The sequence below is a fragment of the Novispirillum itersonii genome (genome assembly GCF_014205675.1).
In the GTDB taxonomy this organism is placed as follows: Bacteria; Pseudomonadota; Alphaproteobacteria; order Rhodospirillales; family Rhodospirillaceae; genus Novispirillum; species Novispirillum itersonii_A.
In genome coordinates, this window is the sequence record NZ_JACIIX010000008.1 from 115,204 (window position 1) to 171,928 (window position 56,725).

Consider the following 56,725-nt stretch of genomic DNA (forward strand, 5'->3'; position numbering starts at 1 on the left):
ATGCGCAGTGGCATTGCTGGTCTGCTGCGCCAACGCTTTGACCTCGCTGGCGACCACGGCGAAACCTTTTCCGGCCTCCCCGGCGCGGGCGGCCTCGATGGTGGCGTTCAGGGCCAGCAGCCGGGTCTGGCTGGCGATGGTGTCGATCTCGCGGGAGACTTCCGTCACCCGCCCGAGGGTGGAGGACAGGTTGTTCAGGAACACCTCGATCCGCTCCACCGATCCCAACAGCTCGCGGATCAGGCCGGTGGCCTCGCGCAGGCTGGATTGCGAGCTGTCGGCTTCCTGCACTACGGTGCGGGCCAGTCCGTCGGCGCTGCGGGCGGCGCTGCCGATTTCCGCGTTAACGGTCAGCATGGATTCCGTGGCGGCGCGGATGTCCCCGAACTGGGTGACATGGTGGCTGACCTTGCCGCTGACGCTGTCCAGCTCACCGGAAACGGACGCCAGACGGTTCCATAGGTCCCCGACGGTTCCCGCCATCGATTGGGCGGTGGCCTCCAGTCCGGTGGTGCCGGATGATGGGGCTGCAATACCTTCACCTCCGCCACCGGGCTCCCGGCTGGCGTATAGATCCTTACTCATGCACGACCCTCCCAGAACACAACCCGTCGATGCCGGGTGAAGCCTCTGGTTGCTTGTTGTTATGATTCGGACCTTATTGCGGTCCTGATTGGCAATTTTATTGCCTTCGCAAGGATAGCAGGCAGGGCGGGTCAGCCAAAACAGAAAAAACAGATAAACCCGCCCGGATGGGTGGGTATGGGGAGGGAAAAAAGATTAATTGAGATAAATTTTATATATGGAGCTGGCTACCGTCAGCGGGTCAGCCAGTCCACCAGCAGGCGGACCCCGAACCCGGTGGCCCCCGCCGGAGCCCACGGCAGCGGGCGGCGGATTTCTGACGGTCCGGCGATGTCGAGATGGGCAAAGGGAATGCTGTCCGGCACAAAGCGCGACAGGAACCGCGCCGCGTGCAGGGCATCGGGGATCAGCCGCGCAGCCGGGGCGCAGTGGCGCAGGTCGGCGGCGTCGGATTTCAGGGCCTCGTCCCAGCGGTCGCTGAGGGGCATCCGCCACAGGGCATCGCCGGTGCGGGTGGCGGAGTCGGTCAACGCCGCCGCCAGAGCATCCCCGGTGCTGTCATGGCGGCTGAACAGTCCGGCGTGATCGTGGCCAAGCGCAACGATGATGGATCCGGTCAGGGTGGCCAGATCCACCACCGCAGACGGTTTCTCGGTGGCGCAGCCCCACGACAGGGCATCGGCCAGCACCAGACGGCCCTCGGCGTCGGTGTCGATCACCTCGACGCTCAGGCCGGAATGGGACGGCAGGATATCGCCGGGGCGGTAGGCATTGTCGCCGATGGCGTTTTCCGCCAGCGCCAGCAGGCCGGTGACGGAGACCGGGGCCCGTTGCCGGGCCAGCGCATGCAGGGTGCCGATCACGGCGGCGGCTCCGCCCATGTCGCCCTTCATCTCCTCCATGCCGCCCGCCGGTTTCAGGCAGACGCCGCCGGTGTCAAAGCACAGGCCCTTGCCGACCAGCAGGGTCGGGGCAACGCCCGCCGGTCCGCCGCGCCAGCGCAGCACCGCCAGCGCCGGGGGCGTGACGGAAGCCTGACCGACCGCCAGATGCAGGCCCATTCCGGCAGCGTGAAGATCCTTGGGGCCAAGGATTTCCACCTCCACCCCCAGCGCGGACAGGGCGCGGGCGCGGTCAAGGAAGGCCGGAACGGTCAGAATATTCGCGGGCAGGGTCTGAAGGTCGCGGGCCAGTTCCACCCCTTCGCACACCGCTTCCGCCGCCTGCCACAGGGCGGTGAGGGCGGCGGGGCTGCCGGTGCGCCAGTGCAGCGTGGTGACGGTCGGCGGCAGCGGGTCCGCCTTGGTGGCATAGGTCGGGGCCTGCCACAGCCGCAGGCGCAGGGCGGACAGGCATTCCACCGCCGCCTCCGGCCCCAGCGGCAGGTCGAGATCCGCCCCACCGTCGCCAAGGCCGCGCAGGGCGACGGCCAGCGCCCCGCCCAGCGTGCGGGCCTGTGCCGGGGAACAGCCGCTGTCGGTGCCAACAATCAGGGTGGCGGCGGTCTGCGGCAGCAGGGCGGCGGGCAGGGCCACCACCTGTCCGGCCTTCAGCGGCAGCGGCGTGCCGGATTGGCGCAGGGCGGCGGTCAGGGCCGCCTGTTGATCTAAGGTGACAGAGGGCGGGAACTGTCCGTCGCTGCCGACCCCGATCACGGCAATCGCCGGGGCATCAGCCAGCGGGCGCGGGCTGCGCCGGGGCAGAATACGGACGGTCGGACGGATCGGGGTGGGAAGCATCGGCAAGACCTGCGGATCAGGGGAGGGGGAAAGGAATGGGGGCGACCGAAGCCGCCCCCATCGTCATCGACGGTCAGCCTTCGTAGTGTTCGGCGACCAGATCGTTCAGCAGGCGCACACCGAAGGCGGTTGCCCCCTTCGGCACCACCGGCAGGTCCTTATTGGTCCAGGTGGTCCCGGCAATGTCCAGATGCGCCCACGGGGTATCGTTTTCGATGTAGCGCTTCAGGAACTGGGCGGCGGTGATGGAGCCGCCGTTACGGCCATCCCCGACGTTCTTCATGTCGGCGATGTCAGACTTGATCAGCTTGTCGTAGGCATCGCCCAGCGGCATGCGCCAGACCTTCTCACCGGTGGCCTGCCCCTTTTTGAACAGCTTGTCGGCGAGGTCGTCGCTGTTGGTGAACATCCCGGCATGCTCGCCGCCGAGGGCAACGATGATGGCGCCGGTCAGGGTGGCGAGGTCGATGATCGCCTTCGGCTTGTGCTCACGCTGGGCGTAGGTCAGCACATCGGCCAGCACCAGACGGCCTTCGGCGTCGGTGTTGATCACCTCGATGGTCTGGCCGCTCATGGAGACGACGACGTCGCCCGGGCGCTGGGCATTGCCGGACGGCATGTTTTCCACCAGACCGATCAGGCCGACGACGTTGGCCTTGGCCTTGCGGCTGGCCAGCGCGTGCATCAGGCCGGTGACGACCCCGGCACCGCCCATGTCCCACTTCATGTCTTCCATGCCACCGGCCGGCTTCAGGCAGATGCCGCCGGTGTCAAAGCACACGCCCTTGCCGACGAAGGCCACCGGGGCTTCGCCCTTGGTGCCGCCGGTCCATTCCATGATCACGGTCTGGCTTTCGCGGACGGAGCCCTGACCGACGCCGAGCAGGGCGTGCATGCCCAGCTTCTTCATCTCTTTTTCGCCGAGGACCGTCACCTTGACGCCCAGCTTTTCCAGCTTCTGGCATTCCTTGGCGAATTCCTCTGGCCCGAGGATGTTGGCCGGTTCGCTTTGCAGGTTGCGGGTCAGGAACACCCCTTCAGCGACGGCGTCCAGCGGGGCGAAAGCTTCCTTGGCATCCTTGCCGATGTCGCTGGCGACGGTGAAGGTGGTGACCTTCGGCTTGTCGTCCTTCTTCTCGGTCGCTTCGGAGCGGTACTTGTCGAAGCGGTAGGAGCGCAGCAGCGCCCCGAACCCGATCCGGGCAGCGGCTTCGGCGGTGGTGACGGCGGCACCGTCGATACCGTCGAGGGCGAACAGCACTTCGTCATCCTGGGTGGCGACGGCGGCGGCATAGGCCGCGCCGCCGATACGTTCCCACGCCGCGACATCGGCCTTGGCGGCATCGCCCAGCCCGACGACGACCAGACGGGACAGGGTGGTGCCCGCCGGGGCAAGGACGGTCAGGGTCTGTTCGGCCTTGCCGTCAAACTTGGCGGCCTCCAGCGCCCGCGACAGCGCGCCGTTTCCGGCGTCGTCAAGGGATTTGGCGGCGGCGGTCAGGGTGCGGTCGGCCAGAACGCCGACGATCACGGTGCCGGTGGCGGGCAGGCCGGATTTGGCAAAACGGATTTTCATGGTCGGGAAGTCTCCTCAGTGGACCGGCGGCAGAACGGGCCGGTCGGGACACGTCCGGCAGATCTGGCGGTCTGCCGGAGAAAAACAGCTCGGACAGGACTCTAATGCTTTTCCCGACAATGAAAAGGGGGCGCGAAGCATAACAGCATCGCGCCCTGCACCGGGGATCTGGGCGGAAACCTATCCGAAAGGTTAGTTGAGCAGGGCCGACACCGCCGACAGGGTGGTCTGTTTGTCGGGATTGGCGATCATGTAGACCGCCTGAAGGTGGTGCCCCTGCGCCATAAAGCCGAGGATGTCGGTGCGGTCGGGGCGGATCACCACCGCGCCGGGGGCGCCGTTGATCAGGCAGGGCACCACGCGGGCCCCGGCCCCGGCCTTGCGGGCCACGCCAAGGGTAAAGCGGCTGATGGCATCGGGGCCGTGGATCGGGTTCAGGGCGGCGATCACCTTGCCGCCGCCATCGGACAGCAGCACCGCGTCGCTGGTGAACAGCCGCACCAGCCGGTCATAATCGGCGGTGTCCACCGCCCGGGCGAATTCCTGCGCCAGATGGCCGATGGTGCGGGCCTGCACCGGCGACACGGTGGCCGGTTCGGTCCCCACCTTCAGGCGGGCGCGGTGCACCAGCTGGCGGCAGGCGGTGGCGGTGGTCTGAAGCACCGGCGCGATCTCGGCGTAATCCATGTCCAGCACATCGCGCAGCAGGAAGGCGGCGCGCTGGTCCGGCGTCAGCCGTTCCAGCACCACCAGAAAGGCATAGGACAGGGTTTCGCCCCGCTGATCCGCCGGAAGCGGGCCGGGGGTGGAGAGGGGGGACGGCAGAGGGGCGAGGTCGGGTTCCGGCAGCCAGTGGCCGACATAGTCGGTGGCGGCCCGTTTCCGCGCCCGCAGCCGGTCCAGCGCCAGACGGGTGACGATGGTGGTCAGCAGCGCCTGCGGCGACCGGACCGGCTGATCCCCGTCCGCCGCCACCGCCCACTTCAGCCAGGCATCCTGAAGGACATCATCAGCGTCACTGAAGCTGCCGAGCAGGCGGTAGGCCAGCATCCGCAGGCGTGGGCGTTCCTGCGTATAGGTGGTCAGGGCGGGGACGGCGGGGGACATGGCGGGCTCCGGTGTCAGGACTCAGGCGGCGCTGTGGTCCGGCTGGGCATGACTGTACCCGGCCCGGCCAACCCGGTTCCAGGCATTCATCATGGCGGTGATCATGATCAGGGTGCCGATATCCTGTTCCGGGTAATGCAGCCGCAGCCGGGCCAGACGGGTATCGGTTTCCGCCTCGTCCATGCCCCGGGTCAGGCCGTCGGCCCAGCCGATCGCCTCCTTCTCGGCATCGGTCAGCAGCGGGCTGGCCTGCCAGTCATCCCCGGCCATCAGGGTCAGGGTTTCGGCAGGGATGCCGTCTTCGGTGCCTTCCCCACTGTGCTTCTCAATGCAGAACAGGCAACCGTTGAGGTGAGAAATCTTCAGGTCCATCAGGTGCTTCAGGCGCTTGCCGAAGCGGGTTTTGTCCAGCATCAGGGTCACGGAATACAGGGTGGTGGCCAGCACCGGATTGGTGGCGCGGATGTCAAAGCGGGTGGTCAGGGCAGTCATCGGGGATGATCCTTGTGACAGAGGAGACCGCCGGAGGAAGCGGCCTTTCACCGGTCAGACGCGCCGGGCAGGGCCGGTGTGACAGGCCCGGTGAAAAAAACGGAAATTCCCTGAAAAAATCATGAGCATACTGCCGGAGAGTGCGGTATCCGGGGGCACCGTGTGCTATACTGAAACCACCGGACGTAAGGAGGTATACCGTGTCCAAGGTCTTGAACCGGTTGCGGATGGGCGTGGCTGTGGCCCTGCTGGCGCTGGCGGCGGGAACAGCCGGGGCGCAGGCCGCTGACTACACCTGGATCAACGATCCTCCGCCGGGTCTGGTCGGAACCTGGGTGATCCGTGGGCAGTCGTGCGCGGATGAGAACAGTCAGGTGCTGATTTTCTCCGACGGCGGATACCGTTGGCGGCAGACGCGGACGGAATGGGGCTTCGCCCGTGGCCGCTTCAGCTGGGACCGGGGCAGCCCCAACACCTTCTTCCGGGTGCAGCGCTTCGTGCAGCAGGAAGACCCGGACTTTCAGTTTATCGTCACCGGGCCGGAAATGCGGAAATACACCTTCGGGTCCGGCAAGGTGACCTATTATGACCGCTGCCCGGACCAGAAGGGCTGAGCGATGTCCTTCCGCACCCTGCGGACCTTCCGGGCGATTGGCCGGTGTGGCAGCTTTGCCGCCGCCGCCCGCCAGCTTGGCCTGACCCAGTCAGCGGTCAGCATGCAGATCCGGGCGCTGGAAGAGCATGTCGGCACCGATCTGTTTGACCGCAGCCATCACCGCCCGCGCCTGAACAGTGCCGGGCGGCTGGTGCTGGAACGGGTGGAAGACCTGCTGGATGCCTACGACCGGCTGGGGGATGGACTGGGCGGTCAGGCGGTGCCGGATGGGCCGCTGCGGATCGGGTCGATTCAGACCGCGCTGGTGGAGGTGATGCCGCTGGTGCTGCGCCGGGTGCAGAGCGATTATCCCGGCATCCGCCCCACGGTGTTGACCGGCCTGTCGGCGGAACTGGTGGCGCGGCTGGATCAGGGCGAGTTCGATATGGTGGTGGTGACGGAACCCCCTTCGCCGCCGCCGCAGTGGCTGGAATTCACCCGGATCCGGCAGGAGCAGTTTTATGTGCTGGCCCCGGCCGGACACCCGGAACCGCCGCTGGCGGACGGGCCGGAGGATGCCCGCTGGCTGCGGTCTTTGCCTTATCTTCAGTTCGACCGCTCCGCCTGGGCCGGACAGCAGCTGGATGCGGTGATGCGCCAGCGCGGGCTGGATGTGCAGGCGACCATGCAGTTTGATTCCCTGACCGCCGCATTGGTGATGGTGGAAGCCGGACTTGGGGTCTCGGTGGCGCCATTGTCGGCGCAGCGGGTGCAGGCGGTACAGGGGCGGGTGCGGCTGATTCCTTTCGGGGATCCGCCGATGATGCGGCATGTCGGCGTCATGCAGCGGCGTGACCACCCCCGCCAGCAGGCGGTTGCGGTGGTGACGGGGATCCTGCGGCAGCTTGAGGCCGATCTTCAGAAAAATTGACGATAACCTTCATGATTATGAATTTTGCATGAAGTCTGTTCCGGCCCATAGTGGGGCATCCGGGCGGTGCCGTCCGGCTCCGTGGCCTGTTGCGAGACTCCCCCCATGATCGCCGTTCTGAATGCCCTGATCCCGATTGCCGTGCTGATCTTCTGCGGCTGGCTGCTGAAAAGCCGGTCCCTGCTGCCGGACGCCTTCTGGGGTGGTCTGGAAAAGCTGACCTATTATATTCTGACCCCGGCGCTGCTGGTGCATGTGCTGGCCGGGCCGAAGGCCGGGGGCAAGGCGGTGCTGCCTGCCCAGTGGGCCGACCTGATGACGGTGGTGTGGCTGACCCTGATCGGCTGTGCCGCCGGGCTGTGGGTGCTGGCACTGGTGTTCCGGCGCTGGAACCGGCCGACCTTCACTTCGGTGTTTCAGGGCGGGGTGCGGTTCAACACCTTTGTCGGGCTGGCGGTGGCCGATGGCCTGCTGGGGCGGGACGGCGTGGCGATGACCGCACTGGCCGCCGGGGCGATGATCGTGCTGATCAATGTGCTGTGCGTTGCCACCCTGACCCTTGCGGTCGGCGGCGGCGGCAGTCTGGCCACCCGTCTGAAGGTGATCCCGAAGGAACTGGTGCGCAATCCACTGATCATCGCCTGCCTGATCGGGGCGGTGTTTACCGCCACCGGTACTACGTTGCCGGTGTCGATAGACGGGGTGTTCAAGATTTTCGGCGATGCCGGATTGCCGATGGCGCTGCTGGCGGTGGGGGCGGGCATCCGCTTCGGGGGCGAAGCGCGGGCGGTGGGGTCGGAGATTTTGGCCTCGGCGGTGCAGTTTATCGCCAAGCCGCTGATTGCCTATGCGCTGGGGACCAGCTTTGGCCTGACCGGAACCGCACTGGTGGTCGTGGTGCTGCTGATGGCGCTGCCGACCGCTCCGTCGGCCTATATTCTGGCGCGGCAGATGGGGGGTGATGCCCCGGTGATGGCGCGGATCATTTCTGCCCAGACCGTCGGGGCCTTCCTGACCCTGCCTGTAACCCTGTGGCTGCTGGGGTTGACCTGACTGGGATGGGGGTCCGGTTAGGCCTGTTCCTCGCAGGTCCGGCGGATGCCATCGCGGTAATGCGACTGATAGTGCAGATGCAGGGTCAGGATGCCGCCGAAGATCAGAGCGGGGATGCCGATCGACATCAGGCCATGCGATGGCAGCAGCGACAGCATCACCACTGACAGGCTGATGCTCAGCGGCATTGCCAGCGCCAGCGCGCCGAGAAGAAGAACGGTCAACAGGGGCATGATACCTCTCTTTCGCGGGGGAACCGCTGCCCGGTACATGCAGGGCCGTGTACATACGGTGCGCCTGATTATGTCATCCTGCAAGCACGCTGTGCGTGTCACCCTGATGACATTTGTCAGTCTGTTGTTTTCGTGGAAACGCCTGAAGGCATGGGGTACCGTCAGCGGCACAGGACGGTGTCCGGAACAGGAGACGGCAGATGGGGCGATTCGGTTTTGGGCAGGCACTGCGCCGGGTGGAGGATGACCGGTTCCTGACCGGGCAGGGCCTGTATACCGATGATGTGACCCTTCCCGGGCAGGCCATTGGCTATGTCGTACGCAGCCCCTATGCCCATGGCGATATCACGGCGCTGGATGTGTCCGCCGCGCGGGAGATGCCCGGGGTGCTGGCGGTGCTGACCGATGCCGACCTGACGGCGGCGGGCATCGGCGGTCTGCCCTGTGTGGTCCGCCCGACCGGAACCAACGGCCAGAAAATGCCGGTGCCGGACCGCCCGGTGCTGGCCCGGGGCCGGGTGCGCTACGTTGGCGAGCCGGTGGCCTTTGTGGTGGCGGAAACGCTGGAGCAGGCCCGTGACGCCGCCGAACAGATTTTGCTGGATGTTGAGATCCTGCCCGCCGTGGCCGATCTGGTGGCGGCAGTGGCCCCGGATGCCCCGCTGCTGTGGCCCGATCACGCCCCCGGCAATGTGCTGACTGATTTCGCCCTCGGCGATGCGGCGGCGGTGGAGGCGGCTTTTTCCACCGCCGTGCACCGGGTGTCGCTGGATCTGATCAACAACCGGCTGGCCCCGACCCCGCTGGAACCGCGCGGGGCGCTGGCGGCCTACGATCCGGCTGACGGCAGCTATACCCTGCACACCGGCAGTCAGGGCTCGCACACCCTGCGGGACTGGCTGTGCCGTCTGGTGCTGAACCTGCCGCCGGAAAAGCTGCGGGTGGTGGCCGGGGATGTCGGCGGCGGCTTCGGCATGCGGCTGTTCCTGTACAATGAACAGGTGCTGGTGCTGGCGGCGGCGCGGCTGACCGGCCGCCCGGTCAAGTGGATTGCCGACCGGGGCGAAGGCTTCCAGTCCGACACCCATGGCCGCGACCAGCGCAACCATGCGGAACTGGCGCTGGATGCCGACGGGCGCATTCTGGCGCTGCGGGTCCGGTCGCTGGGCAATGTCGGGGCCTATCTTTCGCAGATGGGGGCCTTTGTGCCGACCATGGCGGGCACCTCGATGCTGACCGGGGTCTATCATGTGCCGGTGGCCTATGCCCATGCGCAGGTGGTGGTGACCAATACCGCCCCGGTGGATGCCTATCGCGGGGCTGGCCGACCGGAAGCCGCCTATGTGATCGAGCGGCTGATGGATGCGGCGGCCCGCCAGTTGGGCCTGCCACGGGATGAGATCCGCCGCCGCAATTTCCCGGCGGTATTGCCGTACAGGACCGCTTTCGGTCATGTCTATGACAGCGGCGATTTCCCCCGCCTGCTGGAAACCGCGCAGCTCCGCGCCGACTGGGCCGGGTTTGAGGCCCGGCGGGCAGAAGCCCGGCAGCGGGGCCGTTTGCGCGGGCTGGGGATCAGCTATTACGTCGAGGTCTGCGGCGGTGGCGGCGATGAAACGGCGCATCTGGAGCTGCACGCGGACGGCACGGCGACGGTGCTGATCGGCACCCAGTCGACCGGGCAGGGGCATGAAACCGCCTATGCCCAGATGGTGGCGGCGGAATTCGGCATCAGCCCGCAGGCGGTGCGGGTGAAACAGGGCGATACGGCGGTGGTGCCGACCGGCAAGGGCACCGGCGGCTCCCGCTCCCTGCCGGTGGGCGGGGCCTCGCTGTCGCAGGCGGTGGATACGGTGATTGCATTGGCCCGGCCGCTGGCCGCCGCCCGTCTGGGGGCGGCGGAAGACAGCGTGCGGTTCGAGGACGGGGTGTTTCTGGCCCCGGCCTCGAACGAAGGGGTGCGGCTGACCGATCTGGCGGTGGAGGCTCCGGCCGGGACCCTGAAGGCGACTTCGGCATGGAAGCCCCCGGCGGGCACCTATCCCAACGGCTGCCATCTGGTCGAGGTGGAGATTGACCCCGACACCGGCGCGACGGAGGTGCTGCGCTACACCATCGTCGATGATGTCGGGGTGGTGATCAATCCGCTGCTGCTGAAGGGGCAGGTGGTCGGTGGGGTGGCGCAGGGGCTGGGGCAGGCCCTGTGCGAAGGCGTGGTTTACGAGGCTGACAGCGGCCAGCTGCTGACCGGCAGCCTGATGGACTATGCGTTGCCCCGGGCTGACAATCTGCCTGACATCGACTTTTCCACCATCGAAATCCCCTGCACCACCAACCTGCTGGGGGTGAAGGGGGCGGGGGAGGCCGGAACCATCGGCTCCACCCCGGCGGTGATGAGCGCGGTGCTGGACGCGCTGGCTCCCTGTGGTATCACTCATCTCGATATGCCTGCCACGCCACTGGCGGTGTGGACTGCCCTTCAAACTGCGGGAACCCGTCCCTGATGTCTGCCTTTACCCCCACTGCCGCCACCCTGTCGGCCCTGACCGAAGCCCTGATCCCCGTGGTGTACGAGGCCGGGGCGGCGATCATGGAGATTTACGCCTCTGATTTCGCGGTGGAGCGGAAGGATGACCAGTCCCCGGTGACGGCAGCGGATGCGGCAGGGGAAAAGATCATCGTTGCCGCCCTGTCACGGCTGACCCCGGATCTGCCGGTGGTGGCGGAAGAGGCGGCAGCGGCAGGCGACATTCCGGATGTCGGCACCGGCCCGTTCTGGCTGGTCGACCCGCTGGACGGCACCAAGGAATTCGTGCGCCGCAACGGCGAGTTCACCGTCAACATCGGGCTGATCGTCAACGGTCAGCCGGTGCTGGGGCTGGTGCAGGCCCCGGCGCTGGGCACCCTGTATGCCGGATGGGTGGCGGAGGATGGCAGCCGTGCCAGCTTCCGGGAAACCTCTGCCGGGCGCGGTGAGATCCAGTGTCGGGTGCCGGGAGCGGAAGGGCTGGTGGTGCTGTCCAGCCGCTCGCACGCCACCTCGGAAGCGCTTCAGGCCTATCTGGCCGATAAGACCGTGGCCTCAATCACCAATGCCGGAAGCTCCCTCAAGTTCTGCCGGATTGCGGAAGGGGAGGCCGATCTGTATCCCCGCTTCGGGCCGACCTGCGAATGGGATACCGCCGCCGCCCATGCGGTGCTGCGGGCCGCCGGAGGCAGCCTGACGCAGGTGGATGGCAGCCCGTTCCTCTATGGTAAGGGTTCCGGGTTCCGTAATCCGCATTTCATTGCCCGTGGGGCGGTGTGATGGGCGCGGCGGTGGTCAAGGCAGCCAGCCCGGCTGTGCTGGAAGAAGCCGCAGCCCTGCTGCGGGACGGGCGGCTGGTGGCATTCCCGACTGAAACCGTCTACGGGCTGGGGGCCAATGCCCGCATCGATACGGCGGTGGCGGGGATCTTCGCCGCCAAGGGGCGTCCGCACTTCAATCCGCTGATTGTCCACGTGCCGGATATGCCTGCGGCGCTGGAACTGGCGGAGTTTGACGACCGCGCCCGGCGGGTGGCGGCCCGGTTCTGGCCGGGGCCGCTGACGCTGGTGCTGCCACGCCGGGCCGACAGCGGGCTGTCGCATCTGGTGTCTGCCGGGCTGCCATCGGTGGCCCTGCGGATGCCAGCCCATCCACTGGCGCAGGATCTGCTGCGCCGGGCCGGGTGCCCGGTGGCAGCTCCTTCGGCCAACCGGTCCGGCAGCATCAGCCCGACACAGGCGGCGCATGTGGCAAACAGTCTGGGGGACCGGGTTGACCTGATCGTTGACGGCGGTTCCTGTGCGGTCGGGGTGGAAAGCACGGTGATCGACCTGACCACGCCGCAGGCGGCGCTGCTGCGCCCCGGCGGCATCGCGCGGGAAGATCTGGAAGCGGAGCTTGGCCCGCTGGTGCTGTCCACCGATGCCGAGGACGCCCCGAAAAGCCCGGGCCAGCTGCTGTCGCACTATGCGCCATCCTGCCCGGTGCGCCTGCTGGCGGAGCGGGCGGAACCGGGCGAGGCCCTGCTCGGTTTCGGCGGAACGGCGGGCGCGGTACTGGATCTGTCTCCCGGCGGAAACCTGCTGGAAGCGGCGGCCAATCTGTTCGCCATGCTGCATCGGCTGGATGCTGAGGGTTGGCAGGGCATTGCCGTCGCCCCGGTTCCCGATGTCGGGCTGGGGCTGGCGATCAACGACCGCCTGCGCCGGGCGGCGGCACCACGGGGGTAAGCCATGGCAGAGGACACCCCCACCAGCCTGTGCCACCTGTTTGTAATGGTGGCCCCCGATGCGCCGGAGCGGACGGCGCTGGAAGAGGCCGGGCTGCGGGAGTCCTTCCGTCGGGAGCATCCGGGGCAGGGCACCCGCAATGTCTGCTACTGCTTTGACAATGCCTATCTGGAACTGTTGTGGGTCGAGGACCCGACTGCGGTGCAGTCCGCAGCGATCCGGCCCACAGGCCTGCATCTGCGGGCAGACTGGCGGCGCAGTAGGGCGTCTCCGTTCGGGGTTGGGCTGCGGCGCGGTCCCGGAGACCTGCCGCTGCCGGTCTGGGATTTTGCTCCGCCCTATCTGCCGCCTGGGATGACCATTCCGGTGGCGCAGGCCAGCTCTGATCTCCGTCAGCCGTTTGTTTTTCTGTCCCCCGGAGCCACCCGCCCGGATCAATGGACAGACGGCGGGGCCGGGCAACGGCAGGGGGCTGCGCAGATTACCGAGATTGGCGCGGTGGAGCTGACTGTCACGGCACCTCCGGATCCGGGGCTGGTTGACCTGCTGATGGCTGCGGGGATTCACCTGCGGCAGGGGCATGAGGCTGCCCTGCGGATGAGGTTGACCGGGGACGCGGGGGCAATCCAGTTGACGCTCCCTGATTTCAGGATAGCGCCAGTCCATCTGGAACAGGGCCGAAATAGGGCCGGATAGGGGGATTGGATTTCCCCCTCTTGTCCCGTGTTCGGTAAATGCCCTTAATCCTCGCGCAGGGTGGCGATGAAGGCGGCCACTTCCTGCTGGACATCGTGGGCCTGCCGTTCCAGCGATGACGCAAGGCTGAGCAGTTCGCTGGAGGCCTGACCGGTCCGGCGGGCGGCATTCCCGATCCCGTCCACACTGCTGGAAACCCGGGTAATACTGCCGCTGGCACCAAGGGCACTGTCGGAAATGGCGGTGGCAACCTCCCGCTGATCCCCGACACTGGCGGAAATGGCGCGGCTGCTGTGGTGCATGGTGCCGACGGTGCCGACAATGTGGGAGATCGCAGAGACCGCCTGCCCGGTAGCGGCCTGAATTTCACCCACTTTGCTGGCGATCCGCTCGGTGGCGTCGGCAGTTTCCAGCGACAGCTGTTTGACTTCTCCGGCGACCACGGCGAAGCCCTTTCCGGTCTCACCGGCGCGGGCGGCCTCGATGGTGGCATTCAGGGCCAGCAGATTGGTCTGCCCGGCGATGCTGCGGATCAGGTTGACGACTTCGCCAATCTGGTAGGCCGCCTCGGCCAGTCCTTCAATGTTCTGCTGGGTCAGTTCCGCTTCGCGGGCAGCCTGTTCCATCACGATACCAGACTGGCGGGCCTGTTCGGAAATGGCATGGACGGATGCCGAAAACTGGGCCATGGAGGCAGAGACGGTTTCGACATTGTCAGACGCCTCCTGCACCGCCGTTACCCCGATATTGGTCTGAAGGAAGGTGTCCTCGGCCGTTTCGGCCAGAGTACGCGCTGCTTCGGAAACCTGATCGGCAGACTGCACGAAGGCGTTGGCCAGAGCCCCCATCCGCTGCTGGAACCGGTCAGCGATGGCTTCCCGTTGTGCCCGCATCTGTCCGGCATGGGTGGCGGCGTTCTGTTCCTGCTCCTGCCGCAGATGCTCGCCGGCACTCAGCCGGTCGCGGAAAATGCGCAGGGTTTCGATCATGGTTCCTATCTCGTCACGGGAGGTCGCCTGCGGCAGGGCTGAGGTATAATCCCCATCGGTCAGACTCCGCATGCCAGAGGTCACCCGCTGGATGGCCAGAAGGATGCCCCGCAGGACCACAACGGACATCAGGGTCGTGACGAGAACCGTCAGCAGGGTCACTGTTCCAAGCTGGACCGTGGCGGCAGAGATGGCCTGCTGAACAGCGGTGATGCTGCTGCTTTCCTGCTGCGAGGAATGGCGCAGGCGCTCTTCCAGATCAGTCCGGATGATCTGATAGGCATTGTCCGCCGCCCGGTAGTATCCGGAGGCTGAGGCCGGATCATCGATCAGGTCAAAGGCATCGGCGACGCTTTTGCGGTAGCGGTCGTATTTGGTGGCCAGACTTTGGGTATCGGCGGTGGCGGTGGCGGTGTCGGCAGGGGGCAGGGCGGCGATAAGCGGCAGGGCCTGATCAAGAGTGCTGAGGGTTTTAGCGGCAAGATCGGCAATCCGTTTCTCCTCGACTCCGGCAGCCTGCCACATGGATGTCCGCAGCATGCTGGCGTTGGCGGTTTCTGCCAGATCAAGGATCTGCTGGATGCTGCGGTCTTTCAGGGCAACTTCGGTGACAAAGTCCATACGCTGCCCGATGGAGGAAAAGCTGTTGAGGGCGAGGGCGACAAGGGCCACGGCGCCGAGAAGTCCCGCTGCCGGAATTGTTATCAGTTTGAGGAGGAGGAGCTGTCTCATCGCTATGTTCCCTTCCCGTTCCGGGGGTGGTCCAGACATGGGGATCTGGTCACCTGTTCCTGTGATGCAGGGACAGATGGGTAAGGCCGGACTGGGGAATGTCTGGCGTGCAGGGTGACGTTAGGGGGACCACAGCGTTTTCAGCAAAAGTGGTTGCCGGTTTTGCGGCTGAAAACGCTTCAAACCTTTTAAACAGGGCGTTTTCAGCAAAAGTGGTTACCGGTTTTGCGGCTGAAAACGCTTCAAACCTTTTAAACAGGGCGTTTTCAGCAAAAGTGGGCACCGGCTTTGTGGCTGAAAACGCTCCGATTTCTTAAAGAACGGCCCCTGTCTCCGGCTGCGCGGTGCCTGCCTGAGGAGGAGCCATCTTGCCAATAACGGACAGGATCAGGTCAGGGCACGGCAGGTCTGAGCCGTCAGCGGGTGTAGACCCCGCAATAGACGATGTAGCCGGCATGGGGCTCGAAGTAGGATTCTTTCGGCAGGACCTTTTTGGTGACGGGGTCGGAAAATTTGTAGTCAACCCAGCCGGTCTGACCCGCATTGGCTTTACTGACGATTTCCTTGCCATAGGGCTTGCCGTCAACATCAACGCTTTCTGCGATGTTCTTGCCGATCAGCTTGGCATTCTGGCCATGGGCAACACGGGTGCCGGTTTTGTCGGTGACGATCAGATACAGGTCACGGTCAACGAAGGCACCGCCCTTGTCGGAAAAGTCGGAGAAGGCTTTTTCCGGGCCGACGGCTTTGATGTGTTCGATGCCCTTTTTGACCAATGCCACCGCTTCGTCCTTGGTGCCGAAGTCCGATGCCTGGGCCGGGGTCAGATCCGGTGTGGACAGGAGGGCCGTGAAAGCCAGGGCGGCGGAAAATGCCAGAGTGCGCAGGAAGCTCATCGACGGTCTCCTCATTCGGGGGCGGAACACGGTATTCTGCCCTTAGGGATTATGGCCGGTGCTGACGGCAATGGCCCTGCACCTTTTCCTTAAGGCCTATTAGAGGCTGTTTTACGGGTTGTCTTCAATAGTCCATGCAGACTACGGCAGGTGGGGAATAAAGGTCTCCGCCGGATATAAATGCAAAAAGGCGGCTCCCCAAAAGAGGAGCCGCCTGCCCGGAAATGATGTGTGCATTCAGTTGTAGTGGCGGACTTCCCGCAGGAATTCCTGTACGGAGGTTGACAGTTGTTCCGCCTGACGGGACAGATCTCCGGCGGATGATGTCAGTGTATGGACTGATTCCACACTTTGAATGGCCGTTTCGCGGACGCCGACAATGGTGCGGGTGACATCGCCGGTGCCGGTGGCAGCATGCTGGACGTTGCGGCTGATCTCGGCGGTGGCGGCGTTCTGCTGTTCCACCGCTTCGGCGACATTGGCGGTCTTGGCATCGACCAGACCGATCTGGTCGAGGATGTCGTTGACCGACAGAATGGTGTCGCGGGCGCTGTGCTTGATGTGCTCCACCCGTTTGGCGATTTCCTCGGTCATGTCGTGGGTGCGGCTGGCCAGCGTCTTCACTTCACTGGCAACCACCGCGAACCCCTTTCCGGCATCCCCGGCGCGGGAGGCTTCGATGGTGGCGTTCAGGGCCAGCAGGTTGGTCTGGCGGGCGACGGTGTCAATCGCCTGAATCACGGTGTCAATGTCATCCACCGCCTGCTGAAGGTCCTCCAGCTTTTCCGCCGACTGCTGGGCGGCGGCGGCGCAGGCCTTGGCGGTGCTGGCGGTATCGCTGACATTGCTGGTGATGGTCTGGAGGGAGGCGGACATTTCCTCTGCCGCCGCCGCGACGGTCTGGACGTTGCCGGAGGCGACCTCAGCGGCGCTGGCGACCGAGGCACTCTGATCGGCGGCCACGCCGAGGGATCCGGCAAGCTCGGACGCCATGCCGTTCATGGTCCCGGCGGAGGCCGACAGGCTGCTGACGATGCCTTCTATCCGCTGTTCAAAGTCACGGACGGCGGTGCCGACCGCTTCTGACCGGCGCAGACGCTCCGCCTGTTCGGCTTTCTGTTCATCTTCCAGACGGCGGGCTTCCTTGGCATTGCGCAGGAACACCTGCATCGCCCCGGCAATTTCGCCGACTTCATCACGGGTTTTGATCTGCGGGATCTGCACCGACAGGTCCCCTTCGGCCAGCTCCAGCATGGTGGCGGTCAGCGGCTTCAGCGGGCGGACCGACCGGATGATCCAGAAGGCGAAGGCCCCGCCCAGCAGCACCGACAGACCGGTGACGATTTCCATCAGCACTTCGAACCGGGCGGCGATGGCACGGGTCTCGTCAGTGATGGCCTTGTTGCGGGCTTCCTGAAGATCGATAAACCGGTTGATCGCGGCCAGCCAGTCCACGAAGGCGGGGGCGGCGGTGCTCATCAGCGCGGTTTTGGCCGGGTCATTCTGTCCGGCGTTGGCACTGGTCAGAATCTGGCTGACCGAGGCGAGGGTCCGGGTTTCGATGGCAGCGATGTCATCGAGGATTTTCTTTTCCGCCGCATCCGCCGGGTGGAGGGCCAGCAGATCAGTCATACCCTTGGCGGAGGTGGCATAAGCGGCGGCCAGACGGTCAATATCCGCCTTCAGGGCCTGCCGCCCGGCCGGAGTTTCGGTGAGAATATAATCACGGACGGCGATCGCCCGGTCATGGACGCTGCCGCGGAAATTGATGGCATAGCGCTGTTTGACGCTGTTCAGATCGTTGATCGTCGTCAGGCTGGCGTCAATCTTGCGCACTTCCATGATCCCGACCAGTGTCGTGACCATCATCAGCAGCAGGATCACCCCGAAGCCAAGGATAAGTCGGGTAGTGATTCTGGCGTTTCTCATCATATCCTCCGATCAGGCATTGCCCTACAGGTAGGGCAGCCTTCTTCCTTCGGCAACATTACGCCGGAGGACTGGCATGCGTCCAACGGCATATAGTTTACGGAGAAATCGTAAAATCCGATCAGCGGTCGGGCTGAGAGATCAGTCTGAATAGGGTTATCTAATGATAGTAATTTGATTTTAATGCCTTTTTATTGATTTTGGTCCAGAAAAAAACCGCCGGACCTTTCGGACCGGCGGTTTTCACAAGATCGTGATCTGCTCCGGTTTGCGGGCGGATCATACTTTGGTATCAGACCACGCGTTCGATCATCTTCTTCTTGATGTCGGCGATGGCTTTGGCCGGGTTCAGACCCTTCGGGCAGGTATTGGTGCAGTTCATGATGGTATGGCACCGATACAGCTTGAACGGATCTTCCAGATCATCCAGACGCTTGCCGGTGGCTTCGTCGCGGGAGTCCTGAATCCAGCGGGCCGCCTGCAACAGGATGGCCGGGCCGAGGTAACGGTCACCGTTCCACCAGTAGCTGGGGCAGGAGGTGGAGCAGCAGAAGCACAGGATGCATTCCCACAGACCGTCCAGCTTGGCGCGGTCTTCCGGGGACTGGAGCCGTTCGCCGCTGGGCGGGAACGGGGTGTCAGCCTGCATCCACGGCTCGATCGAGGCATATTGGGCGTAGACATGGGTCAGGTCGGGGACCAGATCCTTGATCACCGGCATATGCGGCAGCGGGTAGATCTTGACGTCACCCTTCACGTCGTCGATGGGCTTCAGGCAGGCCAAGGTATTGGTGCCGTCGATGTTCATCGAGCAGGAGCCACAGATGCCTTCGCGGCAGGAGCGGCGCAGGGTGAGGGTGGAGTCCACCTCGTTCTTGATCTTCAGCAGGGCGTCCAGCACCATCGGGCCGCAGGCGTCGAGATCCACCTCGAAGGTGTCAACGCGCGGGTTCTGGCCGCTGTCCGGATCATAGCGGTAAATCTTGAACTTCTTGACGCGCTTGGCGCCGGCCGGAGCCTTAAAGGTCTTGCCTTCGGTCACCCGGCTATTGGCGGGAAGGTTGAATTCAGCCATGGGTTTATCCTCTCGGCGTCCGGATTAGTACACGCGCTTCTGCGGCTTGATGTACTCGACTTCGTCGGTCCACGTGTAGGTGTGAACCGCACGGTAATCGAGGGAGACGTTGTACTTGTCATCCACATAAGCCAGGGTGTGCTTCATCCATTCGGCGTCGTCACGCTCCGGATAATCTTCGTGGGCATGGGCACCACGGGATTCCTTGCGGGCTTCCGCCGACACCATGGTGGCGTTGGCGCAGGCCATCAGGTTTTCCAGCTCCAGACCTTCGATCAGGTCGGTGTTGAACACCAGCGAGCGGTCGGTGATGCCCATGTCCGGCATGGAGGCGGCGATCTTCTTCAGATTATCGACGCCTTCAGACAGGGACTTGGAGGTACGGTACACCGCCGCATCCAGCTGCATCGCCTTCTGCATGTCCAGACGGATATCGGCGACACGGCGTTCGCCCTTGGCGTTGCGCACGCGGTCCAGACGGTCCAGCGCGTTCTGACCGGCATCGGCCGGCAGGCCCTTGTGCTTGGTGTTCGGCTTCACCAGTTCGGCAGCGCGGTGGGCGGCAGCACGGCCGAACACCACGAGGTCGAGCAGCGAGTTGGTGCCCAGACGGTTGGCGCCATGCACCGACACGCAGGCGGCTTCACCGACGGCCATCAGGCCGCCACACAGGTTGTCCGGGTTGTCCTTGGTCGGACGCACCACTTCACCGGTGTAGATGGTCGGAATACCGCCCATGTTGTAGTGCACGGTCGGCAGAACCGGAATCGGTTCCTTGGTGGCATCGACGCCCGCGAAAATCTTCGAGGTTTCGGTGATGCCCGGCAGACGGCTGTGCAGGGTTTCGGCGCCCAGATGTTCCATGTGCAGGAAGATGTGGTCGGCACCCTTGCCGACGCCACGGCCTTCGCGGATTTCCATGGTCATCGCGCGCGACACGACGTCGCGGGAGGCCAGATCCTTGGCGGTCGGGGCATAGCGCTCCATGAAGCGTTCACCGGCGGAGTTGGTCAGATAACCGCCTTCGCCGCGCGCCCCTTCGGTGATCAGACAGCCGGAGCCGTAGATGCCGGTGGGGTGGAACTGCACGAATTCGTGGTCCTGGAGCGGCAGGCCGGCGCGGGCGACCATGCCGTTGCCGTCGCCGGTGCAGGTATGGGCCGAGGTGCAGGAGAAGTAGGCACGGCCATACCCGCCGGTGGCGAGAACGGTCTGATGGGCCTGGAAGCGGTGGATGGTGCCGGTGGCCATATCCAGCGCGACAACGCCCAGGCATTCGCCGGTCTGCGGATCCATCATCAGGTCCAGCGCGAAGTATTCGACGAAGAATTCCGCCTTATGCTTCAGGCTCTGCTGATACAGGGTGTGCAGGATGGCGTGGCCGGTACGGTCGGCGGCGGCGCAGGCGCGCTGCACCGGGGCCTTGCCGTAATCGCGCATGTGGCCGCCGAACGGGCGCTGGTAGATCTTGCCTTCCGGAGTGCGGGAGAACGGAACGCCGTAGTGTTCCAGTTCGTGCACGGCCGGGATGGCCTCGCGGCACATGTATTCGATGGCGTCCTGGTCACCCAGCCAGTCCGACCCCTTGACGGTGTCGTACATGTGCCACTGCCACCTGTCTTCCGCCATGTTGCCCAGCGCGGCACCGATGCCGCCCTGTGCCGCCACGGTGTGGGAGCGGGTGGGGAACACCTTGGTGATACAGGCGGTCTTCAGACCGGCGGCGACCATGCCGAAGGTGGCGCGCAGACCGGCCCCGCCGGCCCCGACGACAACCACATCATACTTGTGGTCGACAAACGTATAAGCGGCCATCTGTCTCAGCCTCCAATCGCAACGAACAGCACCGACACCACGCCGAACACGCCGAGGGCGATGCTCAGCAGCTTGATCGCCACGATGCTGGCGGTCTTCACGGCATGGCAGTGCACATAGTCTTCAATCACCACCTGCAACCCGAGCTGGGCATGGTGGAACACCGCCGCCAGCAGCAGGACCAGCAGGGAGGCATTCAGGGGGTTCTTCAGCCAGGCATGCATGGAGGCATAATCGGCGCCGACATTGGCGGCGATCGACACCACGAACCAGAACACCAGCGGCACCATCGCCACGGCGGTCAGGCGCTGCTGCCACCAGTGATGGACGCCTTCCTTGGCGGAACCGAGGCCGCGGGCGCGGCCAAGCGGAGTACGCAGGCTCATTTCTCTCTCTCCCGCAGTCGTGTTAGAGGGCCAGGCCAAGGATCCACGCCAGCACGGTCAGGGCCGCGGCGGCGGCCAGAACGATGATGCCGGACTTGTAGATCTCTTCTTTCTCGAACAGCTTGCCAGCGTCCCAGAACAGGTGACGGATGCCGTTGCACAGGTGGTAAAACAGCGCGAAGCTCCAGCCCAGCAGCAGCAGGCGGCCGAACCACGACCCGATCAGGGATGCGGCGGTGGCATAGGCCTGCGGACCGGCGGCAGCCGAGCCCAGCCAGTACAGCAGCAGCAGGGTGCCGACCACAAGGGCGATACCGGTGATGCGATGGCTGATCGACATCGCCATGTGCAGCTTGAAGGAGTAAATCTGGAGATGGGGGGACAGGGGCCTGGAGTCAGGTTTCATGGCGCGGGCCTCTCGACAGCTTTCCGATCACCCGGTGCGGATCCCTTGTTTTGTCGGGGTTGGTCCGGGGGCACGATGAGTCCATAAAATGGCGATGCGGGCTTGGTTTAGCCCCTGACCGCCGGGGTTGTCAACGTTGCGATGGGGCGGTTGTGTGGTTTTTCCTACCCTCTCGGGTGGGTGACTGGCTGGACTCTTTCAAAATGAACGGGTTCTCTTTGCAAGTCATAATAATCACCGTCCGGCCAATTGCCCGAATAGTTTGGGAAAGCGCACCGTATCCTCCCCCGAACGGGGAGGGGGTTGCCTTTTTTACGCCCCACTCCCCGGTTTGGATCAGGAGTCGTGTGCGCCGCAGCAGCCCCCGGCCGGAAACGGGGATGACGGAGGGATGTGACGTAAGGGTGTGACGCATGGGTGTGACGCAGGGGTGTGACGCAGGGGTGTGACATAGACACTTGACTTTGCCCCCCCTGATGTCCGAGTCATCACGGCCGCCCGTGACCGGTGGTCCTGTCAGCCGGAGCTGTCCGGCCTGACCGCCGCAGCCACCGGGGCGCAGGATCCGCCCGGACCCCGGGCTCAGAACGGCTTCAAGGCAGGCACAGACGCATGACGGTCATGATCGAGATGGGAAAAACGCAGAGTGGGACTCCGGCGTTGCTCGATCTGGAAGAGCTGCTGGCGACGCGTCTTCTGGTGCAGGGCAATTCCGGCTCCGGCAAGTCGCATCTGCTGCGGCGGCTGGTGGAACAGAGCGCCAGTCAGGTCCAGCAGGTGTTGATCGACCCGGAAGGGGATTTCGTCACGCTGGCCGAACAGTACGGCCATGTGGCGATTGATGCCGCCGAGCATACGGAAAACGGGCTGGTGCAGGTGGCAGGACGGGTGCGGCAACACCGGATCTCGGTGGTGCTGTCGCTGGAAAATCTGGAGATGGACCGCCAGATGCGGGCAGCCGCCGCTTTCCTGAACGGCCTGTTCGATGCGGCGCGGGAATTCTGGTACCCGGTGCTGGTGGTGGTCGATGAGGCGCAGCTGTTTGCCCCGGCGGCAGCGGGCGAGGTTTCGGACGAGGCCCGCAAGTTTTCCCTCGGGGCGATGACCAACCTGATGTGCCGGGGCCGTAAGCGCGGTCTGGCCGGGGTGATTGCCACCCAGCGCCTTGCCAAGCTGGCGAAGAATGTGGCGGCGGAAGCCTCCAACTTTCTGATGGGCCGCACCTTTCTGGATATCGACATGGCCCGCGCCGCTGATCTTCTCGGGATGGAACGGCGGCAGGCCGAGGCCTTCCGTGATCTTCAGCGCGGGCAGTTCATCGCCCTTGGCCCGGCGCTGTCGCGGCGTCCGCTGCCGATCCGCATCGGCTCGGTGGAAACCTCCGGCCGGTCGTCCAGCCCGAAACTGGTGCCGCCGCCGCCGTCGCTGGAAGATGCCCGTGATCTGCTGATGGCCACCGATGCGCCGGAAACCCCACGGGTTGCCGTGGTCCGCCCGTCGCCGACCGCCACCGACGAAACCCTGCGCTCGCTGGCGGCGGCCCTGTCGGCGGCGGCACAGGCCCCGGCCCCGGTGCTGGCGGCGGTACCGTCTTCCGTGGACGGGGAAGAGGCTGAGGATGACCTGTTGGCGGCCTGTGATGTTGACGCCGCTGAGGAAGACGGGACTGACAGGGACGAAGTCGCTGGGACTGAGGCCCCGGCTCTGGAGGCTTCCCCGGTTTCCGTGGCTCCGGCGGTCAGTCTTCCGGCAGACCAGACCCTGCCGCAGATCGGCACCAGTGCTTTCTATGATGCGATCCTGCGCGATCTGCTGCTGGATCCCGATGCGCCTTACCGTTCGGTGCAGGTGCTGTATCAGGAGTTCATCACCCGCTGTAAGTCCTACGGCGTCAGCGGGCGCGGGATTGATCTTAATGGGTTCCGGCGGCGGCTGGCGACGGCCCGGGCCGGGGTGGATGAAGCCCTTGCCCAGACCCCGGAGTGGGGTGAGGCGGAACAGGTGGCCGCCGGATTGCCGGAAGACCTTCAGGCCCTGTATCTGCTGCTGGCCCGGGCGGCGCTGGCCGCAGAGCCGTGCCCGTCCGACGCCGCCATTGCCAAGGCGCGCGGCAGCCGGTCCGCCCGCCGGGCCCGGGGGCTGCTGAGCTATCTGGAGCAGCGCGACATGATCCGCATCCGCGATGATGTCTACGGCAACCGCTGCATCCTGCTGACGGCTCTGAACTGGGAAACCGCCCCGGGCAACCCCGAGGCCGATCTGTCAGCGGAAGCCTGCTGAAGCCGGTGGCGGCGGCTATTCCATCCATGTGCGGATGATCAGGGTCTCCAGATTGATCTCGACAATCCGGTGATTGCCGCTGTCGCTGACCAGCAGGCGGCCGTCTCCGGCATCCCACACCCCGGCGGGGTCCCGCAGGGGGCGGCACAGGGCATCGGTGCAGACCAGCGTGTCGTCCTTCAGGGCGGTCAGCAGGCCGTCTTCCCGCGTCAGCAGGCGCAGGGTGCCGTTATAGGTGTCGGCAATCATCAGATCCGGCATAAGATCCGGCGTCAGGTCCGCTTCCGGGCCAGACCCCGACAGGCACAGGCCGAGCGGGTGCTGTAACAGGGCGTCCGCCAGCGGCCCGTCGTGCAGGCCGAATTCGAACAACCCCTGTCCGCACAGGGTGGTCACCGTTTCCGCCTTCAGGTCCAGACAGCGGATGGCGGAACTCTCGGCGTCGGCAAAATACAGGTGGCCCGCTTCGGCCAGCAGGCACAGGCCGCTGGGCTGGGCCAGCAGGGCTTCCTCCGCCGGGCCATCGACCAGACTTTCGCCGCCGGTTCCGGCCAGAGCCCGCAGTTGCCCCCGCCCCAGCTCCAGCCCGCCGATCTGGTGGGTTCCGGCATTGGCGAACATCAGGAAGCCCCGGTGGATCTCCACATCCCATGGCGAGGCCAGCGCCGTCCGCTCCCCATCCCGGGCAAGAAAGGGCAGGGCATCCCCGCGTTTCCCGGTGCCGCCGATGGTGGTGACGATGCCGGTGACGCGGTCAATCCGCCGCAGGGCATGGTTGCCGGTATCGGCCACATATAGGGCGGCAGCATCGGCGGCCACCCCCTGCGGGGCATTGAAGCGGGCACGGTGGGCCGGTCCATCGACCAACCCGGCGGTGCCATGGCCGAAGCGGGTCAGTTCCTGCCCGCTGTCATCGGCCAGCACGATCTGGTTATGGCCGGTGTCGGCAATGGCCCAGTGGCGGTTGGTTTCCGGGGCCACCAACGGCAGGGGGCGGATTTTTCCGGGAAAGCGCAGCCGCCCGCCGCCGGGGTCCGGGGTGGCCAGAGGGATCGGGGTCGGCGACAGCTGCCCCCGCCCGGCCAGTGTGCCGAGCAGATCATGGAACCCCTGCATCATCCGGTCAGGATCGGGTTCGCCGGACATCTGCCCGACAATCCGGCCATCCGGGGCGACCACCACCAGTGTCGGCCAGGCGCGGATGGCGTATTGCTCCCACAGCACCCGCTGCGGGTCGTGGATCACCGGGTGGCGGATGCCATGGCGGGCGATGGTATCCGCCACCATGCCGGGGTCCTGTTCCGCCGCAAATTTGGGGGAATGGATGCCGATAATGGTGACACGGTCGGCGAAGACATCCTCGATCCGGCGCAGCGTCGGCAGAATCTGCACGCAGTTGATACAGCCGCTGGTCCAGAAATCCAGCAGGGTGACGCGTCCGCGCAGATCGGCCAGCGTCAACGGTGCGGGCACGTTGAACCATGTCAGTCCGGGGTGGTCGAAGCCGGGGGCGCGGGTGGGGCCGAACATGGGGGGCGTCAAACTCCGGGGTGCGGAAGCGGGCTGGGAAGCAGTCTGGCAGACTACCATATCAGAAGTGGCATGCCCGCCCTGCATTTATGGATATTTCTTCCCCTGCGCGGCGTGCGGTATTATCATCCTCTAATGGTGCTACATCAAAAGGCAATTGGTCTTTTCCGGCGCAGGATGCAACAGCCTGTGGCGGTCCGCACCGGAAAACCGACAACAGCCGGATACCATGGGGTTCCGGCGTCCGGTCGGCAACGGCAGTTGAGGAGGAAATCATGGCGTTCCGGGATATTGTGGTGCTGGTGGACTCTGCGGCGAAGAGTGAAAAGGCGCTGGATCAGGCGGTGCGGCTGGCGCAGCGCCACGATGCGCATCTGATCGGTCTGCACGTCCGTTCGCTGCCGCAGATGCCGAATTATGTGGTGACGCAGCTTGGCCCCGATGTGCTGGACATGCAGCGCCAGTGGAACGAGGAAGCGGCGGTGGCGGCCAAGGCCCTGTTCGACCGGAAGACGGTGGGGATGGAAGCCCGCTGTGAATGGCGCGACGTGGAAGGCCCGCTGCTGGATCAGGTGACCCTGCATGCCAAATACGCCGATCTGGTGGTGACCACGCAGTACGAGCCGGGCTCGGACAGCATTGACGGTCAGGCCGAGGTGGTGGACCAGCTGGTTCTGGGCAGTGGCCGCCCGGTGCTGGTGGTGCCCTATGCCGGAACCTTCGCGGAAATCGGCCGCCGGGTGATGGTGGCGTGGAACGGTACGCGGGAAGCCACCCGCGCCGTGGCCGATGCCATGCCGTTCCTGAAGGCGGCGGATGCGGTGGAAGTGGTGTCGGTCAACGGCGGCAACGGCCATGGCCGGGACGGTCACGGTGATATTCCCTCGGCGGATATCTGCCTGCATCTGGCCCGCCATGGCGTCAAGGCCGATGCGGAACACATCATGGCGGTGGATCTGGCGGTGGGCGATGCCCTGCTGTCCCGCTGCGCTGATGAAGGCACCGATCTGCTGGTGATGGGGGCCTATGGCCGGTCGCGTCTGCGGGAGCTGATCCTTGGCGGGGCGACCCGCGAAATTCTGAAGCAGATGACGGTGCCGGTGCTGATGTCGCACTGAGGCTGTCCTGTTATTTCTGTCCGCAGGCGTCTCCGGTGATTCCGGGGGCGCCTGTGGTGTTTCAAGGGGGTAATCGCCGTCAGTCATGAAAATGCCGCATTTGTTTTACGCAGGTTTCATGTTGATGCGGGCCGCCCGCAGGTAAAGTCCGGCCAGTCCCAACCCACCCGATACTGGGGGTATAGTGCCGTGACCGCTGATATCAACCGTACTGATCTGACCTGCGAAACCGCCTGTACCGAGCAGGCTCCGGCGCTGAACGCGCTGATCGATGCCCGCCTGTCGCGTCGGGCTGCCCTGCGCGGTCTGTTCGTGTCCTCCGCTGCCGTGGTCGGTGGCTCGATGGTGTCCCACTTCGCCATGATGCAGGACGCCGAAGCGGCGACCGCCATGGTCAATCCGGGGGTTGCCGGGGGCAAGTCCACGCTCGGGTTCACCGAAATCGACAAGACCATCACCGACAACCACCGTGTGGCCCCGGGCTACACCGCGCAGGTCCTGATCCGTTGGGGCGATAAGGTTGAGCCGCGCGCCGAAGCCTTCGATCCGCGCAACCAGAGCGCCTGGGCCCAGGCCAAGCAGTTCGGCTACAACAACGACTACGTCGGTTATCTGCCGCTGCCCGCCGGTTCGAATAATTCCGACCATGGCCTGCTGTTCGTCAACCACGAATATACCAACACCGAGCTGATGTTCCCGGGCCTGACCGAGAAGGACGCCCAGGACAAGGTGACCAAGGCGCAGGTCGAAACCGAGATGGCTGCCCATGGCAACTCGGTGATCGAAGTGAAGAAGGAAAACGGCAAGTGGCGTGTGGTGCAGAACAGCATCTATGCCCGCCGCATCTCCTTCCTGACCACCGAAATGATGCTGAGCGGCCCGGTCGCCGGTCATGACCGCGTCAAGACCAAGGCTGACCCGACCGGCACCCGGGTGCTGGGCACCCTGAACAACTGTGCCGGTGGCAAGACCCCGTGGGGCACCGTGCTGACGGCGGAAGAAAACTTCCACCAGTACTTCTCCGGAACCGCTGCCGGGACCAAGGAAGCCGAAAATCACAAGATGTACGGCATTGAAGGCAAGCCGGCCTATGGCTGGGGTAAGCACTTCGACCGTATGAACGTCGACAAGGAACCGAACGAGCCGAACCGTTTCGGCTGGCTGGTTGAAGTCGACCCCTATGATCCGACCCTGATGCCGCGTAAGCGGACCGCCATGGGCCGCTTCAAGCATGAAGCTGCTGGCTGTGCGGTCAATCCGGATGGCACCGTCACTGTTTACACCGGCGATGACGAGCGCTTCCAGTACCTGTACCGCTTTGTCACCAAGGGCAAGTATCACCCGGAAGACCGTCAGTCCAACCTCGGCCTGCTGGACGATGGCACCCTGTATGTTGCCAAGTTTGAAGCCGACGGCACCCTGCGCTGGCTGCCGATGATCTATGGTCAGGGTCCGCTGACCCCGGCCAATGGTTTCCACTCTGTCGCCGATGTGCTGATCGAGACCCGCCGTGCTGCCAAGCTGGTCGGCGCCACCTCGATGGACCGTCCGGAAGACGTCGAAGTCAACCCGGTCACCGGCAATGTCTACGCCATGCTGACCAACAACACCAAGCGCACCGCCGAACAGGCTGACGCCGCCAATCCGCGTGCCAAGAACGCCTATGGTCACGTGATGGAAATGATCCCGCCGGCGAAGAACGGCAAGGCTGATCATTCTGCCCCGGCCTACCAGTGGGATATCTTCCTGCTGGCCGGGGATCCGTCCAAGCCGGAACATGGTGCCAAGTATCACCCGGATGTCTCGACCAACGGCTGGCTGGCCTGCCCGGATAACTGTGCCTTCGATCCGAAGGGCCGTCTGTGGATCTCCACCGATCAGGGCTCTGAACAGGCGAAGAACAAGATCTCCGACGGTATTTATGCCGCCGATGTCTCCGGCCCGGGCCGTGCCCTGACCAAGTTCTTCTACGCCACTCCGAGGGACGCCGAAATGTGCGGCCCCGAGTTCACCCCCGATGGGAAGACCCTGTTTGTGGCGGTGCAGCATCCGGGTGAAGGCAAGGACTCCACCTTCGATAAGCCGAGCACCCGCTTCCCGGACTTTAACGAGGCGATGCCGCCGCGTCCGTCCATTGTTGCGATTACCCGCAATGACGGCGGCGAAATCGGCGGCTGAGCGGATCCTTGAGTTTGATCCCTCAGTTTTAAGGGAAAAGGGCGGATCTTCGGACCCGCCCTTTTTCTCTTCTGCCTGTGTCGCTGGCCGCTGTTACCGGCTGCGCCGCCCGTAGACGGTGGCAAGGATCGCCGACAGCACAATCAGCACCACCCCGCCAAAGGCCACCGGATCGGGCAGCAGGCGGAACACCAGCGCATCCAGCGTCAGCGCCCACAGCATCGAGGTATATTCCAGTGGTGCGACAACAGAGGCCGGGGCGCGGGCAAAGGCTTCGGTCATGGCAATCTGGGCGGCGCCGCCGAGCAGGCCGACACTGACCAGCAGGATGGTGGTGGACAGGCTGGGCATCACCCAGTCCCCCAGAAACCACGTTGCCGCCCCCAGCACGCTGCTGGTCAGGGTAAAATACAGGGCAATGGCACCGGGTTGTTCGGTATGGGTCAGGCGCTTCAGCTGCGACATGGCGCTGGCGGTGAAGGCGGCCCCAAGGATCCCGGCGGCGGTGCCGATCAGAGTGGCACGGTCAATCTCCGGCCCCTGTAGAGCAGGCAGAACGGTCAGGAGGATCCCGCCGAACCCGATTGCTCCCGCGGCATAGACCAGCGGATGCGGCTTTTCCTTCAGGAACAGCCCCCCGGTGATCATCAGGATCAGCGGGGACAGGAACGACAGCACAGTGGCATTGGCCTGCGGCAGATAGGCCAGTGCGGTGAACGCCAGAAACATCGCGCCACAGCCGAACAGGCTGCGCAGGGCATGGGTGCCGGGGCGGCGGGTGGCCAGACCGGAGGGGAACTGTCCGCGGATGGTCAGATACACCACCAGCGGCAGCAACGCGAACACACTGCGGAAGAACACGATCTGCCCGGTCGGGACGTCCACCGTCGACAGGCGCACGCAGGTTGACATCACGGCAAACAGCAGCGTCGACAGAATCTTCAGGATGATGGCGTCACGGTAGGCGGTGGCGGTCATGGTGGGGAGACAGTCCGGCCGGAGAGAAAAAGAAGGGGGAGGGTCAGGCGGTGCGGGCCCGTCGGCTGAAGACGGTGACCAGCGCGGCGGAGCCGACGATCACGGCGGAGCCGATCAGGGTCATCGTGCCGGGGAACAGGTTGAACAGCACCAGATCAAACCCGACGGCCCACAGCATGGCGGTGTATTCCAGCGGGGCCACCACGGTGGCCGGGGCGCGGGCGAGGGATTCCGTCATGGCGATATGCGCCAGTCCCCCGGCCAGTCCGGCAGCCAGCAACAGGCCGATGGTGGCCGGGCCCGGCATTACCCAGGGGGTGAACAGCGACGACAGCAGCCCGGCGGTGCCGCAGGACAGGCAGAAGTACAGCACGATGGCACCGGGGTTTTCGGTGGCGGTCAGGCGTTTGATCTGGGTCATCGCCGCAGCGGTACAGGCGGCACAGCCCAGCCCGCTGAGGGTGCCGTACAGCACCGTTATATCGGTGGAGCCCTGAAGGGCGGGCAGGACCATCAGCAGAATTCCGCCAAACCCCAGACCGGCGCCGACAAACACCATCGGGTGCGGCCGTTCCCGCAGGACCAACGGACCAAGGCCCATCACCAGCAGCGGGGCGACGAAGGACAGGGCGGTGGCATTGGCCTGCGGCAGCAGGGACAGAGTCAGGAACGACAGATACATGCTGCCGATGCTGAACACCCCGCGCAGCAGATGAGCGCGGGGGTGACGGGTGATAATGCCCGAGGGAAACTGACCCTTGGCGGCCAGATAGAGCGTCAGCGGCAGCAGGGCCAGAGTGCTGCGGAAGAAAACGATTTCTCCGACCGGCATATCCCGGGCCAGCAGCCGGACGCAGGCACTCAGCAGGCTGAACAGCAGTGTTGACAGCAGGTACAGCAGGATCGCGCTGGGCAGGCGGGCCGTCATGGACAGTTCTCGGGGCAGACCCGTCCGGGGCAGGAAAAAGCCGGGGAGGGGGACACAGACTTCGGTCGCTGGAAGCAGTCTCCGGGGCAGGGGAGGCGGAAGGGGGACCGCATCGACTGCCCCGGAGACCACTCTGAAGGGCATCGTCGGCGCAAAGGCGGCTCAGGTCGCCGCGCGCGATGCTCTGGAGGCTGGGGAGCCCGTGGATCCAGTATGCGTGGACTTTCCGGTCAGCCGTGAGAGAAAATCTCTCAAGGCGAGGGTAACGAAAAGTCATCCTCACGCATCTGGCTTTCCGGGATGGTATTCTACGGGGGTCGGCTGGAAAAAGCGCCTGCTGCCGGTTTCCCCCGGTTGCAACCGTAGAAAGGCCGTGCAATTGTGACCCCATGATGACACGGCACTGCACTGATTTCTGGGTTTTTGGCTATGGGTCCCTGATGTGGAACCCCGGCTTTGCCTTCGAGGAAGCCGTTCCGGCGGTGCTGGACGGATACTACCGCAGCTTCTGCATCTATTCCCACCATTACCGGGGCACCCCGGCCCGGCCCGGTCTGGTGCTGGGCCTGAATGAGGGCGGGCAGTGTTCCGGCCTTGGCTTCCGCATTGCCCCTGATCAGGTCAGCGCCGTACAGGATTATCTGCGGGAGCGGGAGCTGATCGGCTATGCCTACCGCGAGGCCACGCTGCCGCTGGCCCTGCGTGATGGCCGCACCTGCGATGCCTATACCTTTGTGGCCGATCCCACCCACGGCCAATATGCCGGGGAACTGGGGCTGGAGCGCTCCGCCGAGCTGATCATGGATGCGGTCGGCTGTGCCGGGCTGAACCGTGATTACCTGATCCAGACCGTGCGGCGGCTGGAGGCACACGGCTTCCATGATCCACACCTGTTCGCGCTGCTGCGCGAGGTGGAAATCCGCACCGGCACCATTGAGGCGGGCAGCGGCATCTGATCCGGGCGGAACCGGCAGCGGAGTCCACTGCCGGTTCCGGTCCTTCCGTCAGCGTCCGGTCCGCAGGTAGCCGATAAAGTCACCGACCTCTTTCTGAAGTTTTCCGGACTGGTCAGACAGTCCCTGTGACAGGGATTTCAGGCTATCCGCAGCCTGACCGGTATCCTGCGCCGCCTGCGACACTGAGCTGATGTGGTCGGTTACCGAGGTTGTGCCGCTGGAAGCCCGCTGGGTGTTCACGGCGATCTCCCCGGTGGCTGCCCCCTGTTCCTCCACCGCCCCGGCGATGGAGGCGGTGACTTCCCGGATGGTGTCGATGGTATCGACGATCCGGCTGATGGACTCGACGGTCTGGGTGGTTGCTCCCTGAATTTCCGCGATCTTCAGACCGATTTCATCGGTTGCATGGGCGGTCTGGGAGGCCAGCTGTTTGACCTCCGACGCCACCACCGCGAAGCCCTTTCCGGCGTCTCCGGCCCGGGCGGCCTCGATGGTGGCATTCAGGGCCAGCAGGTTGGTCTGCCCGGCAATGGCGCGGATCAGTCCCACCACCGCGCCGATGGATTGGGCGGCGGCGGACAGGCTGAGGATGTTGTCGTTGGTCAGGCGGGCTTCCTCCGCCGCATCGGCGGCGATGGAAGCCGATTTTGCCACCTGTACGTTGATTTCGCGGATCGAGGCGGACAGTTCCTCGGCTCCGGCGGCAACCGTCTGCACGTTGGCGGCGGCGGCATTCGCCGCTTCGGAAACGGATGTGGCCCGGTCCGAGGTGGCTTCGGCGGTGCCCGCCAGCTGATCGGCGGCGGCGGCAACCGTATGGGCGGTGCTGGCAAACTGATCGGTCAAGGCCCCCATCCGGCTCTGGAACTGGCTGGCCAGTTCCTCCCGCTCCTGCTGGAGGCGGCTGGCCTCCTCGCGCTGACGGTCCTGCTCGTGGCGTGCTTCCTCTTCGGCTCTGGCTTTCAGGCCATCGCGCAGGCGCACCACTTCCTTGCCGATACTGCCGATCTCGTCATCGCGTCCGGCCTCGGGGACATCGGCTTCATAATGCCCGCCGGCCATGGTGGCGAGGGTGCGGCCCAGCGCCTTCAGGGGGCGGCCGACCCCGGTCTGCAACAGCACCAGCACCAGAAGTGCGGCCAGAAGAACAATGGTGCCGCCAATCAGCAGCATACGGGTGCGGATGCTGTCGGCGGTGGCGGTGATGACCGCCGAGGGGACGGAAGCCATCACCACCCAGCGTTCCTGCGTGCCGTCAGCACTGATCGCCCGGGCAATGTGGCGGAGCGGGCCGCCATCGGTGCCGGGGATGGCGGCGGAGTCCCCGCTGACCATCGCGTCTGTCTTCAGGGCAGCGGCAAAGGTCGCGGCCAGTTCGGGGGCTGCCTCGGCCACCGGTTTGCCGATTTTGGCGGGGTCGGGGTGGGCCACCAGCAGTCCGCCACCGGAAATCACGGCGACAGTACCGACGCCGAAGGGCCGGTCCTGCTGGATTTCCTGGGAAATGATTGCCAGATCGAGATCAATCCCGACTGTCCCAGCATATTTTCCGTCTATTTTCAAGGGCATGCTGATGGTGGTGATCAGCAGTTCCTTTCCGGCCACCGGGTAAAGGTACGGCTCGATGGCGATTTTGCGGCCTGTCTGCTTCGGCAGCAGATAGTAGTCCCCGGCCCCCGGTTTATCGTAATCAACCAGAACTTCGCGCAGGAGTGTGCCGCTGCCACGGTTCCAGTACGGCATGAAGCGCCCGCTGGCATCATGGTCCGCTTTCCCGGCGAAGGCGGCGTCCTGCCCGTCGAAGGCATTGGCTTCCCATCCCATCCACGCCGCCAGAATGTTGGTATTATGCGCCAGTCCGGCCTTCAGCAGCTGGTCATAGGCGGCACGGTCGGTGATACCGCTGGCTTTCAGGGCCTCGGTGGCGGCAGCAAGGCTGTCAGGAACCTTGGCGGCAAGGGAAAGCCGGGCATCAATCCGGCTGGCATAGGCATCAATGGTGGTTTTCTGAAAGTCCTCGGTCAGCGTTTCCAGCGCGGTTTCGGTATGGGCAATGATGGTGTAAGCACCGGCTGAAAACAGGGTGCCGAGCAGCACCATCGCCAACAGGGATACTTTCAGAGATATGGATTTTATGATCATCGGGCCGGTTTTCCCCCTGCCTGTTTCTGGCACCCCCCTGTGTCCGGCATCGGATATGCCAGACACAGGGGAAAGGATGACCATTTTTCAAGCAGATGGGAACTGAAAGATGAAAATTAGTACTTAATGTTCATGTAAAGAGAGTTTAATTCAGTTTATCGGTGTAATTATAAAAAAAATCCCGGCAGCAGCCCATCAGCATGGGCCAGTACCGGGATTTTTCATACGGGGTTCTACCGCAGGCAGGGCTGGAGCGGATTACTCGGCGCGGCCGCCGTGGCTGGCCGACCAGCTGATCGGGTCATGCAGGAAGGCACGCACTTCATTGATGGTGTTCTTGTCGAAAGTGCCGGAGGTTTCGGCGACTTCCAGAACATCCCACCAGGTGGCGAGGAAGTGCAGCTCCAGACCTTCTTCTTCCAGCGCCTTCAGGGCTCCGGGGAAGACGCCGTAGTAGAACATCACCAGCGCGTGTTCGCACTTGGCCCCGGCGCTGCGGATGGCGTTCATGAAGTTCAGCTTGGACCCGCCATCGGTGGCAAGGTCTTCCACCAACAGCACGTTCTGGCCTTCCTTCAGGTCGCCTTCGATCTGGGCCATCCGGCCGAAGCCCTTCGGCTTCTTGCGCACGTACTGCATCGGCAGGTCGAGGCAATCCGACACCCAGGCGGCATAGGGGATCCCGGCGGTTTCGCCACCGGCGACGGCGTCGATCACCTCGAAGCCGATATCGCGCTGCACCTGCTGCACGGCCAGATCAATGATCTTCCGGCGGGCGCGCGGGAAGGAGATGATCTTGCGGCAGTCGATGTAGACCGGGCTGGCCCAGCCGGCGGTCAGGGTGTACGGCTCTTCCGGGCGGAAGTTGACAGCCTTCAGTTCAAGCAGAATGCGGGCAACGGTCAGGCCAGCCTGCTTTTGTTCGGGGCTGCGGGAAGCGGTCTGCATCGGCGCGGGTCCTATCGAGTTCTGTGCCAGAGGGACGGGCGGCACGGGGGCTGCCCGGCCGGAATTTGGCTGCGCAGAACCGCCGGGTCCGTAAGACGAACCTGATGTTGCACTGCACAGTCAGCTTGAATGCGATTGGCCGTTTCTTTACGGTCTATCGGCGGCGGGCACAACACTAAACAGCACGGCGGGGCCAACTGCGGACAGCGGCATGGATCCCCGCCCGGATCCAACCCCCTTTTCCCCGCCGCGCAGGAGGAAGCCCAGCAATGTCCACGCCTGAAACCGCCCCGATTCTGGTCAGCCGCGACGGGGCCGTCGCCACTGTCACCCTCAACCGGCCGGAAAAACTGAACGCCATGGATCTGCCGATGTGGCAGGGGCTGGCTGATGCCTTTGCCGCCCTGAACGCCGACTCCGGGGTCCGGGCGGTGGTGCTGCGCGGGGCCGGGGGGAAGGCCTTTGCCGCCGGGGCCGATATCGCCGAATTTGATACCGTCCGGGCCACGGCGGAGCAGGCGAAGGACTATGACCGCATCATGCGCGGGGCGCTGACGCTGGTGCGCGACTGCCCGCACCCGGTGGTGGCCCGCATTGACGGGGCCTGCGTCGGCGGCGGGCTGGAGCTGGCCTGTATGGCCGACCTGCGGATCTGCGGCGAAAGCAGCCGCTTCGGCGTGCCGATCAACCGCATCAGCGTGGTGATGGCCTACCCGGAACTGGCGGGGATCCTCAATCACATCAACCCGGCGGCGGTGCTGGAAATCCTGCTGGAAGGAAAAATCATCGGCGCAGCCCATGCGGAACGCATTGGACTGGTGAACCGTGTCGTCGCAGACGATATGCTGGAGCAGGACGTGGCCGACACGGTCCGGCGGATCACCGCCGGGGCGCCGCTGGTCAACCGCTGGCACAAGGCATTCGTGCGGCGGCTGACCGGTCATCCGGCCCCGATTTCAGACCGCGAGCTGGACGAATGCTATGAGTTTCTGGCGACAGAAGACTACACCGAAGGCCTCGGTGCCTTCCGGGACAAGCGGAAAGCCGCCTTCACGGGCCGATAAGGCCGCCGCTGGGGGGACGACTCCGGTGTCGTCCCCCGGCCCGGTGCCGCGTCTGGGGCAGATGCCCGAGGATCGTGATCCGGTGGTGTGGGTGCTGTCCGATGACCGGGCCGGAAACACCAGTCAGGCGCTGGGCGTGGCCGAGGCGCTGGGCTGGGAATTCATCACCAAGGATGTCCGCTACACCTGGGCCGGGCGGCTGCCCAACCTGCTGCGGCAGGCCTCGCTGATCGGGGTGGATGCCGCTTCCGGGGCGGCGATGGTGTCGCCGTGGCCGGATCTGGTGATTGCCGCCGGGCGGCGCACCGCCCCGGTGGCCCGCTGGATCAAGCGGCGGAATCCGTCCGCTTACCTGTGTCAGATCATGTGGCCGGGCGCGACCGGCCTGAAGGATTTTGACCTGATCGCGGTGCCGTCGCATGATCACCTGCCGGGCCTGCGCGACAATGTTATGCGCGTCACCGGGGCTCCGCATCGGGTGACGGAAGGCCGTCTGGCGATTGAGGCCGCCCGCTGGCATGGGCGTCTGGGCAGCCTGAAGCGGCCACTGTTTGCCCTGATCGTCGGCGGATCCACCAAAAACCGGACGTTCACCACTGAGATGGCCCGGGATCTGGGCGAACAGGTCGGGGCGATGGTGCGGGCCAACGCAGGGTCTCTGGTGGTCACCACCTCCCGCCGCACCGGGCGCGAGGCGGAAACCGCGCTGATGGAAAGCCTGCCTGCCCCGGCCCATGTCTTCCGGTGGGGCGACAAGGGCGAGAACCCCTATTTCGGCTATCTGGCCCATGCCAGCGCGGTGATTGTCACCGGCGATTCCGTCAGCATGGTGTCGGAGGCCTGCGCGACGCAGGCCCCGGTCTATGTCTACGCGCCACCGGCCCTGATTACCCCCAAGCATGCCCGCCTGCACCAGAACCTGTATGCGCTGGGTCTGGCGGAACCGCTGTCGGGCCTGTACCGCCCGTGGGTGCATCCGCCGCTGAATGCGGCCAGCGATATCGCCGCCACCATCCGCCGGGCGTTGGTCGGGGACCGGGTATAGGATGTTTCCGCCAACGGAAGAGTGGCCGGAAGCATAAGAAAATCCCCCGTACCGAGGGTGACGGGGGATTTTTTCCGTGCCTCAGGGCGTGGATCAGCCCAGCAGCAGCTTATCGTCGTCCAGTGCTTCGTTCCGCACCCGGGCGAACTGGTCGAGCAGGTCCTGCACGGTCAGGCCCTTACGTTTGTCCCCGGCAATGTCCAGCACGATCCGGCCTTCATGCAGCATGATGGTGCGGTCGCCATGGTCCAGCGCATGGCGCATGGAATGGGTGACCATCAGGGTGGTCAGCTTCTGGTCCCGCACGATGCGGTCGGTCAGGCCCATCACCATGGCGGCGGTCTTGGGGTCCAGCGCGGCGGTGTGTTCGTCCAGCAGCAGGATCCGTGACGGCTGGAGGGCAGCCATCAGCAGGCTGACCGACTGGCGCTGACCGCCGGAGAGCAGGCCCATCTGGGCCCCAAGGCGGTTTTCCAGCCCCAGCCCCAGATCCCGCAGGGTGTCGCGGAAGCGGTCGCGGCGTCCGGCATCCAGTGCCAGACCGAACCCCCGGCGGTTGCCGCGCCCGGCGGCAAGGGCTAGGTTTTCTTCCACCGTCATATCGCCGCAGGTTCCGGCCAGCGGGTCCTGGAACACCCGGGCGACCAGACCGGCGCGGCGGTGCGACGGCCATGCCGTCACGTCCTGCTCGTCGATGGTGATGGCCCCGCTTTCCGGCTGGTAATCCCCGGCCAGAGCATTCAGCAGGGTGGACTTGCCGGCACCGTTGGAGCCGATGACGGTGACGAATTCCCCGGCCGGGATATCCAGCGTCACGCCGCGCAGGGCAAGGCGTTCGGTCGGGGCACCGCGGTTGAAGGTCAGATGCAGATCGGAACAGCGGATCACGGCTTGTCTCCGGCGGTCGGGCTGGCGGCGGTCGGGCGGGCTGTCTGGGTCCGCTTGGCGCGGCGGCTGGCAGCTTCCCGCTTCAGGCGCGGCAGGATCAGGGCCAGACCAACCAGCAGGGCGGTCATCAGGTTAAGGTCGGAGGCGGTCAGCCCCAGCACGTCGGCATTCAGCGCAAAGCCGATGGCCAGACGGTACATCACCGATCCGGCGAGGCAGGCCAGCAGCATCCACAGCACCGACCGGGCGGGCAGCAGCGTTTCGCCGATAATGACGGCGGCCAGACCGATGACGATGGTGCCGATGCCCATGGTGGCGTCGGCAAAGCCGTTGGCCTGTGCGAACAGCGCCCCGGCCAGCGCCACCAGCCCGTTGGACAGGCCCATGCCGAGGTAGGTGGCGGCATCGGTGGAAATGCCATTGGCCCGGGCCATGCGCGGATTGCTGCCGGTGGCGCGCAGCGCCAGACCGGACTCGCTGTTCAGATACCGGGCCAGCAGCAGGGCGACCAGCACGGTGATCACCGCAAACAGGATCGGCTTCATCCAGTAATCCGGCATCCCGAAGCCCTGAAACGGCGTCAGGACGGTATCCACCATCAGCAGCGGCACGTTGGGGCCGCCCATCACCCGCAGGCTGACGGTGTACAGCGCCGTCATGGTCAGAATGCTGGCCAGCAGATGCAGGATGCCGAAGCGCAGGTTCAGCACGGCGGTCACCAGACCGGCGGCAGCCCCGGCCAGTACGGCGGCAAAGCTGGCGATAAAGGGATCAACCCCCTTGGTGATCAGGGTGGCGGCCACGGCGGCCCCCAGCGGAAAGCTGCCGTCCACGGTCAGGTCGGGGAAGTTCAGCACCCGGAAGGACAGATAGACGCCAAAGGCGACCAAAGCATAGACCAGGCCGATTTCGACCGAGCCCAGCAGGGCAATCACGGACATGGGGGGTAACTCTCGGTTCCGGTAAAACAACCGGCCTCCGGCGGGTGCCGGAGGCCGGGCCTGTCAGCAGGGGATGATCAGTCGATCACCTTGGTGGCACGCTTCAGCACGGCATCGGGAATGGTGACGCCCTGCGCGGCGGCGGCCTTCTTGTTGACCGACAGCTTGGAGGAGGAGGCGGTGCGGGTGGCGATGGAACCCGGCTTTTCGCCCTTCAGCACCCGCGCCACCACGGTGGCGGTCTGAATGCCGAGGTCATGGTAATCGAAGCCGACGGCGGCGACGGCCCCGCGTTCCACGGAGTCGATGTCGGCGGCAAACACCGGGATCTTATTGTCGTTGCCGACCTTGACCACGCTTTCCAGCGCCGAGACGATGGTGTTGTCGGTCAGGGTGTAAATGGCATCGACCTTGCCGACCAGACTCTGGGTGGCAGCCAGCACGTCGGACGACTTGTTGGCGGCGGCGGTGACGATTTCAAACCCGGCGGCCGGACCGGCCTTCTTCAGGGCGTTGATCAGCGACACGGCGTTGGATTCACCCGGATTGTACGGCACGCCGATCTTCTTGGCATTCGGCAGGAAGGCGCGGATCAGGTCCAGATGTTCGTCCAGCGGCAGCATGTCCGACAGGCCGGTGACATTGGTGCCCGACGGATCCAGCGACGGCACCAGCTTGGCGCTGACCGGGTCGGTGACGGCGGAGAAAATCAGCGGAATGTCGCGGGTGGCGGTGGCCACGGCCTGCGCCGACGGGGTGGCGATGGCGACGATGGCGTCCGGCTTTTCGCCCACCAGCTTGCGGGCGATCTGGGCGGCGGTGGCCGGGCTGCCCTGCGCGCTTTCGTAGGTGAACTTCACGTCGGGGAAGCCCTGCGCCTTCAGGCCTTCCTTGACGCCGTCGCGGATGGCGTTCAGGGCCGGATGTTCAACAATGGCGGTGACGGCGACGTACTTGGACTCAGCCAGCGCCGGGGTGGCGAGGACGGACGCCGACAGCAGGGCGGCGGACAGCAGGGCGGCAGGGCGCCCGGAACGGAACATCGACATGGAGCCTCCGAAGGCAACTGCCCCGGGGTGGGGCGAAATCCAGTTGGCTGTCCGGTTGTAAAAGGTTCATCCGCCCCGGTCTACCCCGTCGTGCTATTCCCCCATGCGGCAACAGGGGGCGGTCACAGCGTCAGCCCCAGCAGCACGGCGGTCAGCGGGCTGTCCGGCTGTGCCAGCGGGGCAATCACGTCAAAGTGGTTGTGACCGTCAGACTCCAGCGCCAGCGCCGCCTGCCCGAACCCGGCCCACATCTGGGCCAGCAGCAGGTTCTGGCGTCTGAACTCCGGCAGTTCCGCCCCGCCACACCACGCCACCACCGGCACTTCCGGCAGCGGGGTCAGCAGGGCCGGGCTGAGGTTGCCCGCCGACTCCGGGGTCAGGCGCAGGGAATCGTTCAGCCGGGTACCCAGCAGCGGGCGCAGGTCGTGCAGGCCGCTGATCGAGACCACCCGTGACAGCCGGGCCCGTTCCCCGGCCCCCAGCGGCCCTTCGTCGCACATCATCAGGCTGACCAGATGCCCTCCGGCGGAATGGCCGGTCAGGATCAGCGGCCCGGCGACGTCCCGCGCGGCGGTGGCGATGGCGGCGGCAATCTGGCTGGCAATCTGCTCCACCGTCACCGCCGGACACAGGTCATAGCTCGGCATCGCCACCGCCCAGCCGTGGGCCAGCGGCCCGGCGGCGAGATGGCTGGCCGTCGATTTGTCGAAGGACACTCAGTAGCCGCCATGGATGAAGACAATGAGCCCCTGCGGGGTGCCGTCCGGCAGGAACAGGTCAAACCGGTGGCGCGGGCCGGGGCCATAGGGCAGATCCAGCCGGGCCCGGTCGCCGCAGGCCCCCCGGAAGGCGGCGGCGTCGCGCGTCCAGCCTTCAAAGATCGCGGCATGGTCCGGTACGGCGGCCCGGTTGGAATAGGCGGCGTCCCAGTCGAGGACCATCGGCCAGAAAGCGCTGACGGTATAGGGCGGACGGGCGGCCTCAGGGCTGCCGGAGGTGCCCCCGCTGCCGGATTTCTTGGCGGACGCGGCGGGGGAACGGCTCATGGTGCAGACTCCTGATGCGGTGGGATTTCCATCCCCTCTGTCTGGGGGCAGTCTGCCAGCAATTCAAGGGTCCGGCAATTGTGCAGGACAGGGCAGGGGCTTGGTGCGGTGCAGAAATTTTAAGTTTGAAATTTTAGGCTTGAAATAGTTTCCCGGTTGCGGTGTCATCGTTGCAGAACAGATGACTGCCCAGACCCGGCCCGCCGATGGCCGCCGGGCGGGCGAGGAGCGGAGGCACCCATGAAAGTAGCCTGTCTTGGCGGTGGTCCTGCCGGATTGTACTTCGCCATCAGCATGAAGCTGCGGGACCCCTCGCACGAGATTGTGGTGGTGGAGCGCAACCGCCCCTACGATACCTTCGGCTGGGGCGTGGTGCTGTCGGACGAAACCCTCGGTCATCTGGAAAAGAATGACCGGCGCAGCGCGGAGATGATCCGCGATGCCTTCGCCTACTGGGATGATATCGCCGTCCATCACCGTGGGCAGGTGGTGCGCTCCGGCGGGCATGGGTTCTGCGGTATCGGTCGCCGGAAGCTGCTGAATGTTTTGCAGGACCGCTGCGTCGAGCTGGGGATCGAGCTGCGCTTCGAGACCGAGATCAACGGCGCCGAAGAGTTTGCCGGTTATGATCTGGTGGTGGCCTGCGACGGCATCAATTCCAGAATCCGCAGTCAGTACGCCGATGTGTTCAAACCCGATATTGAACAGCGGGCCAACAAGTACATCTGGCTGGGCACCCACCAGAAGTTTGACGACGCCTTCACCTTCATCTTCGAGGAAACCGAACACGGCTGGGTGTGGGTCCACGCCTATCAGTTTGATCCGGAGACGGCGACCTTCATCGTCGAATGTTCGGAAGCGACCTGGCGTGGTCTGGGCTTTGATCAGATGGATGGCCCGCAGACCATCGCCGCCTGCGAAAAGCTGTTTGCCAAATACCTCGGCGGTCACAGCCTGATGTCCAACGCCCGCCACCTGCGCGGCTCGGCATGGCTGAACTTCCAGCGTGTGCTGTGCGAGAAGTGGTCGCATGGCAATGTGGTGCTGATGGGCGATGCCGCCGCCACCGCCCATTTCTCCATCGGCTCCGGCTCGAAGCTGGCGGTGGAAAGTGCGATTGCGCTGGCCGACTACCTGCATTCCGAACCGACCCTTCAGGCAGCGTTTGACCGTTACGAGGCCGACCGCCGGGTTGAGGTGCTGAAGCTGCAAAGCGCGGCCCGCAACTCCACCGAATGGTTCGAGGACGTGGAACGCTACCTGCATCTGGATCCGGTGCAGTTCACCTATTCGCTGCTGACCCGGTCGCAGCGCGTCAGCCATGAAAACCTGCGCCTGCGTGATGCGGCGTGGCTGGAGGGGGCAGAAAAGTGGTTTGAGCAGCAGGCCACCGGCACCGTCCCGGCCACCGCCCGCCCGCCGATGTTCACCCCGCTGACCCTGCGTGGCGTCACCCTGCCCAACCGCATCGTGGTATCGCCGATGGCGCAGTATTCCGCCACCGATGGCCTGCCGGGTGACTGGCATTTTGTGCATTACACCAGCCGGGCGCTGGGCGGGGCCGGGCTGGTCACCACGGAAATGACCTGTATTTCCGCCGATGCCCGCATCACGCCGGGATGTACCGGTCTGTATAGCGATGCGCAGGAAGCCGGATGGGCGCGCATCGTTGACTTCATTCACGCCGAAACCCCGGCCAAGATCGCCATCCAGCTGGGGCATGCCGGGCCGAAGGGATCGACTCAACTGGGGTGGGAAACCATGGATGCGCCGCTGGCGGAGGGCAACTGGGGCCTGATTGCCCCGTCAGCCGTGGCGTGGTCGGACGGCAACCAGACCCCCCGCGCCATGACCCGCAACGATATGGACCGGGTCCGTGATGATTTTGTCGCCGCTGCCCGCCGTGCTGCCCGGGCCGGATTTGATGTGCTGGAACTGCACTACGCCCACGGCTACCTGATGTCGGCCTTCATCACCCCGCTGACCAACCGGCGGGAGGATGAATATGGCGGGTCGCTGGAAAACCGCATGCGCTTCCCGCTGGAGGTTTATCATGCGGTGCGGGCGGTGTGGCCGGATGACCGCCCGGTCAGCGTCCGCATCTCCGCCAGTGACTGGGTCGGTGACGACGGGATCCGCCCGGAAGACGCGGTGCAGATTGCGGCGATGCTGAAAGAGGCCGGGGTGGATATCGTTGATGTCTCCGCCGGGCAGACCAGCACCAAGGCCCGCCCGGTCTATGGCCGGATGTTCCAGACCCCCTTCGCCGACCGGGTGCGCAACGAAGCCCGGGTGGCGACCATGGCGGTCGGCAACATCTTCGAACCCGATCATCTGAATTCCATCCTGATGGCGGGCCGTGCCGACCTGTGCTGTCTGGCCCGCCCGCATCTGGCTGATCCCTACTGGGGCCTGCATGCGGCGGTGAAGCTGGGGTACGAGGCGATGCCATGGCCGAAACAGTACCGCTCCGGGCGGGATCAGGCCTACCGGCTGGCGGCGCGCGGGCCGGAACAGATGACCGGAAAGGTGTGATGTGATGACGGGTCTGGCCGGAAAACATGCGGTGGTGACCGGTGGCGGCACCGGTGTCGGGGCGGCGATTGCCCGGGCGCTGGTGGCGGCCGGGGCCACTGTCACCGTCACCGGGCGGCGGGAACAGCCGCTGCGCGCTCTGGCGGCAACCGTTCCCGGCCTCGACTGGGTCAGTGCCGACAGCACCGATGAGGCGGCGGTGGAGGCCCTGTTTGCCACCGTCCGCCAGCGCCATGGCCGGGCCGATATTGTGGTGGCCAATGCCGGGGCGGCGGAAAGCCGCCCGTTCGGCAAGACCTCGCTGGATCTGTGGACCCGGATGCTGACCGTCAACCTGACCGGCAGCTTCCTGACCTGCCGCGCCGCCCTGCCGGATATGCAGGCGGCGGGCTGGGGGCGGCTGGTGATGGTGGCCTCCACTGCCGGGCTGAAGGGCTATCCCTATGTCAGCGCCTATGTCGCCGCCAAACACGGCGTGGTCGGCCTGACCCGGGCGCTGGCGCAGGAAACCGTGCGCAGCGGTGTCACCGTCAATGCCGTCTGTCCCGGCTTTACCGAAACCCCGCTGCTGGCCGAGGCGGTGCAGACCATTGTCAGAAAAACCGGGCGGACCGAGGCGGACGCCCGGGCCGAACTGGCCGCCAGCAACCCGATGGGCCGCTTTGTGCAGCCGGAGGAAGTGGCCGCCACCGTGCTGTGGCTGTGCAGCGACGGGGCGGCTGCCGTCACCGGACAGGCGCTGTCGGTGTCAGGAGGCGAGATATGAGCCGGATTGAACTGTCCCCCAGCAAGCAGCGCCTGCGCTTGTGGCTGAAACTGCTGCGCCTGACGCGCGGCGTCGAGGCCGAGCTGCGGGAGCGGCTGCGGGTGAATTACGGGGCGACGCTGCCGCGGTTTGACGTGATGGCCGCGCTGTTCCGCGCCGACGAGGCCCGGGCCGACCATGGCCTGACCATGACCGAGCTGTCCCGCGCCCTGATGGTGTCCAACGGCAATGTCACCGGCATCATTGAACGGCTGGTGGAAGACGGGTTCGTCCAGCGCCGCCCCGATGAGACCGACCGCCGCACCACGTTCGTGCAGTTGACCGAGGCCGGGAAAGCCGCCTTTCAGGACATGGCGAAGGCGCATGAGGGGTGGGTCAATGATCTGCTGTCGCCGCTGGCCCCGGCGGAGGTCGATCACCTGATCGAGGTGCTGAACGCCCACCGCGCCGCCCGCACCACCCCGGAATAACCAGAGGAATGCCCCGATGAGCCGTGCGACCGATTTCAACCCCGTCACCTATACCCCGGACCATTTCCGCTGGAGCTTCGGCGACGATGGCGTTGCCGTGGTGATGCTGGACCGTCCGGACCGCAAGAACCCGCTGACCTTTGAGTCCTATGCCGAGCTGCGCGATCTGTTCCGCACGCTGGTGTACGCCGATGCGGTCAAGGCGGTGGTGTTTGCCTCCAACGGCGGCAATTTCTGCTCCGGCGGCGATGTGCATGACATCATCGGCCCGCTGCTGGACCGCGACATGCGTGGCCTGCTGGAATTCACCCGCATGACCGGCGATCTGGTCAAGGCGATCCGGTCATGTCCGCAGCCGGTGATTGCGGCGGTCGATGGCATCTGCGTCGGGGCCGGGGCGATGGTGGCGCTGTTTTCTGACCTGCGGATCGGCACACCCCGCGCCAAAACCGCCTTCCTGTTCACCCGGGTCGGTCTGGCCGGCTGCGACATGGGGGCCTGCGCCATGCTGCCGCGTGTGATCGGGCAGGGCCGGGCGGCGGAACTGCTGTACACCGGGCGGGTGATGACGGCGGCGGAAGGGGAGCACTGGGGCTTCTTCAACCGCGTGGCCGCCCCTGAAGCCCTGTTGGACGAGGCGCTGGCACTGGCCCGCAGCCTCGCCGCCGGGCCGAATTTCGGCCACATGATGACCAAGACCATGCTGAATCAGGAATGGTCGATGACGCTGGATCAGGCGATTGAGGCCGAGGCGCAGGCGCAGGCCATCTGCATGCAGACCCGTGACTTCGGCCGGGCCTATGAAGCCTTCGTCGCCAAACAGCAGCCGGTGTTCAAGGGGGACTGACCGCCATGGCCGATACCACATTCCTGCACTGGCCGTTTTTCGAGGACCGCCACCGCACGCTGGCGGCGGAGCTGGACCGCTGGGCGGCGGACCATCTGGCGGCGGTGGACCACAGCGATACCGACACCGCCTGCCGGGATCTGGTGCGGCGGCTGGGTCAGGATGGCTGGCTGCTGCACTCTGCGCCCGATCCGCAAGCTGAAGGGGCGCGGCTGGATGTCCGCACCCTGTGCCTGATCCGCGAAACGCTGGGCCGTCACGATGCGCTGGCGGATTTCGCCTTTGCCATGCAGGGGCTGGGGGCGGGGCCGGTTTCCCTGTTCGGCACCCCGGAACAGCGCCGCCGCTGGCTGCCGCTGACCCGGACCGGCAAGGCGATTTCCGCCTTCGCCCTGACCGAGCCGAAATCAGGGTCTGACGTTGCCACTATGGAGATGGCAGCGGTGCGTGATGGCGACAGCTACGTGCTGAACGGGGAAAAGACATGGATCTCCAACGGGGGTATCGCCGACGTCTATGTGGTGTTCGCCCGCACCGGGGCGGCTGCCGACGGGGCGAAAGGGCTGTCGGCCTTCATCGTGCCCGCCGATACGCCGGGCCTGACGGTGGCGGAGCGGTTGCAGACCATCTCGCCGCATCCTTTAGCCCGGCTGGCCTTCACTGACTGCCGGATCCCGGCGTCGTCCCTGCTGGGGGCGGAAGGGCAGGGCTTCAAAATCGCCATGGCAACGCTGGATGTGTTCCGCTCCACCGTCGGAGCGGCGGCGCTGGGCTTTGCCCGCCGGGCGCTGGACGAAAGCCTGTCGCGGGCCAGCCAGCGCCACCTGTTCGGCAATCCGCTGGCCGACCTGCAACTGGTGCAGGGCATGCTGGCAGAGATGGCGCTGGCCGTCGATGCGGCGGCGCTGCTGGTTTACCGCGCCGCCTGGACCAAGGACAGCGGTGCCCCCCGGGTGACGCGCGAGGCGGCGATGGCCAAGCTCTACGCCACCGAAGCGGCACAGGAGGTGATCGACAAGGCGGTGCAGATCCACGGCGGCGACGGCGTGCGCTCCGGCCATCCGGTGGAAAAGCTGTACCGAGAGATCCGCGCCCTGCGCATCTACGAAGGGGCATCGGAAGTGCAGAAAGTGGTGATTGCCCGGCAGGCCCTGATGGGCTGATCCGGGCAGGGCGTTTGCTGAAAACCGGGACCGACCAAAAAATCAACCGGCCCGGAACAAGAGTCAGGTCAGAAGCGGGAAAAACGGGCGGAACCGTCCAAAAAAACAAAAACGATGATGAACAGAGGCTTGACCATAAGGAGGCGGACATGCTGGGTCCCACCGCGCATGTCGATACCTTTACCCGGGACAATCTGCCGCCGCTGGAACGCTGGCCGCAGCTTGATCTGAGCCGGGAAGCGTATCAGTACCCGGAGTATCTGAATGCCGGGGTCGAACTGACCGACCGGCTGGTGGAACAGGGCTTCGGCGACCGGATTGCCCTGAAGAGTGATACTGAGGCCATTTCCTACCGTGACCTGTCGGCGCTGACCAACCGCATCGCGCAGGTGCTGGTGGAAGACCTGAAGGTGGTGCCGGGTGAGCGGGTGCTGATCCGCTCCGCCAACAATCCCCGGATGGTTGCCTGCTGGCTGGCGGTGATGAAGGCCGGAGCGGTGGCGGTCAACACCATGCCGCTGCTGCGGGCGGTGGAGCTGACCAAGGTGGTGGACAAGGCGGAAATCCGCGTTGCGCTGTGCGACCGCCGTCTGGAAGAGGAAATGCACCTCTGCGCCGCTGCCAGCCCGTTCCTGAAAAAAGTGGTGTACTTCGACGGGACCGGCACCGGCGCGGATGATCTGGAACGGCGGCTGGCCGGGAAGGATCCGGCTTTTGCCCCGGTGCGGACCGGGCGCGATGATGTGGCGCTGCTGGGCTTTACCTCCGGCACCACCGGGGCCCCGAAGGCCACCATGCACTTCCACCGCGACATCCTGATCATTGCCGACGGCTATGCGCAGGAAGTGTTGAATCCGCAGCCGGAGGACGTGTTCATCGGCTCCCCGCCGCTGGCCTTTACCTTCGGGCTGGGCGGTCTCGTGGTATTTCCGCTGCGCTTCGGGGCCACGGCCTGTCTGGTGGAGGATGCCCGCCCGGCCAGCCTGCTGGCGTCGATCCAGCGGCATCAGGCGACACTGGTGTTCACCGCCCCCACCGCCTACCGGGTCATTCTCGCCACCCTGCAACAGCAGGGCAGCACCGATGCCGTGGCCAGCCTGCGGGCGGCGGTGTCGGCGGGGGAAACCCTGCCGCCGTCCATCTGCCAGATGTGGATGGAACGCACCGGCAAGCCGATCCTCGACGGGATCGGGGCGACGGAAATGCTGCACATTTTTATCTCCAACCGCTTCGGCGAAATCCGCCCCGGCTCCACCGGGCGGGCGGTGCCGGGCTATACGGCGATGATCGTCGATGATGCCATGACCCCGCTGCCGCCGGGATCGGTCGGCAAACTGGCGGTGCGCGGGCCGACCGGCTGCCGCTACATGGCTGATGACCGGCAGGGCACCTACGTGCGCGATGGCTGGAACCTGACCGGCGACGCCTTCCGCATGGATGAGGACGGCTACTTCTGGTTTGCCGCCCGCACCGACGACATGATCGTGTCAGCCGGGTACAACATCGCCGGGCCGGAGGTGGAAGACGCCCTGCTGACCCATCCTGATGTCGCCGAATGTGCGGTGATCGGGGTGGAGGATGAGGACCGAGGCCAGATCGTACAGGCCCATGTGGTGCTGAAAGATGGGACCGGGGCCGGACCGGAGAAGGTGAGGGAGTTGCAGGATTATGTGAAAAGCCGGATCGCGCCGTACAAATACCCGCGATCCATCGTTTTCACCGATGCCCTGCCGAAAACCGCCACCGGCAAGATCCAGCGCTTCCGCCTGCGCGATGCAGCAGCCTGATCAATCCTGTACTTTCTAAAAAAAGTGTTCTCGTTTCAGGATGATGCACGCCAATAATGGCAGCGACGCCGCGCCACGGAAACAAATCGGTGGGCGGCGAAACAGGGAGAACAAAACCATGACCTTGCGGAAGATCCTTCTGGGGGCGGCGGCCGCCACCACGCTGGCGCTGGTGTCCGGGGCTGCCTCGGCGGAAGGGACCAAGATCGGCATGATCACCACCCTGTCCGGCAGCGGTGCCGGTCTGGGGATTGATGTGCGCGACGGCTTTATGCTGGCGGTCAAGCAGGGCGGCGGCAAGCTGGGAGGCAAAGCCGTCGACGTGCTGATCGAGGATGATGCGCAGGCCCCGGATAAGGCCAAGCAGATCGCCGAAAAGTTTGTGAAGAAGGACGAGGTCAAGGTGATGACCGGCATCATCTGGTCCAACCTTGCCCTTGCCGTGGTGCCGGGAGTCCTGAAGGACGGCGTCACCTATATTTCCACCAATGCCGGCCCCAGCCAGCTGGCCGGGGAAAAGTGTGATCCCGGCTACTTCAACGTGGCATGGCAGAACGACAACCTGCATGAAGGCACCGGCAAATACGTGAACGATGCCGGATTCAAGAATGTCTTCCTGCTGGCCCCCAACTATCCGGCGGGCAAGGATGCCATTGCCGGCTTCCAGCGTTACTACAAGGGCGGGGTGGCCGGGTCGCTGTTCACCAAGGTCGGCCAGACCGATTATGCTGCCGAAATCGCCGCCATCCGCGATGCCAAGCCGGATGCGGTCTACTTCTTCCTGCCCGGTGGCATGGGCATCGCCTTCATGAAGCAGCTTCAGCAGGCGGGCCTGAAGGTGCCGGTGTTCGGTCCGGCATTCTCCTTCGATCAGGATGTGCTGCCCGCCATCGGCGATGCGGCGCTGGGCGTCAAGAATGCCTCCCAGTGGTCGAAGGATCTGGACAACCCGGCCAACAAGGCCTTCGTCGCCGCCTTCCAGAAGGAATATGGCCGTCTGCCGTCGCTGTATGCCTCGCAGGGGTATGATGCGGCGCACCTGATCGGCTCTGCCCTGAAGAGCACGGACCCGAAGGATGCCAAGGCGTTCCAGGCGGCGGTGAAGAAGGCGGACTTTGCTTCGGTGCGCGGGGCCTTCGTCTTCGGGCCGAACAACCACCCGGTGCAGGACATTTACGTCCGCGAAGTGGTGAAGGAAGGCGACGTGCTGACCAACAAGGTCATCGGTGTCGCCTTCCGTAACCATCAGGATGCCTATGTCGACCTCTGCAAGATGCAGTAAGGCCGCCCTCGGGCTTCCGGGCTGATCCCGGCGGCGGGGCACCGCGCCCCGCCTCCGGGATCCCCCACCCGTTTTCCTTCCAGACAACCGGGGATACCGACATGTCAGCTGCGTTCCTGCTGGAGCAGCTTCTCAATGGTGTTCAGTTCGGGGTCATGCTGTTCCTGATGTCAGCCGGGCTGACACTGGTGTTCGGCGTGATGGGGCTGATCAATCTGGCGCACGGCTCGCTGTATATGGTCGGGGCCTTTGTCTGCGCATGGGTGGCCGGGGCGACCGGATCGTTCTGGCTGGGTCTGCCCGCCGGGCTGATTGCCGCCGCCGCCGCCGGGGCCGCCGTGGAAGTGCTGGTGATGCGCCGCCTGTATGACCGCGATCACCTTGATCAGGTGCTGGCAACCTTCAGCCTGATCCTGATCTTCTCCGAAGGCACCCGCTGGATCTTTGGCAACCAGCCGCTGTACCTGAACATTCCGCCGCTGCTGTCCGGGGTGATCCCGCTGCCCGGCGACGGGGGCTATCCGCTGTACCGGGTGGCGATCATCGCCGTCGGCATTGTGGTGGCGATCGGGCTGTACCTGCTGATTTCCCGCACCCGGCTGGGCATGCAGATCCGCGCCGGGGAAGCCGACCGCGAGATGATCGGCGCGCTGGGGGTGGATATCAAGACCCTCTACACCGTGGTGTTCGCGCTGGGGGCGATGCTGGCCGGGGCCGCCGGGGCGCTGGTCGGGGCGTTGCAGTCGGTGCAGGTGGGGATGGGGGAATCCGTCCTGATCCTTGCCTTCGTCGTGATTGTCATCGGCGGGATCGGCTCCATCAAGGGGGCGCTGGTGGCGGCGCTGCTGGTCGGGTTGGTCGATACGCTGGGGCGGGCCTTCCTGCCGCGCCTGCTGACGCTGGTGATGCCGGCGTCGGATGCGGGCACCACCGGATCGGCGCTGGCGTCGATGGCGATCTATCTGGTTATGGCGGCCATTCTGGCATGGCGGCCCAAGGGACTGTTTCCGGCCCATGGATAACTCACGCAGCAACTCATTCCTCCGCAGCCGCGAAGGCGTGCTGACCGTGGCGGCGCTGGCGGTTCTGCTGGCCGCGCCGCTGGTGGCGCAGGCAGCGGGGCAGACCTACTTCATTTCCCTCGCCTCCCGCGTGGCGATTCTGGCGCTGGCCGGGGTCGGGCTGAATCTGGCGCTGGGCACCGGCGGGATGATCAGTTTCGGTCATGCCGCCTTCTTCGGGCTCGGCGGCTATGTCGCCGGGGCGATGGTATTCCATGCGCAGGAAGGCGGGCGGTTCCTCGGCCTGCTGGAGGGCACCCAGCAGGCGCTGGTGTCGTGGCCGCTGGCACTGGGGATCGCGGGGATTGCCGCCCTGTTCATCGGGGTGATCAGCCTGCGCACCAGCGGCGTCTACTTCATCATGATCACGCTGGCCTTCGCCCAGATGTTCTATTACCTCGGCCTGTCGTTCCCGACCTATGGCGGGGAAGACGGGATGACCCTGTACGAACGCTCGACGCTGGGCGGGCTGTCGGTGTCGGGGGATCTGCCGTTCTTCTTCGTCTGCTTCGGGGCGCTGCTGCTGGCGCTGCTGCTGTGTTCCCGCCTGATCAGCTCCCGCTTCGGGGCGGCCCTGATGACGGCGCGGCAGAACGAGACCCGCCTTGCCACCGTCGGCATCAATCCGTTTCCGGTCAGGCTGACCGGGTTCGTGATCTCGGCGATGATCACCGCACTGGCCGGGGTGCTGCTGGTGGAACAGAACGGCTTTGCCAGCCCGTCGCTGCTGTCGTGGCACCGCTCCGGCGAGATCATGATTTTCGTCATCCTTGGCGGGGTCGGGCGGCTGATCGGCCCGGTGCTGGGGGCGGCGGTGTTCATCCTGCTGGAAACCGTGATCGGCGGCTACACCGACCGCTGGCAGCTGGTGCTGGGGCTGGTGCTGCTGGGCATCGTGCTGTTTGCGCGGGGTGGTCTGGTCGGCCTGCTGGCGGGGAGGGCGCGCCATGACTGATCTTCTGGTTCTCAACGGCTTGCAGAAGCATTTCGGGGCCCTGCGCGCCACCGATGATGTCTCGCTGTCGGTGCGGCCCGGCACCCTGCATGCGCTGATCGGTCCCAACGGGGCGGGCAAATCGACCCTGATCGGCCAGATTGCCGGAACCATCACCCCCGACCGTGGCACCATCACCTTCCGGGGCGAGGATGTCACCCCGCTGACCCTGCCGCAGCGGGCCCGGAAAGGACTGGGGCGGACCTTCCAGATTTCCTCCCTGATCCCGGAATTTTCGGCGCTGCGCAATGTGATGCTGGCGGTGCAGGCCCGGCAGGGCAGCAGCTTCCGCTTCTGGGGCCGGGTGATGGCCGACCGCAGCCTGACCGGACCGGCGCAGGCCTGTCTGGAGCGGGTCGGTCTGGCCGACCGCGCCCGGGTGCCGGTCAGCGATCTGTCGCACGGCGAACGGCGGCAGCTGGAACTGGCGGTGGCGCTGGCGCTGGAACCGGTGCTGCTGCTGCTGGACGAGCCGATGGCCGGTCTGGGGCCGGAAGAGTCCCGCAAAATGACCGATCTGCTGCATACCCTGAAGCGGGAAACCGCCATGCTGCTGGTTGAACACGATATGGACGCGGTGTTTTCACTGGCGGATGAGGTCTCGGTGCTGGTCTACGGGCGGGTGATCGCCAACGGGCCGGTGGCGGAGATCCGCACCTCCGCCGCCGTGCGCGAAGCCTATCTGGGGGAGGACGCGTGATGCTGACCGTCAGCGGTCTGGAAACCTTTTACGGCCCCAGTCAGGCCCTGTTCGGGGTCGATCTGTCGCTTCAGCAGGGGCAGGTTCTGGCCCTGATGGGCCGCAACGGCATGGGCAAGACCACCACCATCCGCTCCATCATGCGGCTGACCCCACCGAAGCGTGGCACCGTCCACTTTGCCGGGCAGGATCTGGCCGGGTTGCAGGCTTTCCGCGTGGCCCGGCTGGGGCTGGGGCTGGTGCCGGAAGGGCGGCGGGTGTTTGCCCCACTGTCAGTGGAGGAAAACCTGCGCGCCACGGCGCGGGAGGCGGAGGACACCGGCGGCTGGACCCTGCAACGGGTCTATGCCCTGTTTCCGCGCCTGCGGGAGCGGGCCGGGCAGGCGGCGCGCACCCTGTCCGGCGGCGAGCAGCAGATGCTGGCGGTCGGCCGGGCGCTGATGACCAACCCGCGCCTGCTGATCCTCGACGAGGCCACCGAAGGGCTGGCCCCGCTGATCCGGGCGGAAATCTGGTCGGCGATTGCTGCCCTGAAGGCGGAAGGCCTGTCGATTCTGGTGGTCGATAAACACCTGAAGGATCTGCTGCCGCTGGCCGATGCCTGCGTGGTGCTGGAAAAGGGCCGCTCCGTCTGGGCGGGCAGCCCGCAGACCCTTCAAGGGGACGCTGACCTGCAACACCGCTATCTGGGGGTGTGAGATGGCAGCCTTTGTGACCACCCGCAAAATCCTGTTTCAGCACTGCGATCCGGCGGGGATTGTGTTCTATCCCCGCTATTTCGAGATGATCAATTCGGTGGTGGAGGAATGGTTCGAGGATGTTCTCGGCCACTCCTTCGCCAGCCTGCACATGGACCAGAAGAAGGGCGTACCGACGGCGGGGATCTCGGTGGATTTCCGCGCCCCCAGCCGTCTGGGCGAGGTGCTGACCTTTACCCTGACCCCCGGCCCGCTGGGCCGCTCGCGCATCCCCTGCCGGATTGAAGCCCATGGCGGCGGACAGTTGCGGCTGGAAGGGGCGCTGACGCTGGTCTATGTCGATGGCGTCACCCTGAAGTCGGAACCCCTGCCTGCCACCTTGGCACAGCGGATTGAACAGTCCTGACCTGATCCCCGGTTTTACCCGTCGTCCGTCTGTGGATCTGCCTGTGGCGTCCGCGCCGGGCGCCTGATGAGAGAGTTGATGACATGCACGATCTTCTGCACCCCAAGACCTGGAAGCCCGCCATCGGTTATGCCAATGGCATCAAGGCCACCGGCACCACCCTGTATCTGGGCGGTCAGATCGGCTGGAACGGTCAGCAGGAGTTTGAGACCGACGACTTTGTCGGTCAGGTTGAACAGGCCCTGCGCAACATTGTCGCCATTCTGGAAGAAGGCGGGGCCGGGCCGGAGCATCTGGTGCGGCTGACCTGGTATGTCACCGACAAGCGGGAATACCTCGACCGCCTGAAGGATGTCGGACAGGCCTACCGCACCGTGCTGGGCCGCCACTTCCCGGCGATGACGATGGTACAGGTGGCGGCGCTGGTCGAGGACCGCGCCAAGGTGGAGATCGAAGCCACCGCCGTTCTGCCGTAACGCTTTTTACCCTTTGCGGAACCGGGCCACCGCCGGGGCGATGCCGTAATGGATTGCCCCGGCCACCGCCAGCCCGGTGGCCAGACCGCCGATCCCCGCCGATCCGGCGGAGACCAGCCAGCCGAGCACGGCCCCGATGGCGGGCACCGCCTGTGCCGCTCCGGCCGCCAGTCCGGCAATGCCGTGGCCGAGGGCATCAGCCCCGTACTGTTCCAGCCCATGCACCAGAATGCCGCCCCCGACCCACAGCATGGCAGCGGTGCCAACGATGCTGAGCAGTTTCAGGAATTTCGGCATGCCGGTGACCAGTCCGCGCCCGATCACCTGCAACAGGCGGCTGCGGGTGCGGGCCAGCAGCAGACCGGCATCGTCCGCCTTTACGATTATCGCCACCGCGCCGTAAACGACAAGGGTGATGCCGATACCGACCACTGCCAGAATGGCGGCCTGCATCCAGAAGGACGGGGTTTCCGCCGCCACGGTGGACAGGGTGATCGCCATGATCTCGCCGGACAGGATCAGGTCGGTGCGGACGGCACTGCGGATTTTTTCCTCTTCCAGCTCCTTGGCGGTGCGGGCAGCGGAAACATCGGCGGTATCGTCCCCGGTCGCATGGTGGAACAGCGCCTCGATCACCTTTTCCGCGCCTTCGTAACACAGGAACAGCCCCCCGGCCATCAGCAGCGGGGTGATCGCCCACGGGGCAAACAGGCTGAGCAGCAGGGCGGCAGGCAGCAGGATCAGCAGCTTGTTGCGCAGCGACCCGACGGTGATGCGGGCGATGATCGGCAGTTCGCGGTCGGCGGTGAAGCCGACCACATAGCGCGGGGTGACGGCGGCGTCATCCACCACCACCCCCGCCGCCTTGGCCCCGGCCTTACCCGCCTGCGCCGCAGCGTCATCCAGACTGGCCGCCGCCACCTTTGCCAGCGAAACCACATCATCCAGCAGCGCCAGAAGCCCCTGCGACATCGGAAAATCCTTCCTGAAACCCTGTTGCCGCCAGTTAACGGAAGCCGGGACCGGGATGCAAGACGTGGTTTGAAGAAAACGGACAGGCGGAAACAGGGCTGGGCGTCTGGGGGAGGAGGAAAACACGGATCCGGGCGGACTGTTTTCTTCTGAAATGCAGGCTCCCCCATCAGAATGAGGTCAAGGAGCCCAAGGCTTTTGTCGGGTGTGGGGCCAAGCCCCATGGGGTGGGGTGTGGGGGCCGCTCCCCGGTCAGAGAGCCAAAAGAAACAGGGCCGGTCTCTGCAACCGGCCCTGTCTGTCAGGGGGTTTATTCAGCCGCCGCCTTCAGGGTCGGCGGGGAGCGGAAGGCTTCCAGAAGCTGGGCCTCCTTGTGCTTGGCCTCTTCCACGTTTTTGTCCAGCACATGGCCGTAACCGCGCATGGTCATCGGCAGGGCGGCCAGATCGACGGCGATGGCGTGATTGGCGACGGACAGAGACGGCAGCAGGCCGGTGATCATTGCCTCATACTCGGCGATCAGGCGGCGCTGCATTTTGCGTTCGCCGGTGTAGCCGAAGATGTCGAAGGCACTGCCGCGCAGGCCCTTCATCTTCGCCAGAACCTTGAACGCGGTCATCACCCACGGGCCGAAGGTGGACTTCTTCAGGCGGCCGGTCTGCGGATCGCGGTTGCCCAGCAGCGGCGGTGCCAGATGGAAGGTCAGCTTCAGGTTGCCTTCAAACTGCTTCTTCAGGGCGGTTTCGAAGGTGCCGTCGGTATACAGGCGGGCGACTTCGTATTCGTCTTTATAGGCCAGCAGCTTGAACCATGCCTTGGCGACAGCCTCGGTCAGGGCGGTGCTGCCGGGCAGGGCTTTCTGCTCCGCCGTGCGGACCGCGCTGATCAGGCCGGTGTAGCGGGCGGCATAGGCGCTGTCCTGATAGGCGGTCAGGAACCCGGTGCGGCGGGCGATCATCTCGTCCACGCTTTCCGACAGGCGGTGATGGGCGGCAACCGCACCCGCCACTGGCTTCAGCAGGGTATCAACCCGGGCGACGTCCACGGCGGCGCGGCGGCCCCACAGGAAGGCCTGACGGTTAAACTCCACGGCGGTGCCGTTCAGTTCCACCGCCCGCATCAGGGCCTCTTCCGACAGCGGCAGCAGACCCTTCTGCCAGGCATACCCGACCAGAAACAGGTTGGCGGCGAGGGAGTCCCCCAGCAGCCCGGTGGCAAGGCGGGTGGCATCGATAAAGTGGGCGGCATCCCGGCCGACCGCATCGACGATCACGTCCTCGATTTCCCGGGCCGGGAACCTGACGTCCGGCTTGCGGGTGAAGTCGGCGGTCATGGTACGGTGGCTGTTGATCACCGCATGGGTCTTGCCCTGCTGCATCTTGCCAAGGGTGTCATAGCCCCCGGCGGTCAGGCTGTCACAGCCCAGCACCAGACGGGCATTCCCGGCGGCAACGCGGACGGCGTGGATGTCATCCGGGGTGCGGCCGATGCGCAGGTGGCTGACCACCGCCCCGTTCTTCTGCGCCAGACCGGCCTGATCCAGGGCGGAAACGCCCCTGCCTTCCAGATGTGCCGCCATGCCGATCAGGGCGGAGATGGTGACGACGCCGGTGCCACCGATGCCGGTGATGACGATGTCATAGGGATCCTTGCCGATCACCGGGATCGCCGGGGCGGGCAGGGCGCCGAACTCCACACCGGTTCCGGCGTTGCCGCCCTGCTTGCGGACCTTGCCACCCTCGACGGTGACGAAGGACGGACAGAAACCGTTGACGCAGGACAGATCCTTGTTGCACGACGACTGATCGATGGCGCGCTTGCGGCCGAATTCGGTCTCCACCGGCTCGACGGCGACACAGTTGGATTTCACGCCGCAGTCGCCGCAGCCTTCACAGACCAGATCGTTGACGAACACGCGCTTATCGGGATCGACCATCTTGCCGCGCTTGCGGCGGCGGCGCTTTTCGGCGGCACAGGTCTGGTCA

Annotated in this window: 52 protein-coding genes (2 of these 52 running past the window's edge); 27 read left to right on the plus strand and 25 right to left on the minus strand. The window is 65.4% G+C overall.

Annotation, left to right across the window (positions count from 1 at the left end):
* The 5 genes from FHS48_RS11750 to FHS48_RS11770 all read right to left on the minus strand — a co-directional run.
* Positions 1-585, minus strand: partial view of a methyl-accepting chemotaxis protein gene (locus tag FHS48_RS11750; protein ID WP_184263746.1) — the start only. The gene continues 867 nt to the left of window position 1, outside the view; 585 of the gene's 1,452 nt are visible here — the first part of the coding sequence; it begins with the start codon at positions 583-585; the stop codon falls past the left edge of the window.
* 233 nt (positions 586-818) lie between these two features.
* Positions 819-2,324 (minus strand): leucyl aminopeptidase family protein, encoded by a 1,506-nt coding sequence (locus FHS48_RS11755; protein ID WP_184263747.1) that lies wholly within the window; start codon positions 2,322-2,324, stop codon positions 819-821.
* Positions 2,325-2,397: 73 nt separating this feature from the next.
* Positions 2,398-3,900: a leucyl aminopeptidase gene (locus FHS48_RS11760; protein ID WP_184263748.1), complete on the minus strand. Its 1,503-nt coding sequence runs from the start codon at positions 3,898-3,900 to the stop codon at positions 2,398-2,400.
* Between the two features lie 192 nt (positions 3,901-4,092).
* The gene (sigJ, locus tag FHS48_RS11765) at positions 4,093-5,007 is read right to left on the minus strand and encodes an RNA polymerase sigma factor SigJ (RefSeq protein ID WP_184263749.1); all 915 of its coding nucleotides are present in this window, start codon (positions 5,005-5,007) and stop codon (positions 4,093-4,095) included.
* Positions 5,008-5,028: 21 nt separating this feature from the next.
* The gene (locus FHS48_RS11770) at positions 5,029-5,499 is read right to left on the minus strand and encodes a carboxymuconolactone decarboxylase family protein (protein WP_184263750.1); all 471 of its coding nucleotides are present in this window, start codon (positions 5,497-5,499) and stop codon (positions 5,029-5,031) included.
* 200 nt (positions 5,500-5,699) lie between these two features.
* Between FHS48_RS11770 and FHS48_RS11775 the strand changes: the two genes are divergently transcribed.
* From FHS48_RS11775 to FHS48_RS11785, 3 genes are all read left to right on the plus strand, one after another.
* The gene (locus FHS48_RS11775; protein WP_184263751.1) at positions 5,700-6,113 is read left to right on the plus strand and encodes a hypothetical protein; all 414 of its coding nucleotides are present in this window, start codon (positions 5,700-5,702) and stop codon (positions 6,111-6,113) included.
* Between the two features lie 3 nt (positions 6,114-6,116).
* Positions 6,117-7,025, plus strand: a complete 909-nt coding sequence (locus tag FHS48_RS11780) for a LysR family transcriptional regulator (protein WP_184263752.1) — start codon at positions 6,117-6,119, stop codon at positions 7,023-7,025.
* A gap of 105 nt (positions 7,026-7,130) precedes the next feature.
* Entirely contained in the window at positions 7,131-8,078 is a 948-nt protein-coding gene (locus FHS48_RS11785; protein WP_184263753.1) for an AEC family transporter, read from the plus strand.
* A gap of 17 nt (positions 8,079-8,095) precedes the next feature.
* Here the strand turns inward: FHS48_RS11785 and FHS48_RS11790 are convergent, their stop codons facing one another.
* Positions 8,096-8,311 (minus strand): hypothetical protein, encoded by a 216-nt coding sequence (locus FHS48_RS11790; protein ID WP_184263754.1) that lies wholly within the window; start codon positions 8,309-8,311, stop codon positions 8,096-8,098.
* A 200-nt stretch (positions 8,312-8,511) separates the two neighbouring features.
* On the opposite strand from FHS48_RS11790, the gene FHS48_RS11795 reads away from it, so the two are divergent.
* Genes FHS48_RS11795 through FHS48_RS11810 form a run of 4 tightly spaced genes read left to right on the plus strand, consistent with a single transcriptional unit; the run spans position 8,512 to position 13,264 of the window.
* Positions 8,512-10,815, plus strand: a complete 2,304-nt coding sequence (locus FHS48_RS11795) for a xanthine dehydrogenase family protein molybdopterin-binding subunit (RefSeq protein ID WP_184263755.1) — start codon at positions 8,512-8,514, stop codon at positions 10,813-10,815.
* Positions 10,815-11,618 carry a 3'(2'),5'-bisphosphate nucleotidase CysQ gene (gene cysQ / locus FHS48_RS11800; RefSeq protein ID WP_184263756.1) on the plus strand — a complete coding sequence of 268 codons (804 nt, stop codon included), beginning with the start codon at positions 10,815-10,817 and terminating at the stop codon, positions 11,616-11,618. The genes FHS48_RS11795 and cysQ overlap by 1 nt, the downstream gene beginning before the upstream one ends.
* Positions 11,618-12,568 carry an L-threonylcarbamoyladenylate synthase gene (locus FHS48_RS11805; RefSeq protein ID WP_184263757.1) on the plus strand — a complete coding sequence of 317 codons (951 nt, stop codon included), beginning with the start codon at positions 11,618-11,620 and terminating at the stop codon, positions 12,566-12,568. Before cysQ ends, FHS48_RS11805 begins: the two co-directional genes overlap by 1 nt.
* 3 nt (positions 12,569-12,571) lie before the next feature.
* On the plus strand, positions 12,572-13,264 hold the full coding sequence (locus tag FHS48_RS11810; RefSeq protein WP_184263758.1) for a VOC family protein: 693 nt from the start codon (positions 12,572-12,574) through the stop codon (positions 13,262-13,264).
* 44 nt (positions 13,265-13,308) lie between these two features.
* Here FHS48_RS11810 and FHS48_RS11815 read toward each other — a convergent pair whose 3' ends face one another.
* Positions 13,309-14,985 (minus strand): methyl-accepting chemotaxis protein, encoded by a 1,677-nt coding sequence (locus tag FHS48_RS11815; protein WP_184263759.1) that lies wholly within the window; start codon positions 14,983-14,985, stop codon positions 13,309-13,311.
* A gap of 98 nt (positions 14,986-15,083) precedes the next feature.
* Between FHS48_RS11815 and FHS48_RS11820 the strand changes: the two genes are divergently transcribed.
* Entirely contained in the window at positions 15,084-15,302 is a 219-nt protein-coding gene (locus FHS48_RS11820) for a hypothetical protein (RefSeq protein WP_184263760.1), read from the plus strand.
* 99 nt (positions 15,303-15,401) lie between these two features.
* On the opposite strand, the gene FHS48_RS11825 is transcribed toward FHS48_RS11820, so the two are convergent.
* The 6 genes from FHS48_RS11825 to sdhC all read right to left on the minus strand — a co-directional run bounded on the left by FHS48_RS11825 (position 15,402) and on the right by sdhC (position 21,492).
* The gene (locus FHS48_RS11825; protein ID WP_184263761.1) at positions 15,402-15,881 is read right to left on the minus strand and encodes a cache domain-containing protein; all 480 of its coding nucleotides are present in this window, start codon (positions 15,879-15,881) and stop codon (positions 15,402-15,404) included.
* Positions 15,882-16,118: 237 nt separating this feature from the next.
* A complete protein-coding gene (locus tag FHS48_RS11830; protein ID WP_184263762.1) occupies positions 16,119-17,810 on the minus strand; it encodes a methyl-accepting chemotaxis protein in 1,692 nt (563 codons plus the stop codon).
* A gap of 292 nt (positions 17,811-18,102) precedes the next feature.
* Positions 18,103-18,885: a succinate dehydrogenase iron-sulfur subunit gene (locus tag FHS48_RS11835; protein ID WP_184263763.1), complete on the minus strand. Its 783-nt coding sequence runs from the start codon at positions 18,883-18,885 to the stop codon at positions 18,103-18,105.
* Positions 18,886-18,909: 24 nt separating this feature from the next.
* The gene (gene sdhA, locus FHS48_RS11840; RefSeq protein WP_184263764.1) at positions 18,910-20,700 is read right to left on the minus strand and encodes a succinate dehydrogenase flavoprotein subunit; all 1,791 of its coding nucleotides are present in this window, start codon (positions 20,698-20,700) and stop codon (positions 18,910-18,912) included.
* A gap of 5 nt (positions 20,701-20,705) precedes the next feature.
* Entirely contained in the window at positions 20,706-21,086 is a 381-nt protein-coding gene (gene sdhD / locus FHS48_RS11845; RefSeq protein ID WP_019644704.1) for a succinate dehydrogenase, hydrophobic membrane anchor protein, read from the minus strand.
* Between the two features lie 22 nt (positions 21,087-21,108).
* On the minus strand, positions 21,109-21,492 hold the full coding sequence (gene sdhC / locus FHS48_RS11850; protein ID WP_184263765.1) for a succinate dehydrogenase, cytochrome b556 subunit: 384 nt from the start codon (positions 21,490-21,492) through the stop codon (positions 21,109-21,111).
* Between the two features lie 612 nt (positions 21,493-22,104).
* Here sdhC and FHS48_RS11855 point away from each other — a divergent pair.
* A complete protein-coding gene (locus tag FHS48_RS11855; protein ID WP_184263766.1) occupies positions 22,105-23,772 on the plus strand; it encodes a helicase HerA domain-containing protein in 1,668 nt (555 codons plus the stop codon).
* A 15-nt stretch (positions 23,773-23,787) separates the two neighbouring features.
* On the opposite strand, the gene FHS48_RS11860 is transcribed toward FHS48_RS11855, so the two are convergent.
* Complete coding sequence (locus FHS48_RS11860; RefSeq protein ID WP_260402449.1) at positions 23,788-25,302, minus strand: thioredoxin-like domain-containing protein; 1,515 nt, start codon at positions 25,300-25,302, stop codon at positions 23,788-23,790.
* Between the two features lie 275 nt (positions 25,303-25,577).
* Between FHS48_RS11860 and FHS48_RS11865 the strand changes: the two genes are divergently transcribed.
* Together FHS48_RS11865 and FHS48_RS11870 are read left to right on the plus strand one after the other, a co-directional pair.
* A complete protein-coding gene (locus tag FHS48_RS11865; RefSeq protein ID WP_184263768.1) occupies positions 25,578-26,420 on the plus strand; it encodes a universal stress protein in 843 nt (280 codons plus the stop codon).
* A 189-nt stretch (positions 26,421-26,609) separates the two neighbouring features.
* Complete coding sequence (locus FHS48_RS11870; protein WP_184263769.1) at positions 26,610-28,598, plus strand: PhoX family protein; 1,989 nt, start codon at positions 26,610-26,612, stop codon at positions 28,596-28,598.
* Positions 28,599-28,691: 93 nt separating this feature from the next.
* On the opposite strand, the gene FHS48_RS11875 is transcribed toward FHS48_RS11870, so the two are convergent.
* Together FHS48_RS11875 and FHS48_RS11880 are read right to left on the minus strand one after the other, a co-directional pair.
* Positions 28,692-29,576 carry a DMT family transporter gene (locus FHS48_RS11875; protein WP_184263770.1) on the minus strand — a complete coding sequence of 295 codons (885 nt, stop codon included), beginning with the start codon at positions 29,574-29,576 and terminating at the stop codon, positions 28,692-28,694.
* A 43-nt stretch (positions 29,577-29,619) separates the two neighbouring features.
* A complete protein-coding gene (locus FHS48_RS11880) occupies positions 29,620-30,504 on the minus strand; it encodes a DMT family transporter (RefSeq protein ID WP_184263771.1) in 885 nt (294 codons plus the stop codon).
* 389 nt (positions 30,505-30,893) lie between these two features.
* Here FHS48_RS11880 and FHS48_RS11885 point away from each other — a divergent pair, with 389 nt between their 5' ends.
* Complete coding sequence (locus tag FHS48_RS11885) at positions 30,894-31,460, plus strand: gamma-glutamylcyclotransferase (RefSeq protein ID WP_184263772.1); 567 nt, start codon at positions 30,894-30,896, stop codon at positions 31,458-31,460.
* Positions 31,461-31,508: 48 nt separating this feature from the next.
* Here the strand turns inward: FHS48_RS11885 and FHS48_RS11890 are convergent, their stop codons facing one another.
* Together FHS48_RS11890 and FHS48_RS11895 are read right to left on the minus strand one after the other, a co-directional pair.
* Positions 31,509-33,602, minus strand: coding sequence for a methyl-accepting chemotaxis protein (locus FHS48_RS11890; RefSeq protein ID WP_184263773.1), 2,094 nt, complete (start codon positions 33,600-33,602; stop codon positions 31,509-31,511).
* 258 nt (positions 33,603-33,860) lie between these two features.
* Entirely contained in the window at positions 33,861-34,550 is a 690-nt protein-coding gene (locus FHS48_RS11895) for an orotate phosphoribosyltransferase (RefSeq protein WP_184263774.1), read from the minus strand.
* 269 nt (positions 34,551-34,819) lie between these two features.
* Between FHS48_RS11895 and FHS48_RS11900 the strand changes: the two genes are divergently transcribed.
* Both FHS48_RS11900 and FHS48_RS11905 read left to right on the plus strand, forming a co-directional pair.
* Complete coding sequence (locus tag FHS48_RS11900; protein ID WP_184263775.1) at positions 34,820-35,614, plus strand: enoyl-CoA hydratase-related protein; 795 nt, start codon at positions 34,820-34,822, stop codon at positions 35,612-35,614.
* Positions 35,615-35,639: 25 nt separating this feature from the next.
* A complete protein-coding gene (locus FHS48_RS11905; RefSeq protein WP_311769130.1) occupies positions 35,640-36,659 on the plus strand; it encodes a mitochondrial fission ELM1 family protein in 1,020 nt (339 codons plus the stop codon).
* A 93-nt stretch (positions 36,660-36,752) separates the two neighbouring features.
* Here FHS48_RS11905 and FHS48_RS11910 read toward each other — a convergent pair whose 3' ends face one another.
* The 5 genes from FHS48_RS11910 to FHS48_RS20145 all read right to left on the minus strand — a co-directional run bounded on the left by FHS48_RS11910 (position 36,753) and on the right by FHS48_RS20145 (position 40,583).
* A complete protein-coding gene (locus FHS48_RS11910) occupies positions 36,753-37,547 on the minus strand; it encodes an ABC transporter ATP-binding protein (RefSeq protein WP_184263776.1) in 795 nt (264 codons plus the stop codon).
* On the minus strand, positions 37,544-38,488 hold the full coding sequence (locus tag FHS48_RS11915) for an ABC transporter permease (RefSeq protein WP_184263777.1): 945 nt from the start codon (positions 38,486-38,488) through the stop codon (positions 37,544-37,546). Before FHS48_RS11915 ends, FHS48_RS11910 begins: the two co-directional genes overlap by 4 nt.
* A 77-nt stretch (positions 38,489-38,565) precedes the next feature.
* Positions 38,566-39,537 (minus strand): ABC transporter substrate-binding protein, encoded by a 972-nt coding sequence (locus FHS48_RS11920; RefSeq protein WP_221443485.1) that lies wholly within the window; start codon positions 39,535-39,537, stop codon positions 38,566-38,568.
* A 122-nt stretch (positions 39,538-39,659) separates the two neighbouring features.
* Positions 39,660-40,253 carry an alpha/beta hydrolase gene (locus FHS48_RS20140; RefSeq protein WP_260402450.1) on the minus strand — a complete coding sequence of 198 codons (594 nt, stop codon included), beginning with the start codon at positions 40,251-40,253 and terminating at the stop codon, positions 39,660-39,662.
* Complete coding sequence (locus tag FHS48_RS20145) at positions 40,254-40,583, minus strand: hypothetical protein (protein WP_260402451.1); 330 nt, start codon at positions 40,581-40,583, stop codon at positions 40,254-40,256.
* 240 nt (positions 40,584-40,823) lie between these two features.
* On the opposite strand from FHS48_RS20145, the gene FHS48_RS11930 reads away from it, so the two are divergent.
* From FHS48_RS11930 to FHS48_RS11990, 13 genes are all read left to right on the plus strand, one after another.
* Positions 40,824-43,118 (plus strand): bifunctional salicylyl-CoA 5-hydroxylase/oxidoreductase, encoded by a 2,295-nt coding sequence (locus FHS48_RS11930; protein ID WP_184263778.1) that lies wholly within the window; start codon positions 40,824-40,826, stop codon positions 43,116-43,118.
* A gap of 4 nt (positions 43,119-43,122) precedes the next feature.
* Entirely contained in the window at positions 43,123-43,884 is a 762-nt protein-coding gene (locus tag FHS48_RS11935; RefSeq protein ID WP_184263836.1) for an SDR family NAD(P)-dependent oxidoreductase, read from the plus strand.
* A complete protein-coding gene (locus tag FHS48_RS11940) occupies positions 43,881-44,354 on the plus strand; it encodes a MarR family winged helix-turn-helix transcriptional regulator (protein ID WP_184263779.1) in 474 nt (157 codons plus the stop codon). Before FHS48_RS11935 ends, FHS48_RS11940 begins: the two co-directional genes overlap by 4 nt.
* A gap of 16 nt (positions 44,355-44,370) precedes the next feature.
* Complete coding sequence (locus FHS48_RS11945) at positions 44,371-45,201, plus strand: enoyl-CoA hydratase family protein (protein ID WP_184263780.1); 831 nt, start codon at positions 44,371-44,373, stop codon at positions 45,199-45,201.
* Between the two features lie 5 nt (positions 45,202-45,206).
* Positions 45,207-46,364 carry an acyl-CoA dehydrogenase family protein gene (locus FHS48_RS11950; RefSeq protein ID WP_184263781.1) on the plus strand — a complete coding sequence of 386 codons (1,158 nt, stop codon included), beginning with the start codon at positions 45,207-45,209 and terminating at the stop codon, positions 46,362-46,364.
* A gap of 149 nt (positions 46,365-46,513) precedes the next feature.
* Complete coding sequence (locus FHS48_RS11955; protein ID WP_184263782.1) at positions 46,514-48,151, plus strand: benzoate-CoA ligase family protein; 1,638 nt, start codon at positions 46,514-46,516, stop codon at positions 48,149-48,151.
* Positions 48,152-48,269: 118 nt separating this feature from the next.
* Positions 48,270-49,433, plus strand: a complete 1,164-nt coding sequence (locus FHS48_RS11960; RefSeq protein WP_184263783.1) for an ABC transporter substrate-binding protein — start codon at positions 48,270-48,272, stop codon at positions 49,431-49,433.
* Between the two features lie 101 nt (positions 49,434-49,534).
* Positions 49,535-50,455: a branched-chain amino acid ABC transporter permease gene (locus FHS48_RS11965; RefSeq protein WP_184263784.1), complete on the plus strand. Its 921-nt coding sequence runs from the start codon at positions 49,535-49,537 to the stop codon at positions 50,453-50,455.
* On the plus strand, positions 50,448-51,449 hold the full coding sequence (locus tag FHS48_RS11970) for a branched-chain amino acid ABC transporter permease (protein WP_184263785.1): 1,002 nt from the start codon (positions 50,448-50,450) through the stop codon (positions 51,447-51,449). Before FHS48_RS11965 ends, FHS48_RS11970 begins: the two co-directional genes overlap by 8 nt.
* Positions 51,442-52,188 (plus strand): ABC transporter ATP-binding protein, encoded by a 747-nt coding sequence (locus FHS48_RS11975; RefSeq protein WP_184263786.1) that lies wholly within the window; start codon positions 51,442-51,444, stop codon positions 52,186-52,188. The genes FHS48_RS11970 and FHS48_RS11975 overlap by 8 nt, the downstream gene beginning before the upstream one ends.
* Positions 52,188-52,886: an ABC transporter ATP-binding protein gene (locus tag FHS48_RS11980; RefSeq protein WP_184263787.1), complete on the plus strand. Its 699-nt coding sequence runs from the start codon at positions 52,188-52,190 to the stop codon at positions 52,884-52,886. The genes FHS48_RS11975 and FHS48_RS11980 overlap by 1 nt, the downstream gene beginning before the upstream one ends.
* Position 52,887: 1 nt before the next feature.
* Positions 52,888-53,292 carry an acyl-CoA thioesterase gene (locus FHS48_RS11985; protein ID WP_184263788.1) on the plus strand — a complete coding sequence of 135 codons (405 nt, stop codon included), beginning with the start codon at positions 52,888-52,890 and terminating at the stop codon, positions 53,290-53,292.
* Between the two features lie 83 nt (positions 53,293-53,375).
* Positions 53,376-53,768 carry a RidA family protein gene (locus FHS48_RS11990; protein ID WP_184263789.1) on the plus strand — a complete coding sequence of 131 codons (393 nt, stop codon included), beginning with the start codon at positions 53,376-53,378 and terminating at the stop codon, positions 53,766-53,768.
* 6 nt (positions 53,769-53,774) lie between these two features.
* Here FHS48_RS11990 and FHS48_RS11995 read toward each other — a convergent pair whose 3' ends face one another.
* Together FHS48_RS11995 and FHS48_RS12000 are read right to left on the minus strand one after the other, a co-directional pair.
* Entirely contained in the window at positions 53,775-54,740 is a 966-nt protein-coding gene (locus FHS48_RS11995) for a DUF808 domain-containing protein (RefSeq protein ID WP_184263790.1), read from the minus strand.
* A gap of 310 nt (positions 54,741-55,050) precedes the next feature.
* On the minus strand, positions 55,051-56,725 hold the 3' end of the coding sequence (locus tag FHS48_RS12000; protein ID WP_184263791.1) for an indolepyruvate ferredoxin oxidoreductase family protein. Its footprint extends 1,811 nt past the window's final position; 1,675 of the gene's 3,486 nt are visible here — the last part of the coding sequence; its start codon lies off the right edge, out of view; it ends in the stop codon at positions 55,051-55,053.

Bases quoted from the DNA above. Each gene is read 5' to 3' on its own strand.
- FHS48_RS11755 (WP_184263747.1), bottom strand. From the start codon at position 2,324: ATGCTTCCCACCCCGATCCGTCCGACCGTCCGTATTCTGCCCCGGCGC.
- FHS48_RS11760 (WP_184263748.1), bottom strand. From the start codon at position 3,900: ATGAAAATCCGTTTTGCCAAATCCGGCCTGCCCGCCACCGGCACCGTG.
- sigJ (WP_184263749.1), bottom strand. From the start codon at position 5,007: ATGTCCCCCGCCGTCCCCGCCCTGACCACCTATACGCAGGAACGCCCA.
- FHS48_RS11770 (WP_184263750.1), bottom strand. From the start codon at position 5,499: ATGACTGCCCTGACCACCCGCTTTGACATCCGCGCCACCAATCCGGTG.
- FHS48_RS11780 (WP_184263752.1), top strand. From the start codon at position 6,117: ATGTCCTTCCGCACCCTGCGGACCTTCCGGGCGATTGGCCGGTGTGGC.
- FHS48_RS11785 (WP_184263753.1), top strand. From the start codon at position 7,131: ATGATCGCCGTTCTGAATGCCCTGATCCCGATTGCCGTGCTGATCTTC.
- FHS48_RS11790 (WP_184263754.1), bottom strand. From the start codon at position 8,311: ATGCCCCTGTTGACCGTTCTTCTTCTCGGCGCGCTGGCGCTGGCAATG.
- FHS48_RS11795 (WP_184263755.1), top strand. From the start codon at position 8,512: ATGGGGCGATTCGGTTTTGGGCAGGCACTGCGCCGGGTGGAGGATGAC.
- cysQ (WP_184263756.1), top strand. From the start codon at position 10,815: ATGTCTGCCTTTACCCCCACTGCCGCCACCCTGTCGGCCCTGACCGAA.
- FHS48_RS11805 (WP_184263757.1), top strand. From the start codon at position 11,618: ATGGGCGCGGCGGTGGTCAAGGCAGCCAGCCCGGCTGTGCTGGAAGAA.
- FHS48_RS11810 (WP_184263758.1), top strand. From the start codon at position 12,572: ATGGCAGAGGACACCCCCACCAGCCTGTGCCACCTGTTTGTAATGGTG.
- FHS48_RS11815 (WP_184263759.1), bottom strand. From the start codon at position 14,985: ATGAGACAGCTCCTCCTCCTCAAACTGATAACAATTCCGGCAGCGGGA.
- FHS48_RS11820 (WP_184263760.1), top strand. From the start codon at position 15,084: ATGTCTGGCGTGCAGGGTGACGTTAGGGGGACCACAGCGTTTTCAGCA.
- FHS48_RS11825 (WP_184263761.1), bottom strand. From the start codon at position 15,881: ATGAGCTTCCTGCGCACTCTGGCATTTTCCGCCGCCCTGGCTTTCACG.
- FHS48_RS11830 (WP_184263762.1), bottom strand. From the start codon at position 17,810: ATGAGAAACGCCAGAATCACTACCCGACTTATCCTTGGCTTCGGGGTG.
- FHS48_RS11835 (WP_184263763.1), bottom strand. From the start codon at position 18,885: ATGGCTGAATTCAACCTTCCCGCCAATAGCCGGGTGACCGAAGGCAAG.
- sdhA (WP_184263764.1), bottom strand. From the start codon at position 20,700: ATGGCCGCTTATACGTTTGTCGACCACAAGTATGATGTGGTTGTCGTC.
- sdhD (WP_019644704.1), bottom strand. From the start codon at position 21,086: ATGAGCCTGCGTACTCCGCTTGGCCGCGCCCGCGGCCTCGGTTCCGCC.
- sdhC (WP_184263765.1), bottom strand. From the start codon at position 21,492: ATGAAACCTGACTCCAGGCCCCTGTCCCCCCATCTCCAGATTTACTCC.
- FHS48_RS11855 (WP_184263766.1), top strand. From the start codon at position 22,105: ATGACGGTCATGATCGAGATGGGAAAAACGCAGAGTGGGACTCCGGCG.
- FHS48_RS11860 (WP_260402449.1), bottom strand. From the start codon at position 25,302: ATGTTCGGCCCCACCCGCGCCCCCGGCTTCGACCACCCCGGACTGACA.
- FHS48_RS11865 (WP_184263768.1), top strand. From the start codon at position 25,578: ATGGCGTTCCGGGATATTGTGGTGCTGGTGGACTCTGCGGCGAAGAGT.
- FHS48_RS11875 (WP_184263770.1), bottom strand. From the start codon at position 29,576: ATGACCGCCACCGCCTACCGTGACGCCATCATCCTGAAGATTCTGTCG.
- FHS48_RS11880 (WP_184263771.1), bottom strand. From the start codon at position 30,504: ATGACGGCCCGCCTGCCCAGCGCGATCCTGCTGTACCTGCTGTCAACA.
- FHS48_RS11885 (WP_184263772.1), top strand. From the start codon at position 30,894: ATGATGACACGGCACTGCACTGATTTCTGGGTTTTTGGCTATGGGTCC.
- FHS48_RS11890 (WP_184263773.1), bottom strand. From the start codon at position 33,602: ATGATCATAAAATCCATATCTCTGAAAGTATCCCTGTTGGCGATGGTG.
- FHS48_RS11895 (WP_184263774.1), bottom strand. From the start codon at position 34,550: ATGCAGACCGCTTCCCGCAGCCCCGAACAAAAGCAGGCTGGCCTGACC.
- FHS48_RS11900 (WP_184263775.1), top strand. From the start codon at position 34,820: ATGTCCACGCCTGAAACCGCCCCGATTCTGGTCAGCCGCGACGGGGCC.
- FHS48_RS11915 (WP_184263777.1), bottom strand. From the start codon at position 38,488: ATGTCCGTGATTGCCCTGCTGGGCTCGGTCGAAATCGGCCTGGTCTAT.
- FHS48_RS11920 (WP_221443485.1), bottom strand. From the start codon at position 39,537: ATGTCGATGTTCCGTTCCGGGCGCCCTGCCGCCCTGCTGTCCGCCGCC.
- FHS48_RS20145 (WP_260402451.1), bottom strand. From the start codon at position 40,583: ATGAGCCGTTCCCCCGCCGCGTCCGCCAAGAAATCCGGCAGCGGGGGC.
- FHS48_RS11930 (WP_184263778.1), top strand. From the start codon at position 40,824: ATGAAAGTAGCCTGTCTTGGCGGTGGTCCTGCCGGATTGTACTTCGCC.
- FHS48_RS11935 (WP_184263836.1), top strand. From the start codon at position 43,123: ATGACGGGTCTGGCCGGAAAACATGCGGTGGTGACCGGTGGCGGCACC.
- FHS48_RS11940 (WP_184263779.1), top strand. From the start codon at position 43,881: ATGAGCCGGATTGAACTGTCCCCCAGCAAGCAGCGCCTGCGCTTGTGG.
- FHS48_RS11945 (WP_184263780.1), top strand. From the start codon at position 44,371: ATGAGCCGTGCGACCGATTTCAACCCCGTCACCTATACCCCGGACCAT.
- FHS48_RS11950 (WP_184263781.1), top strand. From the start codon at position 45,207: ATGGCCGATACCACATTCCTGCACTGGCCGTTTTTCGAGGACCGCCAC.
- FHS48_RS11955 (WP_184263782.1), top strand. From the start codon at position 46,514: ATGCTGGGTCCCACCGCGCATGTCGATACCTTTACCCGGGACAATCTG.
- FHS48_RS11960 (WP_184263783.1), top strand. From the start codon at position 48,270: ATGACCTTGCGGAAGATCCTTCTGGGGGCGGCGGCCGCCACCACGCTG.
- FHS48_RS11965 (WP_184263784.1), top strand. From the start codon at position 49,535: ATGTCAGCTGCGTTCCTGCTGGAGCAGCTTCTCAATGGTGTTCAGTTC.
- FHS48_RS11970 (WP_184263785.1), top strand. From the start codon at position 50,448: ATGGATAACTCACGCAGCAACTCATTCCTCCGCAGCCGCGAAGGCGTG.
- FHS48_RS11975 (WP_184263786.1), top strand. From the start codon at position 51,442: ATGACTGATCTTCTGGTTCTCAACGGCTTGCAGAAGCATTTCGGGGCC.
- FHS48_RS11980 (WP_184263787.1), top strand. From the start codon at position 52,188: ATGCTGACCGTCAGCGGTCTGGAAACCTTTTACGGCCCCAGTCAGGCC.
- FHS48_RS11985 (WP_184263788.1), top strand. From the start codon at position 52,888: ATGGCAGCCTTTGTGACCACCCGCAAAATCCTGTTTCAGCACTGCGAT.
- FHS48_RS11990 (WP_184263789.1), top strand. From the start codon at position 53,376: ATGCACGATCTTCTGCACCCCAAGACCTGGAAGCCCGCCATCGGTTAT.
- FHS48_RS11995 (WP_184263790.1), bottom strand. From the start codon at position 54,740: ATGTCGCAGGGGCTTCTGGCGCTGCTGGATGATGTGGTTTCGCTGGCA.